This is a genomic window from Streptomyces sp. NPDC017676 (genome assembly GCF_044329325.1).
In the GTDB taxonomy this organism is placed as follows: Bacteria; Actinomycetota; Actinomycetes; order Streptomycetales; family Streptomycetaceae; genus Streptomyces.
On record NZ_JBIRJA010000024.1, the window covers coordinates 1 to 56,498 of the forward strand.

At 70.5% G+C, this 56,498-nt stretch carries 47 protein-coding genes and 7 pseudogenes (1 of these 54 running past the window's edge); 24 read left to right on the forward strand and 30 right to left on the reverse strand.

The genetic code is table 11. The features are described 5' to 3' along the window. Positions 1-935: 935 nt before the first annotated feature. A complete protein-coding gene (locus ACH4LD_RS37470; protein WP_398058307.1) occupies positions 936-1,247 on the reverse strand; it encodes a DUF4262 domain-containing protein in 312 nt (103 codons plus the stop codon). 364 nt (positions 1,248-1,611) lie between these two features. On the opposite strand from ACH4LD_RS37470, the gene ACH4LD_RS37475 reads away from it, so the two are divergent. Next, entirely contained in the window at positions 1,612-2,373 is a 762-nt protein-coding gene (locus ACH4LD_RS37475; RefSeq protein WP_398058308.1) for an SMI1/KNR4 family protein, read from the forward strand. On the opposite strand, the pseudogene ACH4LD_RS37480 reads toward ACH4LD_RS37475, so the two are convergent. The 4 genes and pseudogenes from ACH4LD_RS37480 to ACH4LD_RS37495 all read right to left on the reverse strand — a co-directional run. Next, positions 2,344-3,178: pseudogene (locus ACH4LD_RS37480) on the reverse strand (IS5 family transposase). The gene ACH4LD_RS37475 and the pseudogene ACH4LD_RS37480 overlap by 30 nt on opposite strands. Before the next feature lie 115 nt (positions 3,179-3,293). Continuing rightward, positions 3,294-3,836, reverse strand: a pseudogene (locus ACH4LD_RS37485) (transposase); the annotation flags it as partial. Between the two features lie 53 nt (positions 3,837-3,889). Continuing rightward, positions 3,890-4,228, reverse strand: a complete 339-nt coding sequence (locus ACH4LD_RS37490; protein ID WP_398058309.1) for a hypothetical protein — start codon at positions 4,226-4,228, stop codon at positions 3,890-3,892. Positions 4,229-4,487: 259 nt separating this feature from the next. Then, positions 4,488-4,586: pseudogene (locus ACH4LD_RS37495) on the reverse strand (IS5/IS1182 family transposase); the annotation flags it as partial. 150 nt (positions 4,587-4,736) lie between these two features. Between ACH4LD_RS37495 and ACH4LD_RS37500 the strand changes: the two are divergent. Continuing rightward, complete coding sequence (locus ACH4LD_RS37500) at positions 4,737-5,141, forward strand: RidA family protein (protein ID WP_398058310.1); 405 nt, start codon at positions 4,737-4,739, stop codon at positions 5,139-5,141. Positions 5,142-6,233: 1,092 nt separating this feature from the next. Here ACH4LD_RS37500 and ACH4LD_RS37505 read toward each other — a convergent pair. The 6 genes from ACH4LD_RS37505 to ACH4LD_RS37530 form a co-directional block, all read right to left on the reverse strand. Beyond that, complete coding sequence (locus ACH4LD_RS37505; protein ID WP_398058311.1) at positions 6,234-7,448, reverse strand: PP2C family protein-serine/threonine phosphatase; 1,215 nt, start codon at positions 7,446-7,448, stop codon at positions 6,234-6,236. Between the two features lie 684 nt (positions 7,449-8,132). After that, positions 8,133-8,666, reverse strand: a complete 534-nt coding sequence (locus ACH4LD_RS37510) for a VOC family protein (RefSeq protein ID WP_398058312.1) — start codon at positions 8,664-8,666, stop codon at positions 8,133-8,135. Between the two features lie 166 nt (positions 8,667-8,832). After that, the gene (locus tag ACH4LD_RS37515; RefSeq protein ID WP_398058313.1) at positions 8,833-9,036 is read right to left on the reverse strand and encodes a hypothetical protein; all 204 of its coding nucleotides are present in this window, start codon (positions 9,034-9,036) and stop codon (positions 8,833-8,835) included. A 573-nt stretch (positions 9,037-9,609) separates the two neighbouring features. Then, on the reverse strand, positions 9,610-10,143 hold the full coding sequence (locus ACH4LD_RS37520) for a DUF4142 domain-containing protein (RefSeq protein WP_398058314.1): 534 nt from the start codon (positions 10,141-10,143) through the stop codon (positions 9,610-9,612). 388 nt (positions 10,144-10,531) lie between these two features. Further along, positions 10,532-11,113 carry an SRPBCC family protein gene (locus ACH4LD_RS37525; protein ID WP_398058315.1) on the reverse strand — a complete coding sequence of 194 codons (582 nt, stop codon included), beginning with the start codon at positions 11,111-11,113 and terminating at the stop codon, positions 10,532-10,534. A gap of 385 nt (positions 11,114-11,498) precedes the next feature. Further along, a complete protein-coding gene (locus tag ACH4LD_RS37530) occupies positions 11,499-12,224 on the reverse strand; it encodes a DUF4232 domain-containing protein (protein ID WP_398058316.1) in 726 nt (241 codons plus the stop codon). A gap of 343 nt (positions 12,225-12,567) precedes the next feature. Between ACH4LD_RS37530 and ACH4LD_RS37535 the strand changes: the two genes are divergently transcribed. The 4 genes from ACH4LD_RS37535 (at position 12,568) to ACH4LD_RS37550 (ending at position 16,124) form a co-directional block, all read left to right on the forward strand. Beyond that, entirely contained in the window at positions 12,568-13,035 is a 468-nt protein-coding gene (locus ACH4LD_RS37535) for a DUF664 domain-containing protein (RefSeq protein WP_398058318.1), read from the forward strand. Further along, positions 13,032-14,225, forward strand: coding sequence for a MalY/PatB family protein (locus ACH4LD_RS37540; RefSeq protein ID WP_398058319.1), 1,194 nt, complete (start codon positions 13,032-13,034; stop codon positions 14,223-14,225). The genes ACH4LD_RS37535 and ACH4LD_RS37540 overlap by 4 nt, the downstream gene beginning before the upstream one ends. Continuing rightward, positions 14,222-14,818 (forward strand): CGNR zinc finger domain-containing protein, encoded by a 597-nt coding sequence (locus ACH4LD_RS37545; protein ID WP_398058320.1) that lies wholly within the window; start codon positions 14,222-14,224, stop codon positions 14,816-14,818. Before ACH4LD_RS37540 ends, ACH4LD_RS37545 begins: the two co-directional genes overlap by 4 nt. 394 nt (positions 14,819-15,212) lie before the next feature. Then, positions 15,213-16,124 (forward strand): SGNH/GDSL hydrolase family protein, encoded by a 912-nt coding sequence (locus tag ACH4LD_RS37550; RefSeq protein WP_398058321.1) that lies wholly within the window; start codon positions 15,213-15,215, stop codon positions 16,122-16,124. A 147-nt stretch (positions 16,125-16,271) separates the two neighbouring features. Here the strand turns inward: ACH4LD_RS37550 and ACH4LD_RS37555 are convergent, their stop codons facing one another. Then, on the reverse strand, positions 16,272-18,125 hold the full coding sequence (locus ACH4LD_RS37555) for a BTAD domain-containing putative transcriptional regulator (protein WP_398058322.1): 1,854 nt from the start codon (positions 18,123-18,125) through the stop codon (positions 16,272-16,274). 402 nt (positions 18,126-18,527) lie between these two features. On the opposite strand from ACH4LD_RS37555, the gene ACH4LD_RS37560 reads away from it, so the two are divergent. Then, complete coding sequence (locus ACH4LD_RS37560) at positions 18,528-18,839, forward strand: sigma factor (RefSeq protein ID WP_398058323.1); 312 nt, start codon at positions 18,528-18,530, stop codon at positions 18,837-18,839. Then, positions 18,836-19,135 (forward strand): sigma-70 family RNA polymerase sigma factor, encoded by a 300-nt coding sequence (locus ACH4LD_RS37565; protein ID WP_398106212.1) that lies wholly within the window; start codon positions 18,836-18,838, stop codon positions 19,133-19,135. The genes ACH4LD_RS37560 and ACH4LD_RS37565 overlap by 4 nt, the downstream gene beginning before the upstream one ends. Positions 19,136-19,221: 86 nt before the next feature. Here the strand turns inward: ACH4LD_RS37565 and ACH4LD_RS37570 are convergent, their stop codons facing one another. After that, positions 19,222-19,497, reverse strand: coding sequence for an anti-sigma factor family protein (locus ACH4LD_RS37570; protein ID WP_398058325.1), 276 nt, complete (start codon positions 19,495-19,497; stop codon positions 19,222-19,224). A 128-nt stretch (positions 19,498-19,625) separates the two neighbouring features. Continuing rightward, positions 19,626-20,061, reverse strand: a pseudogene (locus tag ACH4LD_RS37575) (acyl-CoA thioesterase). 406 nt (positions 20,062-20,467) lie between these two features. On the opposite strand from ACH4LD_RS37575, the gene ACH4LD_RS37580 reads away from it, so the two are divergent. Continuing rightward, complete coding sequence (locus ACH4LD_RS37580) at positions 20,468-21,463, forward strand: YdcF family protein (RefSeq protein WP_398058326.1); 996 nt, start codon at positions 20,468-20,470, stop codon at positions 21,461-21,463. A gap of 406 nt (positions 21,464-21,869) precedes the next feature. Continuing rightward, positions 21,870-22,457 (forward strand): sigma-70 family RNA polymerase sigma factor, encoded by a 588-nt coding sequence (locus tag ACH4LD_RS37585; RefSeq protein WP_398058327.1) that lies wholly within the window; start codon positions 21,870-21,872, stop codon positions 22,455-22,457. Between the two features lie 66 nt (positions 22,458-22,523). Here ACH4LD_RS37585 and ACH4LD_RS37590 read toward each other — a convergent pair whose 3' ends face one another. Together ACH4LD_RS37590 and ACH4LD_RS37595 are read right to left on the reverse strand one after the other, a co-directional pair. After that, entirely contained in the window at positions 22,524-22,859 is a 336-nt protein-coding gene (locus tag ACH4LD_RS37590) for a zinc-binding dehydrogenase (RefSeq protein ID WP_398058328.1), read from the reverse strand. Further along, a complete protein-coding gene (locus tag ACH4LD_RS37595) occupies positions 22,816-24,105 on the reverse strand; it encodes a carotenoid oxygenase family protein (RefSeq protein ID WP_398058329.1) in 1,290 nt (429 codons plus the stop codon). The genes ACH4LD_RS37590 and ACH4LD_RS37595 overlap by 44 nt, the downstream gene beginning before the upstream one ends. 398 nt (positions 24,106-24,503) lie before the next feature. Here ACH4LD_RS37595 and ACH4LD_RS37600 point away from each other — a divergent pair, with 398 nt between their 5' ends. The 3 genes from ACH4LD_RS37600 to ACH4LD_RS37610 all read left to right on the forward strand — a co-directional run bounded on the left by ACH4LD_RS37600 (position 24,504) and on the right by ACH4LD_RS37610 (position 27,121). After that, positions 24,504-25,223: an RNA polymerase sigma factor gene (locus ACH4LD_RS37600; protein WP_398058330.1), complete on the forward strand. Its 720-nt coding sequence runs from the start codon at positions 24,504-24,506 to the stop codon at positions 25,221-25,223. Continuing rightward, complete coding sequence (locus ACH4LD_RS37605; protein WP_398058331.1) at positions 25,220-26,320, forward strand: CU044_5270 family protein; 1,101 nt, start codon at positions 25,220-25,222, stop codon at positions 26,318-26,320. The genes ACH4LD_RS37600 and ACH4LD_RS37605 overlap by 4 nt, the downstream gene beginning before the upstream one ends. 381 nt (positions 26,321-26,701) lie before the next feature. Then, positions 26,702-27,121 carry an RICIN domain-containing protein gene (locus ACH4LD_RS37610; RefSeq protein ID WP_398058332.1) on the forward strand — a complete coding sequence of 140 codons (420 nt, stop codon included), beginning with the start codon at positions 26,702-26,704 and terminating at the stop codon, positions 27,119-27,121. 248 nt (positions 27,122-27,369) lie between these two features. On the opposite strand, the gene ACH4LD_RS37615 is transcribed toward ACH4LD_RS37610, so the two are convergent. Continuing rightward, positions 27,370-28,278 (reverse strand): LysR family transcriptional regulator, encoded by a 909-nt coding sequence (locus tag ACH4LD_RS37615; RefSeq protein ID WP_398058333.1) that lies wholly within the window; start codon positions 28,276-28,278, stop codon positions 27,370-27,372. 108 nt (positions 28,279-28,386) lie between these two features. On the opposite strand from ACH4LD_RS37615, the gene ACH4LD_RS37620 reads away from it, so the two are divergent. The 3 genes from ACH4LD_RS37620 (at position 28,387) to ACH4LD_RS37630 (ending at position 30,588) form a co-directional block, all read left to right on the forward strand. Continuing rightward, on the forward strand, positions 28,387-29,091 hold the full coding sequence (locus tag ACH4LD_RS37620) for a type 1 glutamine amidotransferase domain-containing protein (RefSeq protein WP_398058334.1): 705 nt from the start codon (positions 28,387-28,389) through the stop codon (positions 29,089-29,091). A 230-nt stretch (positions 29,092-29,321) separates the two neighbouring features. Then, positions 29,322-30,008: an ATP-binding protein gene (locus tag ACH4LD_RS37625; protein ID WP_398058335.1), complete on the forward strand. Its 687-nt coding sequence runs from the start codon at positions 29,322-29,324 to the stop codon at positions 30,006-30,008. Continuing rightward, entirely contained in the window at positions 29,968-30,588 is a 621-nt protein-coding gene (locus ACH4LD_RS37630; protein WP_398058410.1) for a hypothetical protein, read from the forward strand. Before ACH4LD_RS37625 ends, ACH4LD_RS37630 begins: the two co-directional genes overlap by 41 nt. Positions 30,589-30,627: 39 nt before the next feature. Here the strand turns inward: ACH4LD_RS37630 and ACH4LD_RS37635 are convergent. Both ACH4LD_RS37635 and ACH4LD_RS37640 read right to left on the reverse strand, forming a co-directional pair. After that, a pseudogene (locus tag ACH4LD_RS37635) lies at positions 30,628-30,765 on the reverse strand (FAD-dependent oxidoreductase); the annotation flags it as partial. Positions 30,766-31,002: 237 nt separating this feature from the next. Further along, a pseudogene (locus tag ACH4LD_RS37640) lies at positions 31,003-31,124 on the reverse strand (LysR family transcriptional regulator); the annotation flags it as partial. A 513-nt stretch (positions 31,125-31,637) separates the two neighbouring features. Here ACH4LD_RS37640 and ACH4LD_RS37645 point away from each other — a divergent pair. Beyond that, complete coding sequence (locus tag ACH4LD_RS37645; RefSeq protein WP_132789205.1) at positions 31,638-33,242, forward strand: ABC transporter substrate-binding protein; 1,605 nt, start codon at positions 31,638-31,640, stop codon at positions 33,240-33,242. A 112-nt stretch (positions 33,243-33,354) separates the two neighbouring features. Here ACH4LD_RS37645 and ACH4LD_RS37650 read toward each other — a convergent pair whose 3' ends face one another. From ACH4LD_RS37650 to ACH4LD_RS37665, 4 genes are all read right to left on the reverse strand, one after another. Beyond that, positions 33,355-34,170 carry a class I SAM-dependent methyltransferase gene (locus ACH4LD_RS37650; protein WP_398058407.1) on the reverse strand — a complete coding sequence of 272 codons (816 nt, stop codon included), beginning with the start codon at positions 34,168-34,170 and terminating at the stop codon, positions 33,355-33,357. 188 nt (positions 34,171-34,358) lie between these two features. Then, positions 34,359-34,679 carry a DUF6191 domain-containing protein gene (locus ACH4LD_RS37655; RefSeq protein ID WP_132789203.1) on the reverse strand — a complete coding sequence of 107 codons (321 nt, stop codon included), beginning with the start codon at positions 34,677-34,679 and terminating at the stop codon, positions 34,359-34,361. A gap of 188 nt (positions 34,680-34,867) precedes the next feature. Continuing rightward, complete coding sequence (kdgD, locus tag ACH4LD_RS37660) at positions 34,868-35,794, reverse strand: 5-dehydro-4-deoxyglucarate dehydratase (protein ID WP_398058336.1); 927 nt, start codon at positions 35,792-35,794, stop codon at positions 34,868-34,870. Positions 35,795-35,984: 190 nt separating this feature from the next. Then, a complete protein-coding gene (locus ACH4LD_RS37665) occupies positions 35,985-37,166 on the reverse strand; it encodes a mandelate racemase/muconate lactonizing enzyme family protein (protein ID WP_398058337.1) in 1,182 nt (393 codons plus the stop codon). A gap of 374 nt (positions 37,167-37,540) precedes the next feature. Between ACH4LD_RS37665 and ACH4LD_RS37670 the strand changes: the two genes are divergently transcribed. The 3 genes from ACH4LD_RS37670 (at position 37,541) to ACH4LD_RS37680 (ending at position 40,874) form a co-directional block, all read left to right on the forward strand. Continuing rightward, positions 37,541-38,419 (forward strand): LysR substrate-binding domain-containing protein, encoded by an 879-nt coding sequence (locus ACH4LD_RS37670; RefSeq protein WP_132789200.1) that lies wholly within the window; start codon positions 37,541-37,543, stop codon positions 38,417-38,419. Between the two features lie 198 nt (positions 38,420-38,617). Next, complete coding sequence (locus ACH4LD_RS37675; protein ID WP_398058338.1) at positions 38,618-40,021, forward strand: MFS transporter; 1,404 nt, start codon at positions 38,618-38,620, stop codon at positions 40,019-40,021. Between the two features lie 208 nt (positions 40,022-40,229). Beyond that, complete coding sequence (locus tag ACH4LD_RS37680; RefSeq protein WP_398058339.1) at positions 40,230-40,874, forward strand: HAD family hydrolase; 645 nt, start codon at positions 40,230-40,232, stop codon at positions 40,872-40,874. 904 nt (positions 40,875-41,778) lie between these two features. Here ACH4LD_RS37680 and ACH4LD_RS37685 read toward each other — a convergent pair. From ACH4LD_RS37685 to ACH4LD_RS37695, 3 genes and pseudogenes are all read right to left on the reverse strand, one after another. Next, positions 41,779-42,285: pseudogene (locus ACH4LD_RS37685) on the reverse strand (response regulator transcription factor); the annotation flags it as partial. A 249-nt stretch (positions 42,286-42,534) separates the two neighbouring features. Continuing rightward, a complete protein-coding gene (locus ACH4LD_RS37690; RefSeq protein ID WP_398058340.1) occupies positions 42,535-43,167 on the reverse strand; it encodes a DUF6461 domain-containing protein in 633 nt (210 codons plus the stop codon). A gap of 140 nt (positions 43,168-43,307) precedes the next feature. Next, positions 43,308-44,213, reverse strand: coding sequence for a hypothetical protein (locus tag ACH4LD_RS37695; protein WP_398058341.1), 906 nt, complete (start codon positions 44,211-44,213; stop codon positions 43,308-43,310). 232 nt (positions 44,214-44,445) lie between these two features. On the opposite strand from ACH4LD_RS37695, the gene ACH4LD_RS37700 reads away from it, so the two are divergent. Beyond that, positions 44,446-47,580 (forward strand): tetratricopeptide repeat protein, encoded by a 3,135-nt coding sequence (locus ACH4LD_RS37700; RefSeq protein WP_398058342.1) that lies wholly within the window; start codon positions 44,446-44,448, stop codon positions 47,578-47,580. A gap of 269 nt (positions 47,581-47,849) precedes the next feature. On the opposite strand, the gene ACH4LD_RS37705 is transcribed toward ACH4LD_RS37700, so the two are convergent. Further along, positions 47,850-48,743, reverse strand: a complete 894-nt coding sequence (locus tag ACH4LD_RS37705; protein WP_398058343.1) for a helix-turn-helix domain-containing protein — start codon at positions 48,741-48,743, stop codon at positions 47,850-47,852. A gap of 320 nt (positions 48,744-49,063) precedes the next feature. Between ACH4LD_RS37705 and ACH4LD_RS37710 the strand changes: the two genes are divergently transcribed. Further along, positions 49,064-49,489, forward strand: a complete 426-nt coding sequence (locus tag ACH4LD_RS37710; RefSeq protein WP_398058344.1) for an organic hydroperoxide resistance protein — start codon at positions 49,064-49,066, stop codon at positions 49,487-49,489. Positions 49,490-49,676: 187 nt separating this feature from the next. On the opposite strand, the gene ACH4LD_RS37715 is transcribed toward ACH4LD_RS37710, so the two are convergent. Continuing rightward, positions 49,677-51,332, reverse strand: coding sequence for an ABC-F family ATP-binding cassette domain-containing protein (locus ACH4LD_RS37715; RefSeq protein WP_398058345.1), 1,656 nt, complete (start codon positions 51,330-51,332; stop codon positions 49,677-49,679). A 79-nt stretch (positions 51,333-51,411) separates the two neighbouring features. Beyond that, the gene (gene abc-f / locus ACH4LD_RS37720) at positions 51,412-53,046 is read right to left on the reverse strand and encodes a ribosomal protection-like ABC-F family protein (protein WP_398058346.1); all 1,635 of its coding nucleotides are present in this window, start codon (positions 53,044-53,046) and stop codon (positions 51,412-51,414) included. Between the two features lie 388 nt (positions 53,047-53,434). Here abc-f and ACH4LD_RS37725 point away from each other — a divergent pair, with 388 nt between their 5' ends. Together ACH4LD_RS37725 and ACH4LD_RS37730 are read left to right on the forward strand one after the other, a co-directional pair. Continuing rightward, positions 53,435-54,157 carry a molybdopterin-dependent oxidoreductase gene (locus tag ACH4LD_RS37725; RefSeq protein ID WP_398058347.1) on the forward strand — a complete coding sequence of 241 codons (723 nt, stop codon included), beginning with the start codon at positions 53,435-53,437 and terminating at the stop codon, positions 54,155-54,157. Next, positions 54,105-54,797: a cytochrome b/b6 domain-containing protein gene (locus tag ACH4LD_RS37730; protein ID WP_398058348.1), complete on the forward strand. Its 693-nt coding sequence runs from the start codon at positions 54,105-54,107 to the stop codon at positions 54,795-54,797. Before ACH4LD_RS37725 ends, ACH4LD_RS37730 begins: the two co-directional genes overlap by 53 nt. Before the next feature lie 1,011 nt (positions 54,798-55,808). Here ACH4LD_RS37730 and ACH4LD_RS37735 read toward each other — a convergent pair. Then, positions 55,809-56,498 carry the 3' portion of an alpha/beta hydrolase gene (locus ACH4LD_RS37735; protein ID WP_398058349.1) on the reverse strand. 246 nt of this gene lie beyond the right edge of the window, so 690 of the gene's 936 nt are visible here — the last part of the coding sequence; the start codon falls outside the window, past its right edge; its stop codon occupies positions 55,809-55,811.

The following is a 56,498-nucleotide window of genomic DNA, read 5'->3' on the forward strand; positions in this document are numbered from 1 at the left end:
GCTCGGCGGACGCCTCGCCGATGCCGCTGGACGCGCCGGTGATGACGGCCACCCGGCCGTCCAGGGGCCTGGCGGAGGACGTGGCAGAGGTCTCGGTGGTCATGTGATGACACTTCCGATCGATATGAGGGGCGGCGCCATGGGAATGCGATCGTGATCGGGCTCTCACGCGCTGCTGTCACCTGTTCCTCGGGCGCCTTTGTGCCGGCCCGGAAGTGCGCAGGGACAAGCGATTCCGCCCGAGGGCCGAGTCTCGTTCCGCACGTGGGCGAGGCCTCTTCCAGCGTGCACCCGCAATCGGGATCCGGCGAAAGCAGTGATCACCATGCCGGAGTAGCCCACCGCGCGCGGACTGGACTCTCTGCATCGGGTTCGGCATCACCGTTCACTACCGACCAGGCGCACGGCGCAGGCTTCCATCAGGTCCCCGCGTGCGGCGGCACGCGCATCCGGCACTGAGAGGTTCGCGGTGTGAAGACGCCGAGGTGTCGCGGTCGCGATCGCACGTGGCGGTCAAGGGTACGAGGAGGCTCACCCGCCACCCGCCACCCTGGGCGAGGAGGATCGCGTCAGCCCGAAGGGCCTCCTGACCCATTGCCCCGAACTGGACACGGCCGCCGGACACGTCCGCGACTTCGGCGGGATACTCATCGGCCGCCTCGGCGCCACGCACCCTGCCCGGATCGACACCGTCGGCGCCAGCCAGCTGCCCGGGCCCACTGGCTTCGCACTGCACCTGCTCCGAGACCTCGGAGCCGTGACCGCCAGCCTCACCCCGGGCTGGAGCTCGGGCAGCATCGCAGGCGCCGAGAACCGCCTCAAAAAGATCATGAGACAGCTCTACGGCCGAGCCGCATTCGAACTCCTACGCTGATGATCTCGCTTCAGTAGTGCACCGCTCGGGTGCTGGATCGCTGCTTCCCAGCCCCTTGAGATCAGAGTTCGGTCGTCCAGATCCCGACATGATGGTCGCTCGGAGGCAGCCACAACTGAGGCTGTGACTCGCGATGCCTCTCGTCAGCCTGCTCATCCCAGTGGAAACGGCCCTCAGCATCAGGCCACGCGACTTGCAGCACGGGGAGAGGCGGCCGCCGGTAGAACCCGATCGCCTGCCCGAAGAAGTTTCGGTACCAGCCGCGATCAACCTGCCTGAGCGCGACTGGATGACCGGCGACAACCTCGGGATGGCTTTGGCCGTCCGCCAGTGCTTCGCCCGCGGCAGACTTCTCTCCGAGCGTGTTGAGCATGCGGTGCATGGCGCGTCTTCGGGAACCATCACGACGTGCCACCCGTGCCGTTGCACATGCTCGATGACTGTCAGGTCCATGCGGTCCGCTTCGTCCCGGTCGCCGTAGTCATGACAGAGGACACAGCGGCACTGGAACGGATCATCAGTCATGTGCGGAGGGTACGAGGTGAGCGTTCACCTCGAGCAACCGGGGTTTGGAGAACCCACTCAATCGAACAGCGCCCTCACCCCGAGGGATGGCGATCGTCGGATCCATGCTGGCCGCTCTGGTGAGCTGCCGACCGTTCCTGAGCGTCGCTCTCCCATGGGTGGCCCGATGGCTTCTTGGTACTGCGGCTCAGGCTTCCGATACCTTGCGTGGCATGAGTGGCAGCTTCGACGTGGCCGAGGCTCTGGACGGCGGGATTTCCGATCGGGCGCGGGCCTGGGCATTCATCCGCAGTTTTGCTGGTGCTTGGGGTGATCCGTTGACCGAGGACGACGGCACGCCGGGGGCGGAACTGGCGCAGGCGGAGGCGGTTCTCGGCTGCTCGCTGCCGACTGCGCTGCACGAGTTCTATACGCTCGCCGGAGTCCGGACCGACCTGGTCGCCAACCAGGACCCCCTGCTGCCACCTCACGAGATGTTCGTGCATGACGAGTGCGGCGGTGTCCTCGTATTCCGCAGCGAGAACCAGGGCTGCGCCTTCTGGGGCGTGCGCCTTACCGATCTTGCCCAAGACGATCCCCCAGTGCTCGTCCAGGCGCGGCACGGCTGGGTGCCGTTCATGGACCGGGTGTCCTTGGCCTGCGTCGAGCTCGTACTGAGCGAGGCGCTGTTCGGCGGCGGGGGACGGCTGTACAACGCCTGCGAGCTGCCGGGAGACCTGCTTGATGCGGTGCCCGAACACTTTCAGCGGATCCAACTGCCGGACTACCCGATGTGGACCGGTCCGGAAGAGTTTCCCGTGCGGTGGTTCTCCGCCCCCGGCAAGCTGCTGCGCCAAGACGGCCTGGGCGTCCACAGTTGGCTTCACGTCCGGGGCCGGACACGCGCCGATTTGGATGCGATCTGCGAGATCGTTCCTGGACGGTGGTCCCTGGGATACACCGAGTCACTCAGCTCCGAGCCGCCGCCCTTCTGATCTGCTGCGGACCTTCTTGCGACGTCTCCAGCAAATGAGGCCGCAAGCAAGTGAGACGAGGGCGTCGTGCAGGTCGAGGCGTCTTTCCCAGCGGACGGCCAAGCGCTTGAAGTGGTGCAGGAGCGAGAAGGTCTGCTCGACGACGTAGCGGAGCTTGCCCAGGCCCTTGATGTTTGGGGAGCCTTGCGGGAGATCACCGGCAAGATGCGCCGCCTGCGTAACTCGCGCCGTTTGGGGTTGCTGTCGTAGCCCTTGTCGCCCAGAAGGGCGTCGGGGCGCCTGCGCGGACGGCCCGGCTTGCCGGCCACGGGTGGGATGCCGTCGACCAGGGTCAGGAGCTGGGTGACGTCGTTGACGTTGGCCGCGGTGGTGATGACCTTGAACGGGGTGCCTCTACCGTCGCAGAGGTGATGTTTACTGCCCGTCTTCCCGCGGTCGACCGGTGACGGGCCGGTGGCCTCGCCCCCTTTTTCGCGCGGATGTGGGAGGCATCCACGCAGGCCCGCGTCCAGTCCAGGGCGTCGGCCGCGTGCAGCTCCGCGAGCAGGAGACGGTGCAACTGGTCGAAGACACCGGCCATGTGCCCACGGCGCAGTCGGCGCCAGCAGGTCTGTCCGGAGCCGAACCCCAGCTCCAACGGCAGCAGTTGCCAGCTGATGTCGTTGTAGAGCACGTACAGGATGCCCTGCAGACATAGCCGGTCGTCCACTGCCTTCGGGCCGGGCGCCTTCTCCGGCCAAGGCGGCAGCAGAGGCTTGATCAGCGCCCACAAGTCATCGTCCACGGTCCACGGACGGTACCCCACACGTCACGAACGGCGGAACCGTAGGACTGGTCACTGCCGACCAGCACACATCCACAAGATCGTGTTACGAGCTCTTAGGATCTGCAGCAGACTGGCTGACCTGCTCGACTCTCGGTCAAGTGGCGAGGGCGAGATTCGGAGGCGGGCGATGCCGAGCATGGCGTGGTGAACGCCGTCGCCTTTGAAGCGGCAGGCGCGGAGGATCTTCCAGGTCTTCTTACGGGCGAAGGCGTGCTCGATGGGAGCGCGGACTTTGCGGTGGGAGGCGTTGTGTTCTTCTTTCCAGGACGGTAGTTCGCTCTGGCCTTCCTCTCGGCGATGCGGGATGACCAGGTCAGCGCCGCGGTAGCCGCCGTCCGAGACGACGGTGGTCTTGCCGACAGCAGCTTGCGCTCCCGGACAGTTCCCATGCCTTGCAGTCGTTGCGGTTGCCGGGTGGCGGTCGGCCGACGGCGAGAACCAGTCGGGTGTCTGCGTCAATGATGAGCTGGTGGCTGGTGGAGTACCGGCAGTTTTTCGACTGCTCGGCGATGGTGTGATCGCGGGCGGGGACCGAACAGCGGTCCCAGCTGACGCAGCCGAGATTGGTGCGCCAGTACGCGGCGACCAGCAGGACCCGGTCCTCCAACGGCAGGCTCCACGACCGGCCCTTGCACACGGGGTTCTGCACCCTCGCGTCGTCATGCCGTGATCACACCAGTCACTGCATGATCATTCCCCCGCTTCAGGAGCTCCCTGCTCAAACGCGAGGCGGCAGCGTTCGACCTGCTCGGCCACCTGCTCCATGAACCAGCGCATGATCTCGTAGGGGATGACGTGCTCGTCGTGGCTGTGGATATGGACGGTCGGCTCCGCACTCGGGTCCTCGTCGGGTATCACCGCCACCATGAAGGCAGTTCCGGGCAGGTACGTCTCTGCGTTGGGAATCTCAGCCCACGCAGCTGGCGCCGGCACTGCCTCGCTCAACTCCACACACCAGGCGTCGTCCGGCAACGCGTAGTGGAACTGGACGGCGTAGTGGCGGCCTGCGTGAACGCGCAACTCTGGCATACCCGCAGGTTCCCACAGTTGGCACGCCATAGTCTCGCGAGTATCCGCTCAGCACCTGGTGCCGCCGCCCCGCCGGCCAATTGCGGGAGAGCTCTTGGACGTCGTTCCCTTTGGTTGGTCAGGAGTGCCTTTTGATGGACTTAAAGCACCGTCAATGCTCTGTGAGATTCTCCGGGCATAAGCTACGACCTGGCTGTTTGGGAAGGCGATCGTCCGGCAAATCACACATCGCAGGGCAGGCCCTGAGCCGGATGGCGAATCGACGGCAGCCGATGAGGTGTGCGGCGATGGCAACAAAGGCGATGAATTGTTCGGCCCTGCGTTCGTAGCGGCGGTGCAGGCGTCGGCTGCAGGCGAGCCGGCAGCCGACGAGACCGACTGGTGCACGCACAGGACAGTTCGGCTTCGCTACCGGACAAGCTTCGCCCACATTGCATGTGTAAGTTCCTGCGTGACAGGGGGCCTGTCGTTAACTGATGGTTCCGCGTGCCGTTTCAAGGAGTGCGTCATGACTGCTCAAGTGAAGTCGTTCGGCTTTGGTATGCCCTGGGAGTCGTTTTACGGATACAGTCAGGCTACCCAGGTCGGTGACACGGTCTATGTTTCCGGGCAGCTGTCCCATGACCGTGACGGCAACTTCGTGGGCGCAGGTGACTTCGCACTGCAGGTCAGAACCACGCTGGAGAATCTGGATCTGGTGTTGCAGCAATTCGGTGCCGAACGCAGCCAGGTAGTGGAAACCACAGTGCTGGTGAGGAACTTGCGGGAGAACTTCGACACGACGGCACGCCTCCACGCGGAGTACTTCGGGGAGCACCGGCCCGCCAGCACGGTCATGGGCATTTCCGACCTGGCGCTGCCGGACCAACTCGTGGAGATCGGCGCGCTCGTGCGTCTCGACGTGAAGCCGTAGGCGGGAGGCCGGCCTGATTCCTTCATCAGTCTCATCGGATCGCGGTTGCGACGGCCGTCCCTGCCGGCTGATCTCACGGCCCGTTGGGGCGGCAGCTATACGAGGTGAAGCCAGCGCGTGGGTGTCAACGCGGTCACCACGCCGCAGCCATCTGGACGTACAGGACGGTCTACGACCACTACGCGAAGCGTGTGCCGCCGCGGTGCCCCGCCGGAACGACAAACACGGCGCCTGGCCGCACCACGGGCAGACGCTCGTGCCGACTGAGCGGCGATCGGGGGCTGGGGCGGGGGTTCCGCTGCCTGCGGACTAGAAGCCGCTCTACGGGGTGTTCGAACGATGGGGTTGCCAGTGATTCCGTCTGCTTCTCGGGCACGACGAGGGGAGCCCGGCTCCGGCGGCCCCATCGACGGCCGGCCACTCTGTCGATAGGCTGGCGTGTCGCCGTTCGTGGACGTGCGATGCCGGCGCGGGCCAGGGTGTCCTTGCGCCTCCCGGCCCACCGGGTGGGATGGGCGGGCTCGGAAGAAACTGCCCCAGGCTGTGTTCGGCAGCGCCTGCCCGGGGCTGCCGGGCAGGCGCTCGTCGCCCGGGGCGCCCCAGGACGGGCGCTGCTGCGGATCGCCGGTCGAGACGAGGACCTGCTCAAGAAAGGGGCCGGCCGACGTGGCCGGCCGCACCGCGCCGAGGCCGCCGGTCAGCCGCTACCGCCGCGCGGGGGCCACCTGCCCCTGCTCGCAGTGCCGCCGTCCCCACCGGAGTCCGTAGTGACGGCCGTGCGTCGCCGTCATGCCTGGCGGCTGCGGTGGGACACCGAGCGTGTCTGGTGGGATATCACGCACCTGCCGTTCGCAGCCCGAGCCTCTCAGGTGTGGCTGGCGCCGAGAGGCCCGGCTGCCCCGGACACCGGCGCGGTGCCGTGCGTACGGCGGACATCGAGGTCGGGCCGGGACCGGGTGCGTCCTCGGCGTCGAGCGTACGTGCCACCGATGGCCTCGGGGCAGTCGTGGGCGCTCGTCGGGCCAGGCGACGTCGGCACCGCGCGGCGGATCGCCATGGTGCCGGACACGGTAGGGCTCGCCGCGGTCCGCGTCACTGTGACCGCGGCCGCCATTCGAAGAGCAGGATGGTCGCGTCGTCCCGCAGCTGGTTGCGCTGGTAGTCCAGGATGGCGTGGATGAGCAGTCGTAGTACCTCGGCCGGGCGCTGGCCGGCGGCGTTGGAGTGGATGATGAATTCGGTGAACCGGTCGAGGCCGAACTCCGCACCGTCCGCGTCCCTCGCCTCCACGACACCGTCGGTGTAGAGCAGAACGCAGTCGCCCGGTTCCAGTTTCGTCTCGTGGATCTGCCGGGCCGCCGGGACGAGTGGGCCGGCGAGGCCGAGCGGCGGCTGCGGGGGGCTGTCGAGCGCACCGGAGAGCACCCGCTCGTCACGGATCAGCAGCGGTGGGGGATGACCGCAGTTGACCCAGTGCAGCACCCCGGTCTCGGCGTCGAGCCGGCACAGCACACCGGTGGAGAAGTGGTCGGGCAGCCACTGGGCGAGCGCCTGGTCGACGGAGCAGACGATGTCGGCCAGAGCGCCACCGCCGCGGCGGGCGTTGCGCGCCGCCGCCATGGCGACCGACGTGGTCAGGCCGGCGATCAGATCGTGGCCCATGCCGTCGAGGATCATGGTGTGCAGCACGTTCTTGACCACCGAGTGGTCGAAGGCGTCGCCTGCGATGTCGTACGCCGGTTCCAGGACCGCGGTCGACACGCACCTGCTGCTGCCGATGGTGCGCGGCGGCAGGAAGGCTCGCAGCATCTCGGTGGGCAACCGCATGGATGCGGTGCGTGTGCGGGCCGCGAGCCAGTCGCTGTAAGCACGCTTGGAGGTGAGCAGCATGGCGAACAGATGGGCCAGCATCCGGATGCGGCGCATCAGCGGCCCGTCGAGCGAGGTGGCACGCACCGCCAGCACGCCCAGTCGCTCCGCACCGTCGACCAGCGGCATCCAGACGATCAAGCCGTCATCGGCGTCGTCCACCCGTGGGGAGACCGTGCGGTAGGCCCAGCCGGCCGACGAGCGGTCCACCGGGAGCGACTCCAGGGCTTCGTCGAGTGGGAGGAGCAGTCGTTGTTGCAGATCGGCGAGGTAGATCAGCGCCGTACCCAGGCCGAGGGCCGAGGCGCATCGATCGGCCAGGGCGGGCAGTTCGACCGGCAGGGCCGTTTGCGCCTCCGTGATCAGCTGTTCCAGCAGGCTCTCCTCGACGGCCGGGCCGTGAGCGGAGGGCTCGCGCAGTGGGTCCGACACGGACATCACTCCTTCCACGCCGGTCTCACACCGATCCTGTCCCGCACAGCCCACTGCTGCCACTGCTCGACGCGCTCCCCGGTCCCGCGGCCGGTCGGCCGTCCCGGTATGGGGCGGACCCGCGGTTCGCCGTCGGCGAGGGTGTCGGGGGGCCGGCTGCCTCGCGTTCGGATCTCGACGCCGCCGGTCAGGCGGGGTGTTTCGCGTCCACCGTGCCGCGAGCCACCTCGATGTGAAGGAACCCGCGGCCGCCACCACCGAATCCCTGCTTCGGGCACGGCGCATCCGAGCGCCCCGCTGTGTGCAGCTTGTCGACGACCTTCTCCCCCGCTGCCGGCACCACCAGGACGCCCAGGGCGTTCCAGCGCTCCTCCAGCTCGCCGCCGCTCGGCGGGACGGGGCGGATCCGATGACCCCCAAGGCGCAGGCCCCCTGGCTGCCGCTGTCCCGCGACACGGTGGGGCCGTGGCTGCCGGGGGGAACGGTTCCCGCGGCAGGAGGAGCCGCTGCTGACGGTTCTGCGGGAGACGCGGGCCGAGGCCGTCCGCCAAGGCCGCCTGGAGGCTTCCGCCGGCACGGGTTCGGGTGAGAACCCGTGCCGATCTGCTGGCTGAGGCCGCTGGAGACGGGGTTGGGCCGCCGAGCAGCGGAGCCGGATACAGGCACCAGTCCGGCCGAGTTGGGCACTGATCAGTTGGTTGTCCTGACAGGAGCACTGCTGCGTCCGTGGTCCTGACCGCTGAGCTCGGTGTCGAGTGTCTCCTGGGCCACTCGCATGACTTCGGCGTACACGGGGTCCTGCAGCCGCTTCCACATCTCCTCTTCGGAGACGTCCTCGACGCGGCTGGTCACCCACCAGATGTTGCCGAACGGGTCCTTGATACGGCCCCCGCGCTGTCCGAAGGCGTCGTAGGCCAGAGGCGTGACGACATGGCTGCCGGCTTCGACGGCTCGTGAAAAGGCTTGATCGGCGTCGGTGACGAACACGCGCAGCAGGCTTGGCATGGCGGGCCAGTTCGTGCGCCGGTCGAAGGCCAGCACGACGGTGTCGCCGACTCGGATCTCACCGTGACCGATCAAACCATCCTCGGTGTGCACTCGCGCCAGCTCTTCACCCCCGAACGCCTGGGAGACGAAGTCGAGGAAAGCCCCCGTGTCGTCGGTGACGACCCAGGGGGCGACGGTGGTGTAGCCCGCCGGCGTGGAGTTGGTCTGCTCAGACATCACGGCCCTTCCGCCGATGTTGGTTGCCAGCCGTGACGTTAGGCGGGATCTAGGTCAGTTCATGTCCTCTATGGGGGCGTGGGGTGCCGGTGCCACGTCGCGACCGCTCGGAGGCAGACCCGTCATAGCCCTCGGTCACCACGCTCTCGGTGTCGGCACCCTGGCGTTACGACGTGGTGTACGGCCTTCCGTGTCCCGGAGCTTGCGGGACGCTGAGCGGAAACCCCGGGCCGGGGGAGTTCTGCGGTGCGTGCCGGGGCATCACCTGCGCCAGGTGGCGGTGTATGCGGTCGGCTTCTCCGCGCACCTGGGCGGGGATGTCACCGCGTTCGGCGACGAGGCGGTTGTAGATGGGGGTCTCGTGGAACACGGAGTGGTTTGCTCTTTTCATCTGGGTGGGGTGGGCGGCGGGCCGGCGCGGGGACGGCGGGTTCACAGCTGCGGGTCGAGGCCGAACTGGTTCACCCCAGGAGGATGAGGAGGAGGCTGCCGCCGGTGTCGGTCATCTCTGCGACGTCCTTGGCATGCCGAGATGCTCGTGCAGTGGTGTCGTCCAAGGAACGCGTCATGTCCGACAGCTTATGGCGTGGTACTGGCTCTGATTCAGCCCCACCAGAGGGCGACGAACAGGTGGCCCTGTGCTGCGTCGAGGTGAGAAGTCGGCACCTTCGGCTGGACCTACCTGAGGCCGCGGTTCTGGCCCATCCGTCTTCCAGCTGACGCAGACCGCAGCCGAGCCAGCCGGCCGGCCGCCGCGCTCAGTTCCCCCGTGTGATGCGAACGGCGGCCGGCCGGTGGCGTTCCGCGGCGTCTACCGCTTCGTGGCCGAGCGGTGCCGCATGTGCAGGAGCCAGGCGGCCCCACCGACGGCGAGCAGGCCGTCACCGGCCAGGCCCGCGGTGCTCGCCGCCGTGGTGCCGTCCTCAGCCGTGGCCTCGGCGCCTCAGGTGCCGGCCCCTGCCGTGCCGGCGTGCTTGGTCATGTGGCAGGTGCCCCCGCGGACCATGTCCAGGTGCATCGCCACCACCGGCCGGGCACTGCGCGCAGCGGCCACGACCTGGGTGTTCTTCCCCGCCTTGATCTCTTGGTCGATCAGCGCGAGCGTCTGGCTGTGTCCGGCTTCCTGAGCTCGGAGCCATGCGGTGTCGTAAGCCGATGTTCCGGCTTTCGCCTGCACGGCGGCCAGCTGCCTCTTCTGTTCCGCGGACGGGGAGGCGGGCAGCTGCACCTTCAGCTTGCCGGCCAGCGACTTCACGTCCGTGTCCAGCTTGGTGTGGTCGCGTACCAGTACGGCGCCGACCTGCTTCACGCACTCGGTCGTGGCGTGCCTCTGCGCGTCTTCGCCGGCTGCGATCTCGGCGAGGTTGCCCTGGTGCACCTGTATCAGGAACGTTTCGTCCTGGCCAGCGGCTTGTCGGGCGAATGCCTGGGGTGCGGCCGCACCGCACAGTGCCACCGCCGCGACCGCGGCGGCCACCGGTCGTTTACGCATGGGTTTCGCTCCCTTCGCGCCGGCTCGGCACATGTGCACCGCACCGGCGATCGGAACGGGGCGCGTGACAGAGCGCCCCTACGCATCTGTACCGAGGTGGCACCCGCCCGTACCGGGGGGAGCCCGCCATTCACCCGAATGACCCCTGCGGATCGCCCGAAGGTATGCGCGGAAGTACGCTGCGGCCCCTGCCTGAGGGGCCGCCCGTCTCCGTCCCGGGCGATGACGGAGAAGTGGCGCTATACGGAGAAGTGGCGCCACTCGGTGGGAGGCCGATACGGAAGGCGAGCGGTTTCCGTTGCTGCCGGCCCCGTCATGGCGAGGGCCGGCCGGTCGGCGTTGCCCGACCGGCCGGCCCTGGTTCGGTGCGCGGCTACCGGGCGGCCTGGGTCTCCGCTTCGTGCTTGAGGTTGTTGACCCAGTTGTGCAGGGAGTTGTCGAGCGCGGACTGCAGCGCAGCCTGGTTGGCGAGGACGGGGGCGCCCGCCCAGGACTCCTCGGTGCGGACGAGGACGCCGTCGCTGGTCGGGGTGAAGGTCCACACGTGGACGGCGGTGATGCCCTGGGCCGGACCGCCCCAGGCCAGGCGCTTGCCGTAGTCGACCTGCTTGACGGTGGAGGTGATGTCCAGGCCCTCGGTGCTCCAGCGGAACACCGAGCCGGGACGCAGGCGGCCGGGAGTCTCCTTGACCACGACGTTCACCTTCGGCTGCCACGACGGCCAGTTGGCGACGTCGGTCTGCACCTTCCAGATGGTGTGGAGCGGCGCGTGGATGAGGATGCTGTCACGGGTGATCACCGGCGCGCTCTCGTCGATGTGCACGTCGGCGGTGTGCGGGGCGGTGGCGCCGGCCCTGGCGGGACCCTCGTCGGTGAGAGCGGCGGCGGTGCCGGTGGCGGCGACGACGAGGGCAGTGGTCAGGGCGGCGGACTTGGCCGCGGTGGTGACGCGCATGGTACTGGCCTCTGAGAAGGGTTCGAGGAACCGGTGTCGGGTGGGCAACAGGGCGGTGGGCCCGGTGGAGACGGAAGGTGCTGGGCGAGCGCCCTGATTCCATGGTGTGGTCCGGTCCGCTTGAGAACGTGCCCGGACCGGTGCTCACTCGTACTCATCGATGCCCGTCACCACGAAGGTGCCGGCAACGTCCGTGCGGCGGACCGGGCAGGCGTGCGCGTGTCGGCGGTGTGTGGGCCGGCCGCTGAGGCGAGCGCACGCCGGTACGGCCGGTGTGCCGCGGCACAGAGCCGCGCGCCACGGGCGGTCGCGAGGGGGCCCTGGCCCGACCGGGCCACGCCTCGTCAACCACCCGAGGGCGGAGTGGTGGCGCTTCAGGGCCAGCTCAGCCCGCGGGAACCGCGTCCGCCGGGTTCGTGTGCCAGTTGGTGACGACGGGCTTGTCGACGAGGGTGTTCCCCACCGGCAGCGAGACGGGGTGGGGGTCACCGTCGCTGACCGACACGATGACCGTGCTGTACTCGGTGCCGTAGTCGTCGTTCGTGGTCTTCGGGTTGACACCGGCGTAGACCGTCGTGCCACCGCTCAGGGTGATCTCGGGACCCGCCGACTGCTCGGCGGGGTGGGCCTGCGTGCCCCCGGAGCCGAAGGCGACAACGGGCAGCCCTGCCGGCAGCACACAGGTGATACCGGGCTTCGCGCTGACGCTGATCTGGATGTAACCGCCGGCCTGGGTCATCGACTTGGCCGACCAGCGCAGGTCATTCGACCCGCAGCTCTGGCCGTACCCCGTCTTGTCGGCGGCACCGCCGTCGCCGGAGTCCCGACCGGAGCCCGTACCGCCGGTGGCGCCCCGGGTGGTGCCACCGGTGGTGCCGCCGTTCCGGGAGGAGCCCGCCGTGGTCCCGCTCGTCCGGCTCTCCTGGCCGCCCGGACCGCCGGCCTTGGTCGCGCTGGGCGCCGGCGCGGGGGAGGACGTTGCCGTCGAGTCGGCGACGGTCTTCGCCGAGGCGGTGTCAGGGGCGCTGGAACTCCCCTGGCAGGCCGTCATGAGCAGTCCGGCGCCGAGTGCGGCCGAAACGGCGAAGGCGGTGCGGAAGCGGTGGTTCATGAGATGTCTCCTCGGTCGGCGAGCGCGTGGCCGCGCCCTTGTGTGATTGCCTCTTCGTTCAGCACGACGGGGGCTTCCCCGGATCGGTTCGATGCGGTGGCGGCTTCGCGACGGCTCCGGCACACGGCTGTTACAGAACGCGGTCGGTCCGCGCGCTCGTCGTCGGCCATCTGGCCGATCACCCACCCAGAGACACCGCTCAAGTGAGTTACATGTCAGACAGTGAACATCCTTTTGCCCAGGTTGATCCCCCACGAGGATGATGTTTCCCATCGCAAGACACCTTCTTGACAGGTGTTGAATCGTTGATGATGCTGATGTCTCCGACCGACAGGGAGGCACCGTGCACGAGCACGACGAGTACCTGTACTTCCTTCGGCGCGCCTTCGACGGCATGCTCGGCGCGCTGGAGGAACTGGGTGACGACCTCGGCAGCACCGCGCCGGCCCTGCCCGGGGCCAACTCCCCCTACGCCATCGCGTACCACTGCGTCAGCGTGGCCGACTACTGGCTGGGCCACGTCGTCGCGGGACGTCGCGTCGACCGCGACCGTCCCTCCGAGTTCACGGCGAAGGGGGATGTGCGGCGCCTGCGGAGGGAGGTCGAAGCGCTCTTCGCGCGTCTGGAGGCGGACCTGAGTGAGGCAGTGCCGTCCGAGTCGCCGCGCAACGCGCCGCCTGCCGAGTTCGAGGGGCCCAACCGTCCCCTGAGCGTGCGGGGCGTACAGCTGCACGTACTGGAGGAACTGGCCCAGCATCATGGGCAGGTGCAGATCAGCCGTGATCTGCTGCGCGCGGGGAACCTCTCATGAAGGCCGCACCGGCCAGGGACGTTCCCGGCTTCGACGATCTCGGCCTCGACTGGCTGCGCGCTCGCGGCAGCGTGAAGTGGCACCGCCCGGAACGGGACGTCCTGCCGGCGTGGGTGGCCGACATGGACTTCCCCACCCCGCCGCCGGTGGTGGCCGCACTGCACGAGGCCGTCGACCGGCGTGATCTCGGTTATCCGGACTGGCCGGACGGCAGTCCGTTGCGTACCGCCTTCGCCGAACGGATGGCCGAGCACCATGGATGGGCCGCGGCGGCGCACCGGGTGCGCGAGCAGACCGACCTCATCCAGTGTCTGCAACTCGTCCTCCACCTCGCGACGTCGGACGGGGACGCGGTGGCCGTGCAGGTCCCCAACTACCCTCCGTTCCTGGCGACCTTGCGGACGATGAACCGGCGGATCGTGCCCGTCCCGATGGAAGACACCGACGACGGCTGGCGCATGGACTTCGCCGCTCTGGACGCCGCGGTGAAGCGGTCCGCCTGCAGAGCGCTCGTCCTGGTCAACCCGCACAACCCCACCGGCCGGGTGCTGACGTACGACGAACTCACCGAGCTGGCCGCCATCGCCCGCCGGCACGATCTGCTCGTCGTCAGCGACGAGATCCACGCCGAGCTGGCCTACGCCCCGCACCGGCACATCCCCTTCGCGAGCCTGTCCGACGACGCGGCGCGCCGTACCGTGACCCTGACCTCGGCGACCAAGGCGTTCAACCTGGCCGCCATCCGCTGCGCCGTCACGCACTACGGCCCGGACCGCCTCCTCGCGCTACGTGACGCACAACCGCCCGACCTGTACGGCACCGTCTCACCGCTCGGTGTCATCGCCACCCTGGCCGCGTGGGAACACGGTGACGCCTGGCGGCGCGATCTGCTGACCGTGCTGGACCGCAACCGCCGGCGCGTCCACGACGTGCTGCGCGACCGGCTCCCGCGGGTCCGCCACCACCTGCCCGAGGCCACGTACCTGGCGTGGCTGGACACCCGGCCGCTCGGACTGGACGAGCCACCGGTGGAGAAGGTGCTCAGGGACGGCCGGGTCCTGCTCGACGGCGGCGACCCCTTCGGTCCGCGGGCCGAGAGGTTCCTGCGGCTGAACTTCGCCACCTCGCGGCAGGTGCTGGAGGAGATCCTCGGCCGCGTCACCGAAGCGCTGGGCGGCCAGGAGCGGTGACGACGGCAGCGGAGACCACCTGGCACCATGAGGGGGTGGATGACTTCGTCTTCGTCAGCGGGCGGCTGTCCCTGGACCTCGCGGGCACCCTGCTGTGGCGACGCACACGGCGCATCGAGTTGCTGCGCTCCCCCGAAGACCTGCGACGCTGGATCCACCAGGCCGCACTGCTCGACGCGCCGGCTCCGCTCGACGCGCGCGCCCTGTCGAGAACCTGCCGTCTCAGGGAAGCCGTGTACACGCTGGTACGCGCGTGGCCCCCGACGCCGGCCGCGGACAGCGGGGTACGCGAAGCGCTCGCCGAGGTGAACGAAGCGGCCCGGCTTCCGCTCCCCAGGCACCAGCTCGACGAGGACGGTCACCTCGTCCGCACCGGGGACGTCGACGAGGTGCTCGGCGCGGTGGCCCGGGACGCGGTCGATCTGCTGGGCGGCGCCGACTTCACCCGCGTACGGGAATGCTCGAACGAGCACTGCACCCGCCTCTTCGTGGACCTCTCGCGGTCCGCCAACCGCCGCTGGTGCGGCATGGCCGAGTGCGGCAACCGGCACAAGGTGGCCAACTACCGCAAGCGGCGGCAGGCGGCCCACTGACCGGCCGCGTATGCCGCCGGGTGGGCGCTGCGGCCTGCCGGGAGAGCGGGAGCCGGCGTGCGGTGGTCCCGCTCCGGCGCGGTGACCGTCGCTAACCGGCCCCTCCACGAAGCGGCTCATCCGCAGGTGCTGGTCGGGCAGCGGCGGGCCCCGTTGGGCGACACCGGCCCACGCCTGTGCGACGACCGGGTCCAGGCTGCCTCCCACCTGCGGATCGGTCAGCCGCAACCACACCGCCGGTGAACCAGGCCCGGCACCTCACCGTTGTGGTCGACGGAGCGCCGGCGCGGGCGGACCACGTACGCCGGGACTCCGGGTGTACAGCCGACGGGGCACGCCCCACCCCGCTCGGAGCCGTGACGCTCCCCCACCGTCCACACGACTCAGAGGCGCCATGACGCACTTCACCAACCGTTTCCTGTCCGCGCACCGGACACTCGCGGCGATCACCGTGGCCGGGGCCGCGCTGCTGTCCGCCGGAGCCGCCCCCTCGGCCTTCGCTCAGACGCCGTCCGCGTCCTCGGCGGACGGCCCCAACTACGTGGCACTCGGCGACTCCTACGCCTCCGGCGCCGGGCTTGCCGGTGTCACGGACGCCGAGTGCGACCGCACCGCCGCCGGTTACGCCGCCGTCGTCTCCCGGACGTCGGCGGGCAAGGGCCGCACCTTCAAGAACGTCACCTGCACCGGCGCCACCACGGCCGCCCTCTGGAACGCGCAGGGCTCCGAGCCCGCGCAGCTGAACGCCCTCACCCCCAACACCAAACTGGTCACCCTGACGCTGGGAGGCAACGACCTCGGCTTCACCGACGTGCTGACCACCTGTGCGCTCGTGGCGTCCTCCGATCCAGCCGGAAGTCCGTGCAAGAAGTACTTCACGGCCGGCGGCAAGGACGTGCTCGGTGAACGCATCAACACGGTCGAGGGCCGCGTTCGTGACGCTCTCACCGACATCAGACGGCGCAGCCCCGACGCGAAGGTGATCGTGGTCGGCTACCCGGCCCTGTTCCCCGACAGCGGTGTCGGATGCGCCGAAGTTCCCTTTGCCAAAGGTGACTTCGCCTTCCTGCGGGACGTGACGAAGAAGCTCAACCGCGCGTTGCAGCGCCGGGCCACGGCCGGTGACAGGGCCGTGCGCTTCGCGGACACCTACGCGGTGACCGTCGGGCACGACATGTGCCGGCCGCGCGACACACGGTGGATCGAGTCCTTGAACCCGGGCGAGAACACGCTGGCCGCCCATCCCAACTCGGTCGGCCAGTTCGCGATGGCGGCAGCCGCGTACCAGGAGATCCTCAAGCCGTAACCGTCCGTCTGCTGAGGGGCTGATGCCCGAGGGCATCAGCCCCTTCCGATGTCCACGGCCCACCGGCGCAACCGGATCCACGGCCCACCGGCGCGACCGGATCCGCAGCAACCGGCGTCACCGGCGAGCGACCCTCGCGACCGCCCTTCACGCCCCGTCCCGCAGCGCCGGCCGCGCCGTCACCGCCTGGGACCTGACGGCGTCGGCGTCGGCGTGCAGGGTCCGGCGGCGTGCCGGGCTCAGTTCACCGAGCACCGCACGCCGGAGCACGCCCGCCGGGAAGCGGTAGCCCTGGCCGTCGCACGGGGACGCCGTCTCGGACCAGGCCAGCAGCCGTACCGCGACGGCCTGGTCCGCCAGCCCGAGCGCCTCGTCGAGCGGCATCCGGCCCAGCCGGGCCACGAGGCGCATGTCGGGCCGGTCACCGAGCACGGCCGCGCGATCGACGACCTGCCGCGCGGCGGGCGACAGTTCGGCGAGCCGGGCCCTGACGAGACTCCGGACGGCCGGCGGCACGCGTGACCAGGAGGAGCCGGAGTGCGGGGCTGCCCCGAGGTACCGGGCATGCGAGAGCACCTGGTGCAGCAGGAAGGGGTTCCCGCCGCTCAGTTCGTGCAGTCCGCGTGCCGCTTCCTCGGGCACGGGGCCGTCCGTGGCCGCGGACACGACACGCCGCACCGCGGCCTCCGTCAGGGGAGCGAGTGGTACCACCTCGGCACCGCGCCCCGCCAGCTCGGCCAGGAACCGCTCGGTGGCGGGTCCCGATTCGTCCGCCACGGTGCACACCACCGCGAGCGGCGCCTCGTGCAGCGTCCGTGCGTACGTGACCAGCAGCCCCCGTACGTCGTCGGAAGCCAGGTGGACGTCCTCGACGACGCACAGCGTGGGCCCCGTGTCGCGGGCGTTCCCGGCCAGCTTCCTCAACTGATCGTCGAGCTGCTCCAGTTGCCGGTCCGGGACCCGGGCGCCCGGGTAGCTCTCCTCGGCGCACCGGATGGGCAGCACCTGCCAGCCGGTGTCGGAGGCTTGCCGCGCCACCTCCTCGGCGATCCGGGTCTTGCCCACGCCCGGTTCACCGGAGACCACGGCCCAGCCGGGGCGGCCGGTCGCGGCTCCCCGCAGCAGCTCGGACAGCCGTCCGAGTTCACGTTCCCGGCCCGGCAGGTCCGCTCGGGCCCGCGCCTGCCGGTCCGGGGGCACGCTGTGTGGGGCGACCTGAACGCGGGGAGGCGGTGGGCGCAGTGACACGGTGTCGTGACGCAAGACGGCCATCTGCGTCGCACGCAACCCGGGCCCGGGTTCGAGTCCGAGGTCACGGGCCAGACGGGCACGTACCTCCTCGTAACGGCGCAGCGCCTCCGCGGGCCGGCCCGCGAAGTACAGGGCTCGCATGAGCACGACCCAGGACGCCTCGCGCAGGGGATCGCGTTCGACGAGCCGTTCCGCGCTGCTGATCGCCTCGATGATCCGGCTCTCCTGGAGCAGCAAGCCGGTACGCAGTTCCTCGGCCGACAGCTTCACACCCTGGAGCCGTCCGCTCTCACCCTCCACGAAGCGGTGGTCGCGAGCGTCGTCGAACGGCGTGCCCCGCCACATGGCCAACGCGCGCTCGGTCTCCTGAAGGGCTTCGCCCACGCGGCCGGCGTCCGCCAGCGCCTGCGCCTGTCGCACGGACCGTTCGAAGCGCGTGGAGTCCAGCAGTTCGGGCGGGAAGGACAGGGCGTACCCGGTGGGGGTGCTGCGGAGCACCTGGGACTGCTTCCGGCGCCCACGGCCGGGCTCCAAGGCCGCGCGCAGTCTGCTGATGTGCGCGTGGACCGAGGACACGGCGCTCGGAGGAGGACGGCCGTTCCAGAGGTCGTCACAGAGCCGTTCGGCTCCTACGGTGTGACCGTTCTCCAGAAGCAGACGCAGGAGCAGGGCGCGTCGCATGGGCGGCCCCAGGCCCAGTACCTCGCTGTCCCGTCGTACTTCCAGAGGGCCCAGCAAACGAAACTCCACGGTGGCACCTCTCTCGCATCGGTGCCACCCTCACCCGCTCATGTGCTCACTCGACAGTCCGGAAGTTGCTCATCACCCGCCCGGTACTGCTCGGTGTCCCTTCACTTCCGCTCATCCGGCGGCCGTCACCTCACCGGCTCTGCGGCCGGCAAGCGGTGCGTGCACCTTTCCACGAGGAGTCGCCGCCATCGGTTCACCGGCAGCGACCGAACCGGGTGCCCCGGCCCGTCGTTGCGGCAGGGCGAGGGACCCACGGCCGTACGCGGGACGTGCCCATGCGTGGTGGCGCTCCGGCAAGAGGGCGACAAGGACCCGCCAAGCCGTCCTTCCCACGCTGGCGATGCCACCGCCGACGGACGCGGTGGACGTCAGTGGGACAGGACATGGGGGACCACCAGCATCATGAGGCAAGCAGAGATGACCTGGCAGGGCGCTTCCGTCTCCAGGAGGAGCGAGACGCCGCATGAACGGCGGTGGACGCGTTCCGACGGCGACGACACGGACTGCGAGCGCTTCGTCCGCCTGATCTACGACAGGCACCGCAGCGCGCTCATACGCTTCGCGGCACGCCTGCTGGGCGGGGACTGGATCCGGGCCGAGGACATCCTCCAGGAGGCCGCGATCCGCGCCTGGCGGCACATGGGGGCCTGCTGGGGCGGCAGGAGGAGGACGGGGTCCGGCCGTGGCTCTTCACCGTCGTGCGCAACCTGGTGATCGACGACCATCGGGCGCGGCTCATCCGTCCCGTCAGCACCTGCCCGGTCGACGACCTCGTCGTTCCCGTCGACGATGACATCGAACGGACTCTCACGCGCCGGGTCGTCCACGACGCCCTGGACGACCTGACACCTCAGCAGCGGCAGATCCTGCACCACACGTATTTCCAGGGCCACAGCGTCGCCGAGACGGCGGAGGTGCTCGGAATCGCCCAGGGAACCGTCAAGTCGCGTACGCACTACGCGGTGCAAGCACTCAAGCTGGCCCTGCACAACCGCGGCATCCGGTCCTGAAACGCCGGGTCGTCGCCTCGGGAGAGAGGCTCTGCTCGGTCGCCCGGGGCGGCGAGCGGTGGATGGCGGCTCGTCCGTGGAGTCGGTCAGTCACGTGTGCCGTTCGCGATCCGCGCCGCCTCGGCGCGCACGGCTTCGACGGCGCGCCGTGGGTCCGGCACGGGCGGACACGCAACCGGCGCTTGGCTCAGTCCCGAGAACCGCGCCGGCTCAATCAACGGCAGCAACTCGGCGAGTTCGTCATGCTCGGCGAGGCAGGCTCCGCACCGCTCCAGGTGCTCTGCCAACGCCGAGCGATCGGCGTCGTCCAGAGCGCCGAACAATCCCGGCGCGATATCTTGGCGCGCATCTACGCAGTCCACCCAGGGCCTCCCGGAAACGGTGTGTCGACGCGCCGTCGCGCACAAGGACTACGGCGGCACCGTCATTGCGTCCCGAACGGCCGCCGCGACCGAGGTGCCGTCGGGCAGGCAGGGCGGCCACGGGTGACTCAGTCCTCCTGCGGCGCCATGATCGTGCGCGCGACGTCGCGGGCGCGGTCCGACCACGGCGTGGGCAGGAAGGTGGTCGGGTCGAGCCGGATGGCGGTACGGGTGCCGTGCGCGTACGTCGTCCCTCCGTCGGAGGAGCACACCCGGTGACCGGCCGTGACCGAGGTGGTACCGAGGCGGTCGATCCACGGGCTTGACCGCGTAGGTACCGGGCGCGGACACGGGGGTGTCGTAGGTGATGGTGAAGGCTTTGACGACGTTGAAGGCGTCGTTCTCCAGTCCGTTCGGGCCGCCGAATCCCCGCGCGTACCAGAATGCGGCCCAGGCGCGTTCGACCAGCACCTGGTAACGGCTGTTGTGCAGCAGTCCCATGGCGTCCAGCTCGTCGAAGTGGGCCTCGACCGGGAGGAGCACTCCGACGGCGGCGGTCGACATGGCGGCGGGCGTGGCGACAGTACTCACGAGGTTCTCCAGTCGTGGCGTGAGGCGGTGCCTGTGTCATCCGGGACAACGGTGACTCGGGGCATGTCGTTCACCGGAGCGGTGGTCGAGACGGAAGCCACTCGCTGGGTGAACCGTCCGGTCCGGCCCGGCGTTGAAGGCGGTGAGGAACCCCGGGGCAGGGAGTCGGTCACCGTGCGGAAGAAGCTCAGCGCACCGCTGGGAACCGCTCTGACACACGCCATCCGCACGCGGAACAACGGTGTCGCCGGCCGGAACACCGGGTCTGTCGGTTTCATTTCGACGGATACGGCGACAAGCAGCTCTGGGCGACCATCTGACAGCTCCGTCTCCCACCTTCCGGGGCCGGTTCGGCCCCGGCCCACCGAGGAAGTCCAGGGTGCTGATCGACATATTCGCGGCCCTCAGTCTGCTGCTGTTCATCATCAGTGTCGTCGCCGACGCCAGACGCTTCGCGAACGCCGTGCTGCTCGGCGTCTTCCTCACGCTGATCGCGGTGGGCCACGGGCGGGAGCTTCTGGTCCTTCACCACGCTCTGGACGGCACCTGGCTGGCCGGACCCGTCCTGGAAGGGCTGGCCGTGCTGCTGGTCTGCTGCCTCCTGCTCGGCAACGGGGTGCGGATGGTACGCAGGGAGGGCAGCCGTCCGGGCAACCTCTTGACGCTCGTCGCGGGTCTCGGGCTCCTGTCGCTCCTGCTGCTGACGGTGGTCGCGTACGTGGCCGAGCTGCGTTCTCTGGCCGCCGCCGTCGTCATCGCGGCGCTCGTCACCTACTACTTCGTCTCCCTCTTCGTCTGTTTCGGTGTCTACGGCTACGCCTACAGCCGCCTGGCCGGACCGTCCGGCCTGGACTACATCGTCGTCCTCGGGTCCGGTCTGACCGGCGGTGACCGGGTGCCGCCGTTGCTCGCCGGCAGACTGGACCGTGCGCACGCACTGTTCGAGGACGAGCTGGCCCGGGGCAGCAGGCCCGTTCTGATCACGTCCGGCGGGCAGGGGCCGGACGAGGCCGTCCCCGAGGCGCATGCGATGGCGGACTATCTGGCCGCACGTGGCGTACCGGCCGAGAGCCTGCTGCGTGAGGCGAGGTCCGCCACCACCGAGGAGAACCTCCGCAACAGCAAGGCACTCATGGACGAGCGCGGCGACGGCTACCGCTGCGCGATCGTGACCAACGACTTCCATGCCTTCCGGGCCGCGATGATCGCCCGGAGCCTGGGCATCGGCGCCCATGTCGTGGGCTCCCCCACGGCCTCCTACTTCCGGCTCAGCGCGACCATGCGGGAGTTCGCCGCCGTCATCCTGCATCACCGGTGGATCCACCTCACGGTCTGTCTGTTCCTGGTCCTCACCTGCTGGCTGATCCTCCTGTAACGGCACCGGTCCCCCGATGCCGGTGCCCCACGGGCGGCCGCGGTGCCCCGCCGCGACGCAGCAGCCCGTCGTCATGTCCCGCGCCGTCCCCGCGCGCGCAACGGGCCGACCGGACCGAACAGCCGGTTCCCCGTCCCGTTCCGGCGTTCCATGCTCCTAGTGTTTCCGCAGGTAGGAGGCCGTTTCGGCGTTCCAGCCGTCCCAAATGCGCGGTGAGCGGCACAGGTGGGACAACAGATGCCCCAGGCTTGGTCACATCGCAGCCGCGGCGCCGCCGACTTCACGCTTCACGGCGGACGGCCTCCGGCATCCACTTCCGACTCAGCCGGCGATGACCGCCGCGGGCGTCCGCCGGCGGGCGTCGACGGCGCCGGTGAGCGGACGTCCACCACCACGGGGAGAGATCATGAGCACCCAGCAGACGACTGTCCTGACCGCCGAGCGCACCGGTTCCCCGCTCCCGCGGTCCGGCACGCCGTACGCGGTCGCGGACGCCGAGCGATTCGTCCGCGAACTGTACGCCGAGCACGGAACGGATCTGCTGACCTACGCGGCCCGCCGCCTGGACAACGACTGGCACCGCGCCCAGGACCTGGTGCAGGAGACCGCCGTCAGGGCCTGGCGCCACGGCCCGTCGCTCACCCTCTCCGCGGACGGGATCCGGCCGTGGCTGTTCCGGGTCCTGCAGAACCTGGTGATCGACGACCACCGGGCGCGAGCCGTGCGCCCCAGGGCCCCCCATCAGCTGGACGACGTGGTCATCCCGGTCGCCGACGGCACGGACCGTGTGCTGGCCGTCCAGTTGGTGCGGGAGGCGCTGGCGGACCTGACCGAACAGCAGCGCGAGATCCTGCACATCGTGTACTTCAGCGGTCTCAGCGTGAACCACGCGTCGAACCTCCTGGGCGTCCCGCCGGGCACGGTGAAGTCGCGCACCTACAACGCGATGCGTGCGCTCAAGCGTGCCCTGGTCGCGCGCGGTGTCCTCGGCTGAAAGGCCCGGCCCCCTTCCCCACGGGCGTCGTGGAGTCGGGGGCAGCGGCCTTGCGGTCTTGTGCAGCTACGGCACGAGGACGACCTTGCCGACCACGGTGCCGGATTCCGCCAGCCGCACCGCTTCCCCGACCTCGGCGAGCGGGACGCGCGCGGCGACCTGGGGGACCAGCCGACCGTCGGCGAGAAGGGCAAAGACCTGGGCCAGGTCGGCGTGCAGCTTGGCCCGGAAGGTGCCGAGCCGGCGCCGCCCGGCCCAGATGTTGTAGAAGTGGGCGCCCTTGCCGTTGGGCAGCGCGTTCCAGAACATCAGGCGGGTGAACAGCTTGAGGACCGGCGCCTTCGACGAGCCCTGGACGTCACGGGTGGACGCGGTGCCGGCCGCCCTGGATGTCCGAGGCATCCAGGACCAGCAGGCTTGAGGCGTCGACGTGCAGGTCGCTGACCACCGTCAGCAGGTACCCGTCGTCCTCGGACGTGCCGCCCTCGGCCGGGACGAAGACCGCCTCGCTGGGGAGCTGTCCGTCACCGACGTGACGGACCTGCCGGCCACCGGTGATCCGGTCGTACTTGACCACGCCGAAGTTGCCGACGCCTCGCTCGTCGGGGAACGAGATCGCGTACTGGAAGCGGTGCTCGCGACCCATGAGGTCCTCGTTGATCGTGGGGAACTCCACGACCAGGTCGTCGACGATCCGCTCACGCACGGTTCCCGACGTCAGGTCGATCACCCACTGGCGGTTGAACGAGCGCGAGTTGGGGACGGCGCCTCTGTCCGGAGACCCGACCCACCAGTTCCAGGAGGTGCGGAAGCCCTCCCGGTCCACGGTCGGCCCCTCAGGGAGGATCCTGCACTGAGCGTCCTCGTACGCGTTGGCGGCGTGCAGCATCGACCCGGGCTCGATGTCGAACCAGCGGATCGCCGCCGCCCCGCCCCGCCCGCGCGGCATCACGCCGATCCGGGCGGGCTGTTCGTCCTTCCAGGCGTAGGGGATGCCGGACGTCTCGGTGTGGTCGAAGGTCACCGTTCCCTCGACGAAGACGACGTACCGCTCGGTGACGGCGAAGTCGTGCTTGAGGGACGCCGTGGCACCCGGCACCTCCTCGCTGTGGAACAGCTCGCCCTTCTCCGAGGAGACGTGGTAGGTCAGGTAGGGCGGGAACGGGGAGGAGCTGAAGAAGTGCAGCTCGCCCGAGACCGGGTCGTGCTTGGGGTGTGCCGTCATGACGTTGGTGAGCTTGCCGTCGAAGTCGTAGGCCCCCACGGTGGCCAGCTCGTCGGTCAGCTCGAACGGGAGGTTGGACTCGCACAGGGCCAGCAGCCTCCCGGCGTGCTCGATGACGTGCGTGCCCGCGGTGCTCGCCGTCAGGTCGGGGCCGTTCTCTGTCAGGTACGGCGCGCCCTCCAGCGCCGGCGTCCGCACCCAGCGGTTGCGGTACCACTCCGCCCGACCGTCCCGCAGGCGGATGCCGTGCACCATGCCGCTGCCCTTGAACCAGTGGGTGGGAGTGACTCCGGGCTTCGGGTTGTGGCCGTTGCGTATCAGCCGCCCGGACAGCTCAGGCGGCAGCTGCCTTTCCACGACGAGGTCATGTGCGGTGATCTCATCCACGTGCGGGGTGTAGTGCCCCGAAAGATACGGCTTCATGGAAGTTCCTTCTCTTCTCGACCCGTTGCGGTGAACCGCTGGGACGTCACTGCGCAGCGGTGGCGGAGGCGTGTCCGGCTGGGACATCGGAAGACCGCGGCGTCCGGCGCTGCACTGAGCCGCGTTCGCCTCGGCTGGTTCCATGATGTGGCTCGGTGCACGTGCCGCCCAGCCTGGACCAGTGCTCACTGGTGCTCACTGGTGCTCACCGCTAAGACGCCGGTGAAGTGTCTGATCGTCGGGGAGGCTGAGGCTTCCCTTTCGCGCATCCACCCCCAACTGGCATGCGACCGCTCGTCTTCGGTGAAGGCGGACGGCGGACGCGACAACCCGGTATGTGAGGCACGTCACTGGAAGTCGGACCGAGGAACAGACAGCTCATAGAGGTGAGCATTGACATGCGTGCCCGACTACGGGCTGGGGAGCCGGCCGCGTTCGCCGAGTTGTTCGACCGTTACGCCCGCGGCGTGTACAACCACGCTTTCCGTCTGACCGCCGACTGGTCGACGGCCGAGGACGTCATGGCCACCACCTTCATGGAGGCGTGGCGGCTGCGCGACAGGATCGATGCCGAAGGCGACTCGCTGCGGCCGTGGCTGCTCGGCATCGCCACCAACACCGCACGCAACCAGATCCGCAGCAACCGGCGTTACCGGCGAGCGGCCCTCGCGACCGCGGCCGCCGAAACGGACGTGCCGGACCACGCGGACGGGGTGTCCGAGCGGATCGACGAGCAGCACGAGCTGGCCGTGGTCCTCCGGGCGCTCGCCACCCTGCGCAGACCCGAACGCGAGGTCATCGCGTTGTGCGTGGGGGAAGGGCTGGACTACGAGGCGGCGGCGAAAGCGCTCGGGATCCCCGTGGGGACGGTCGCCTCCCGGCTGTCGCGGGCCCGCAGGAAACTGCGCACTCTGGCGGAAGCCGAGCTGGAACAGCACGGCATCGCCGCGGTGGACGGCCCGCGCGTGAAGAGTGACCCCGTTCGGGACGCGGCGCAGACGAGAAGTGCGGGGAGAGACGAAAAAGTGCGGAGCAGACGGGAAGCCGGGACGGCCGGCCGACAGATACCAGGTGACCGCATCACCACCGCCCGGCCCGCACAGGAAGGAAACCGATGAGCGCGAACACGCCCCGGCAGAGCCCGGGCGCTCGGGAGGACGCCGCACAGCTCCTGTCCCGCACTGCGCGTGACCTGCCAACGGGCCGCCACGAGCATCACAAGGAGCGCCTGATGGCACACATCGAGCAGGCACAGCGCACCGGGGAAACCACCACCGGCACCGCCGGGACGCGACGTCTCCGGCTGCCCCGCCCCGCGATCGCACTGCCCGCCCTGGCCGCCGCCGTGGCCGCGGCCGTCATCGCCGGGACGGCGATGACCGACGGAGACGGAAACGGGAACCGACCCGCCCGGCTCGCCACCGGACCCGCCCTGACCACCCAGATCGGCACCGCCCGCCCCGACGGAGTCACCCGGCTGCTCGACCAGGCCTCCCTGACCACGGCACAGGACGACCACCCCGCCCTCAAGCCCGGCCAGTACGTCTACATCGAGTCCAAGACGGCCGACACCTTCGTGAAGACCGTCAACGGCAAGAGCAGCCTCGCCAGCCACGCCCTCCACGAGCGCCAGGTGTGGTACTCCCCCGACGGCACCAAGGGATGGCTGATCGACCCCGCCGTCAACGACAGCCCCGAAGGAGAGACCCTCAGCCTCCCCGACGAGCAGGGCAACACCCCCGTCGCCGGCCTGAACCACCCCTCCTACGACTACCTCACCAAGCTGCCCACCGACCCTGACACCCTCCTCGCCAAGATCTACAAGGAGACCAAGGGGCACGGGAACTCACCGGACCAGGAAGCGTTCACCACCATCGGCGACCTGCTCGGCGAGAGCTACCCCCCGGCCGCCCTCACCAAGGCCCTGTTCAAGGCCGCGGCGAAGATCCCCGGCGTCGTCACCGTCGACGACGCCGTCGACGCGGCCGGCCGCCACGGCACCGCGATCGCCCGGCTCGACGAGAAGAGCGGCCAGCGGGACGAATGGATCTTCGACGAGAACACCCACGTCTTCCTCGGCCAGCGAACCGTCCAGGTGAGCAAGGCCACCGGCCCCGACGCCCTCGTCAAGCCCGGAACCGTCCTCTTCACCAGCGCCATCACCCGGCGAGCCATCGTCGACGACATCAAGCAGACCCCGGCACAGGCCGGCTGACCCTCCCCTCGCGGGACATACGGAGCTGCTTCGGGACGGACGTCCCGGGGCAGCTCGTGGGGCTCGCCGGGGACACGTGTGCGGTCCCCGGGAGCCCGCCCTTGCGGTGATGCCTGCCCGCCCCCAAGACGGTGCGGGACCCCTCCGGAGAGGACGCCGGGCCTCGGTCGATCAGGCTTCGAGCGCGCCCCGCACGGTGAACCCGCAGGTCCTTGCGCTCGTTGCCGCATATGCACCGTTGACATGGGGCCGAACCGTCACCGTCCGGCCCGGACGTGGAGAGTGGGGAAATGAAGCTCCTCGGACTCGTCGGCGTACCGATGCGGACCGTCCGCCGGTCTGCCGTCACAGCCGCCCTGTCAGGGACTGGCCCTCGGCCTGATGCCGTCGCCGGCGCAGGCGGCGGACATCACCGTCACCGGCACCTACCAGAACAAGGAGACCGGCCTCTGCCTCGACGGCGACGCCCACGGCAATGTCTACACCTCGATCTGCGACCCGAACAGGAAGAACCCGTACCAGCAGTGGGTCTTCACCTATTCCGGATCGCAGGCGAACACCATCCGTCAGGTCGCCACGGGCAACTGCCTGTACCTGGGAGCGGGCGGCCACGTCTTCTCGTCGAACTTCGCCCGTGGAGCCGTAAGTTACAGCGAGCGGATCAAGGACGGCGACCGTCGCCGTAGCGCCGACGATCCGACCGAGTGCCTGGACGGCAACTGGCACTACGAGGTGTACGCCCTGACCTGCAACGGTGACAACTACCAGAACTGGCAGCTCAACGTGCTCTCCCGCACCTGAGTACCCGACCGCCGGCGACAGTGCCACTCAGCGGGAAACGTGGCCGGCGCCGTTCGGCTTGCGGAACCGGTGGTAGAGGGGGCGACGAGTACGGCCGGCAGCATGCCGCAGGCTACTGGCCTGATCTCGGGGCACGGTGGCGGCTCAGTGGGCCGGGACAGGCGGTGTCTCGGCCCCGTCGCCACGGGGTGGCCCCGAGAAGCCTCGTCGGTGGCCCGCTTCGAGGGGACGTACCGAGTCGGCTCGCTTCACAGGGGCCCCCAGGTCTCGGCCTGTCGGAGCAGTTGATGCTGTACCAGTGCGATGGGTGCCGGGGTGGGTCCGGAGCGTGTGACGAGATAGAGGGTGTTGAGTGGCTGGATCTGTGTATGGTGCAGCAGTTCAAGCGAGCCGGCGGCCAGGGCTGGGTCGGCCAGGTAGCGCGGCAGTACGGAGATCCCGGCACCGGCGATGACGGCGGTCAGCACGGCCCGCAGGTCGGGCACGATCATCGAGACCGGGTTGGGTGGCCGACGGCCGAACTCGCTGCGCCAGTATCGGCGGATGATCGGCAGTTCCCGGCCGTAGGCCACGATCGGCAGATGGGCGAGGGCCGCCAACGGATCCTCGGCCAGCCGGTCCTGGTCGATCGAGCGGGCCGTCGTGGGGGTCGCCACGAGGACGAACTCCTCATCGACGAACGGCATGGCGGTGAGACCAGGCTTGCCGGCTGAGGGCCGGACGGAGGACACCACCAGGTCCAGTTCGCCGTCGGCGAGACCGGTCAGCAGGTCCTGGGCCAGTCCGAGTGTGATGTGCAGTTGCAGGCTGCCACTGACCAAGGGCGCCAGAGCCGGGATCAGCCGGGAAGCAGTCAGCTCCCCCGCCGCGCCGAGCCGGACCGTGCCTTGATGGGCCCGGTCGTCGGCGCCCTGAGCCAAGGCGCCCCGCAACTGGTCCAGCGGCGAGGCGATGCGCCGGGCGAGCTCGTGCGCAGCGGGCGTCGGGGCGGCTCCGCGCCTGGAGCGTTCGAAGAGCACCGTGTCCATCTGGTCTTCGAGACGCGCCAACTGACCACTGACGGCGGGCTGGGAGACACCCAGGGCCGCGGCGGCGGCGGTCAGTGAGCCGCGGCGGTAGATCTCCAGGAAGGTCGCCAGCAGATCGAGATCGCTCATGCAAGAAGACTACATAAGAATTCTTATGGAAGGTTCCGACGGGCAACGGGATTGTGATGGAAAGTAGGGGGCGTCCGACCAACACCGACCTCGCAGGAGCAAACCGCCATGGCGAAGATTCTTATGATCGTTTCGGCCGCAGACACCCTGGTGCTGGCCGACGGCAGCGCTCACCCCACCGGCTACTGGGCGGAGGAGGTGGCCGCGTCCCACAAGGTGCTCGTCGAAGCCGGCCACCAGGTGGACATCGCCACCCCCGCCGGAGCCCGCCCCACCGTGGATGCCATCTCGCTGGACGAGCGCGGCGGCGTGCAGCCGGCCGACGGCGCCGAGTTCCGCGGCTACCTGGACTCGATCGCCGCGAGCCTCGACGCGCCGCTCGACCTCGGCTCGGTCAAGGCCACCGACTACGACGCGCTCTACCTGCCCGGTGGTCACGCGCCCATGGCCGACCTGGCGGACGACCCCGCACTGGGCGCACTGCTCACCGAGGCCGACCAGCGCGGCCGGACCATCGCCGCACTGTGCCACGGCGTCGCCGCTCTGCTCAGCGCGACCGACGCCGCCGGGACCTTCCTGTTCGCGGGCCGCAGCGTCACGGGCTTCACCAACGACGAAGAGCGCCAGGGCGGCCTCGGCGACGCCGCGCCGTGGCTCGTCGAAGACCGTCTCAGCGAGCGCGGCGCGCACTTCCGGGCGGGCGCACCGTGGTCGGACACCGTCGTCGTCGACGGCAACCTGATCACCGGGCAGAACCCGCAGTCCAGTGTGACGACGGCGAAGGAAGTCCTCGCGGCCCTGCGGAACGCCTGACCGTCACCGGCCTGCCCGCACGAGGAGGGCGGCGGAAGCGGGGTGTCGCCGGGCCGGCCCCACCACCCCGCCCCCGCCCCGGCTGGTGAACGGAACCAGACCGGGGCCGCTCAACTGGAGATGGTCGGGCGTGCACGTATCGGCATCTGTCAAGATCAGTGGGCGAAAACGCCCCCGCGACCAGCAAGGAATCGTCGTGCGGTGAACGGCGACGGTAGGAGAATTCCCACGTGACCGACAGCGCTTCGAACGTCATAGCGGGTCGCCTGCAGCGCGGACGTGACAGGGTGTTCACCGGCCGGACGGCGGAACTCGCCGTCTTCCGCGCCGCCTTGGCCGGCGAAGAGGGAGCCCCGGCGGTGCTCTTCGTGCACGGCCCCGGGGGTATCGGCAAGTCGATGCTGCTGCGTCGCTTCGCAGCCGAGGCACGGACGGCCGGTCGGCCGGTGCTGGAGATCGACGGCCGCATCGTTCAACCGACGCCGGAGGCGTTCGAACGGGAGGCCGAGGCAGCTTTCACCGAAGACGGCACGGTCCTGATCATCGACACCTTCGAGCGCTGTCAGGGGCTGGAAGGGTGGCTGCGGGAGAGGTTCCCGCCCAGGCTGCCGGACGGCGCGGTGGCGATGATCGCCGGTCGGCAGCCGCCAGACGCGGAGTGGACCTCGGACCCGGGGTGGGCGGACCTGCTGTACCGCATGGCACTGCGCAATCTGTCACCGGACGAGGCCCACCGCTCTCCTGGACGCCCGGGGGGTGCCCCGGCACAACCAGGCCGAGCTGCTGGCCTTCACCGGCGGGCACCCGCCCGCCCTGGCGCTGGCAGCCGCGGTGGCGGTCCGGGAACCCGGCCGTACCACCCGCTGGAAACCCAGCATGGACGTCGTCGCGACACTGCTCACCCGGCTGGTCGGTGAGGTCCCCTCACCGCTGCACCGTCGGGCCCTGGAGGTGTGCGCCCGCGTTCACGTGACCACGGAGACACTGCTTCGGGTCGTCCTTGGCGGTGACGCCGCGCCCATGTTCGCGTGGCTGCGTGAGCTCCCGTTCATCGAGTCCACCCAGGACGGCCTCTTCCCGCACGACGTGGTGCGGCAGGCGCTGGAGGAGGACCTGCGCTGGCGCGACCCGGACGGCTACGCCGAACTGCACGGACGGCTCGGCCGTCATCTGTTCGAGCAGATCCGCAGCCAACCCGTGATCGGGACGCTGTCCGCCGTGCGCTCCTTCCTCTTCCTGTACCGCGACGACCGGTACATGTCCGACTTCAACAGCTGGCGGGGAACGGGCGAGGTCCGGCTGACCCCGTACGAGGCGGACGACCGGCACACGATCGCATCACTGGCGACCGAGGTCGAGGGCGGGGGGTCGGCCGCTCTGGCGCAAGCATGGCTGGAACGCCGGCCGGACGCGTTCCGGATGTGCCGCACCGCGCGTGACTCTGGGATCTCCGTGCTCAGGGTGCGGAACACCGCCGGCAACAACAGATGCGGGTGACGGAACTGGGTGACTCCGGGACGCGACCACGACGCCCAGGCGGCCTCGGCACCGCCCGGGGGCGGGCCGGCGTCCCGTTTCGAGCACGGTGACCCGGTGGCCGTCACGAGCCAGCATCACCGCCTGGGCCAGCCCGGTCGGGCCCGCTCCGATCACCAGCACGTGCATCGTTCTCATCTCCTCCGGTCGACGACGCACTCATGCTGTGGTGAAGCGGTGCTCACCTGACAGATCGGTTGACTGCTCGTTCAGTGGTCATCTGCGCTCATCCGGTGGAACACACAGGTGGCTCACCCGCCTCGCATCGAACCGCTCAGCCCGTCTGCCCGTTGAACGAGTGACGCACCGTCCACACCCCCGAGGGCGGTGCGCCGCGGGGGTCCCGGCATACCTCTGGCGGGACCCCCCACAGTCAGTGCCCGTGGCGGCGCTGTCGCGCAGGAAGCCCGCGAACGCCTGGGCGGCGGGGGTGAGGACGTGGTCGCTCATGCGGACGAGGAGGATGCGGCGCACGGGGCGGGAGGTTGCAGGGGAACGCACGTACCGTGATCACACTGCTACGAGCCCTGGGCAGCCCCTATCAATTCCGCGAGGTCAGATGACGGAAATGCGCAAGCCGCTCACCCAGCGCAATAAGGCCATTGTTGGCACTGAACACATTTTCGGGGAAGTAGATCCCAGGGCAATTCGACGGGAGCGGTGTGGCCGAATTCCGCCGACGGGTCTCACGGTTGGACACGTGACGTTCCCCACACCACAGAGGGTCGACACCATGGTCCGCGTGTGCTGGCCACCCCCGGGCCGGGGTGTTTCCGTGTGACCTTGCGTCCCGATTGATGGGAAGCTGCACTAATCCCGGCCCTGACGGGTTTTCAGTGTGTCCGCGACCGGTTCCACTGCGTGACGGTCAGTCAACTCACCTAACCGTGAACGCGGCTGCGGGGGCGGACTAATCTCGTCGCGACAACATCGCCGAGAACCCCGTGATCCGCGGCGTCACCCCTGCATGCCGGATACACGGACCCGAACAGCTCTGGAGAAACTCCCGCATGAACCGCAAGACTTTGGTGCTGCCGGCGGTGGCCGGCCTGCTCACCCCGGTTCTCGCCGCGTGCGGCGGATCCGTCAGCGGGAGCAAGAGCGGTGACGCCATCGTCGTCGGTACCACGGACCAGTTCACGGCCACCAAGGAAGCCCCGGCGCCCCTGGACCCCGCCTACACCTACGACACCAGCACCTGGAACCTCCTGCGTCCGACGGTGCAGACCCTCATGATCGTGCCCAAGGGCGAGGGCAGCCCGGTGCCGGAGGCCGCCGAGAACTGCTCCTTCACCGACAGCGGCAGCGAGCGTTACGTGTGCACGCTGCGGAAGGGGCTGAAGTTCGCCAACGGCGACGCGGTCACGGCCGCGGACGTCAAGTACTCCATCGAGCGGGTCCTGCGCATCAAGGCCGACACGGGCGTCTCCACGCTGCTGAACACCATCGACACCATCGAGACGCAGGGCGACCGCGAGGTCGTCTTCCACCTCAAGACGGCCGACGCGACCTTCCCGTACAAACTGTCCACGCCGGTCGCCGGCATCCTCGACCCCAAGAACTACGCCGAGGACAAGCTGCGTGACGGCTTCGAGGTCGACGGGTCCGGCCCGTACACCCTCAAGGCCGCCGTCAAGGACAACACGATCACCAAGGTCACCTACGCCAAGAACCCCTCCTACAAGGGCAGTCTGGAGGTGAACAACGACAAGGTCGAGATCCGTGCCTTCCCCGACTCCGACGCCATGGGCGCCGCGATCGACAAGGGGGACATCGATGTCATGATCCGCACCATGTCGCCCGCGCAGATCCAGAAGCTGGACGCCGGCACCGACAAGAACGTCGACCTGGTCGACATGCCCGGCCTGGAGATCCGCTACCTGGGCTTCGACACCGACGCGCCCACCGTCAAGTCCAAGGCCGTGCGCCAGGCCATGGCCCAGGTCATCGACCGGGACGAGCTGGTCTCCAAGGTCTACGGCACCCAGGCCGAGCCGTTGTACTCGCTGGTCCCGGCCACCATCACGGGCCACTCCAACGCGTTCTTCAACAAGTACGGCAACCCCAGCGTCGACAGGGCCAAGTCGCTGCTCACCAAGGCCGGCATCACCACGCCGGTGAAGCTGACCCTGCACTACACCACCGACCACTACGGCTCGGCCACCAAGCAGGAGTTCGAGGTGCTGCAGAAGCAGCTCAACGACAGCGGCCTGTTCGACGCCTCCATCGAGGGCCACCCCTGGAAGACCTTCCTGCCCGACGAGCTGAAGGGCAAGTACGACGTCTACGGCATGGGCTGGTTCCCGGACTTCGCGGACCCGGACAACTTCCTGGCGCCCTTCCTCGACAAGGACAACATCCTCGGCTCGCCGTACAACAACACCACCATCCAGCGCACGCTGATCCCGCAGTCCCGCCGCGAGGCCGACCGGCTCGCCGCGTCCAAGAGCCTGAACCAGATCCAGGACATCCTCGCCGACGACGTCCCGGTCCTGCCGCTGTGGCAGGGCAAGCAGTACGTCGCCGCCCGGGACGACGTCACCGGCGTGGCCTACGCCCTCAACTCCTCCTCGGTGCTCCAGCTGTGGGAGCTGGGCCGCGGCGTGAGCGGCTGACGACGGCACTCGGCTCCTGGCACTCGGCACTCGGCACCCGCTGAACACGCCCACTCGGAGGCCGGTCCCGCCCATCGTGGCGGGGCCGGCCTCCGGCTCACCGGGAGGCGCCCTACCGGCGGACCGCCGAGATCAGTCCGCCGGGCCGCTCCTCGGGCCGTGGCGGGGAGCTGATCGGGCGGCCGTAGGCGGCAGCGCGCTCGCGCAGGGTGTGGCAGTCGGCCTCCCAGCCGTGGCCGGCCAGCCAGTCCACCGGGTCGTCGGGCATCTCCGAGACCCACATGGACGCCGCCGATCCCGGCGCGGCGTCCGCGCCGAACCGCTCGATCACGCCGCGCGAGCCCAATGTCAGCCCCAGCCGACTGCCTGGCGCCGACAGCGCGCTGATCCGGGCCATCAGCAGCTCCACCGCGTCCTCGGGGAGATAGATCAGGAGTCCTTCGGCGATCCACACGGTCGGCACGGCCGGGTCGTGCCCTGCGGCGGCCAGCGCGCCCGGCCAGTCCTCCCGTAGATCCACGGCGACGGTGATCCGCTCGCAGCGCGCGACGGCCCGCTCCTGGCGCAGCACCGAAGCCTTGAAGTCCAGTGGCGCGGCGGTGTCGACCTCGAACAGCCGGGTGCCCTCGGGCCAGTCCATCCGGAAGGCCCGGCTGTCCATGCCGGCGCCGAGCAGCACGACCTGCCGGACGCCGGACGCGGAGGCCTGCCGCAGCAGGTCGTCGAGGAACTTGGTCCTGATGACGATGGAGAACGACACGGCAAGCCGGCGGCGTCGCGCGGCCTCGTCATCGGGCAGCGGCGGCGAGGAGGGCCACAGGCCGCCGGCGGTGGCGAAGGCCCGGGCCAGTGGGTCGCAGAACAGCGCGTTCTCCCGCTCGGTCTCCAGCGCCCGCACCCTGGCCACCCCCACCGCCGTGGCCCACACTCCCGACGGCCGCTCCCGCTGCTGCTCATCAGTCACCGCGCCAGCCTAGACGATCGACGCCAAGGGGCCTGAGGAGAGAGCGGTCGGTCGGGGCGGACGCGTTCGCCGGGAGTGGCCCAGGCCTGGTGGGTGCCGAGGGGTTCGACGGTGGCGGTGTCGAAGGCGGCCCTGGTCCGGCGGGTACGGTCCTACCGAGCGGCCGGTGGCATCCGGACGACCGCGGTCCCTCCGTCCAGATCCACCGTGGTCCGGTGCGGTGGCGCCCCGTCCTCCTCGTCGTCGCGCAGCAACAGTGCCGACTGGCGCTCCTTCAGCTCGTCCTGCTTGCCCGGCGAAAGGCTCGCGTGCAGTTGCTCGAACCCGGTCGCCGAGATCTGGCCCTGACGTCCTGCGTTCCGCCACGGAAGGACCCCGGCCCTGCCCGCGCGCAACAGGAGCTGATCGACGAAGGCCAGCGCGGTCAGCAGGATGACCAGTCCCGGCAGGGTCATGAAGACGAGGAAAGTCATGCTCTCAGTATTCCTGCCGGGTGGCCCACCGGTCCGGGGCTGTCGGCGGCGAGGAGTGGGAAGGCGTTCTCGTCGGCCTGGCGGTCGGCCCCGGCGCCGGCAACCCGTGCGGTGCCGTGGGAGGGGTCGAGGGGCCGGCCGGTGCGGGCGTCGAGGGAGCGTGTTCCGGCGCCCGCACCGGGCGGGGGTCAGGCGGTGGCGGCGGGCAGTTCGGCGATCAACCGGGTGAGCTCGTCGAGCTCCGGTGCGCTCAGGTCGGTCAGGGGCGGGCGGACGGGGCCCGCGCTGTGGCCGGTGGCGGTCATGCCGGCCTTGACGATGCTGACCGCGTAGCCGGGCTGCCTGTTGCGGATCTCGGTGTAGGGGAGCACGAAGTCGGTCAGCATGCGGGTGACGGCGTCGTGGCGGCGTTCGCGGACGGCGGTGTAGAAGTCGAGCGCGAAGTCGGGCAGGAAGTTGAAGATCGCCGAGGAGTAGGTGGTGACGCCGAGTTCCAGGTAGGGCAGGGCGAACGTCTCGGCGGTGGGCAGGCCGCCGATGTAGGTGAGGCGTTCGCCGAGGCGGGTGTAGATGCGGGTCATGGTGTCGATGTCGCCGACGCCGTCCTTGTAGCCGATCAGATTGGGGCAGGTCTCGGCGAGGCGGGCGACGGTGTCGGCCGAGTAGACGGCGTTGGCGCGGCTGTAGACGACGACACCGAGGGACGTGGAGCGGCAGACGGCTTCGACGTGGCGGGCCAGGCCCTCCTGGCCCGCTTCGGTGAGGTAGGGCGGGAAGAGGAGGAGGCCGTCGGCGCCGGCCCGTTCGGCCGCGGCGGCGAACTCGGTGGCGGTGGTGGTGCCGTAGCCGGCCGGGGCGAGGATGGGGGTGTCGTCGGGGGCGCTGTCCGCGGCGGCGGCGACGACGCGCTCGACCTCGGTGGGGGTGAGGGAGAAGAACTCCCCGGTGCCTCCGGCCGCGAACAGGCCGCCGACGTCGTACTTGGCGAGCCGGACGATGTTCTCGCGGTAGGCGTCCTCGTCGAAGGACAGGTCGTCCCTGAAGTGGGTCACGGGGAAGGACAGCAGTCCGGAGCCGAGGCGGCTGCGCAGTTCTGCCGGGGTGTAGGACGTCATGGGTGTGCTGCTCCTGAGGGACGCAGGGTCGGGTGGGGTGGGCCGCGGGGGTGCCGGCCGGAGGTGAACCGGCCGGCCGGGACGGGTGGTGCCGGCGCGGACAGCGCGGCTGTCCGTGACGCGTGCTGCCCGCGCCGGGACTGGGCGTCCGCCGCAGCCGGAACTCTGCGGCCGACAGGGAACCCGTCCGTCAGGGGCGGGAGCCCACTTCGTGCGAGTCGGTCGTCCAGGCGCGGGCCTGGTCGCTGAGGGTGAAACCGAGGCCGGGCCGGGAGGAGACGTACATGCGTCCGTCGCGGATCTCCAGGCGCTCGTTGAACAGCGGCTCCAGCCAGTCGAAGTGCTCCACCCACGGTTCGATGGGGTAGGCGGCGGCCAGGTGGAGGTGGATCTCCATGGCGAAGTGGGGGGCGAGCTGGAGCTGGTGGTGCTCGGCGAGGGTGGCGAGCTTGAGGAACTGGGTGATGCCGCCGATGCGGGGGGCATCGGGCTGGATGACGTCGCAGGCGTTGTGGCGGATCAGCTCGACGTGTTCGGCGACGCTGGCCAGCATCTCGCCGGTGGCGACGGGGGTGTCCAGGGACGAGGCGAGCGCGGCGTGGCCGGCCGCGTCGTATGCGTCGAGGGGTTCCTCGATCCAGACCAGGTCGAACTCTTCCATGGCGCGGCCCATGCGCTGGGCGGTGGGCCGGTCCCACTGCTGGTTGGCGTCGACCATGAGCGGCACGTCGTCGCCGATGTGTTCGCGTACGGCGGTGAGGCGGGCCAGGTCGAACTTGCCGTCCGGGTGTCCGACCTTGATCTTGATGCCGCCGATGCCGCTGCTCAGGGATGCGTCGGCGTTGTCCAGCACCTGTTCGGTGGGGGTGTGCAGGAAGCCGCCGGAGGTGTTGTAGCAGCGCACGGAGTCGCGGTGGGCGCCGAGCAGCTTGGCCAGGGGCAGGCCGGCACGCTTGGCTTTGAGGTCCCACAGGGCGACGTCGAAGGCTGCTACGGCCTGGGTGGCGAGGCCGCTGCGGCCCACGGAGGCGCCCGCCCACACGAGCTTGGTCCAGATCTTCCCGATGTCGCTGGGATCCTCGCCGATCAGGTTGTCGGCGATCTCGCGGGCGTGCGCGAACTGGCCGGGGCCGCCGGCGCGCTTTGAGTAGCTGAAGCCGATGCCCTCGTGTCCCTGCTCGGTGACGATCTCGACGAAGAGGAAGGCCACCTCCGTCATCGGCTTCTGACGGCCGGTGAAGACCTTGGCGTCGCTGATCGGTGTGGCCAGCGGCAGCGTGATGGAGGACAGGCGCAGCCAGGCGATGCGGTCGAGGGTGGCTTCGCCTGCGGTGGGCCTGGTGTGCGCTGTCGTGTTCGTCGTGGTCACCACTTCGTGTCCCTGGGTTGGCGCGGGTTGGACAGGTGCGGGGCCGGATGAGGATGCGCGGCGGCCCGGCGTGCGGACGTGCGTGGGGGGCGGTCGGCCGGGCGGGGGAGGGCTGGTCCGCCCGCGTGCGGCCCGGAGAGTCCGGGGCTGCTACGGGCAGCGTCCGCAGGGGTGCTGTCTGCGGCGATCGATCGGGCTGTCGATCGGGCGGTCGCGGCGGTGCTGTGCCATGGTGCGTCTCTCCTGTGGCTTCTCCGCGCCGCCGCGGACGGGCGTGCGGGGCGAGGAGCGCCTGTGTCGGACAGGTCCGACGCTACGGTCGCGATCGATTCACGTCCAACATAAGTTTTGGATGTGGCGATACAAGGAGAGCATCGTTGTTCACATTGACGCAGCTGACGTGTTTCGTGGCCGTGGCGGAGGAGCTGCACTTCACACGGGCCGCGGAGCGTCTGAGCATGACCCAGCCCCCGCTGAGCCGGCAGATCCAGCTCCTGGAGGGCGAGTTGGGGGTGAAGCTGCTGGACCGCACGAACCGGACCGTGCGGCTGACTCCGGCCGGCCGCTCCTTCCTCGCCGAAGCGCGCCGTATCGTGCGCCAGGCCGAGCACGCCGCCCTGGCGGTGCGGCGGGTCTCCACGGGAGAGGCGGGCTCGATCGCCATCGGGTTCACGGCCGCCAGTGCCTACTCCGCGCTCGGTGAGCTGCTGGAGAGCGCCCGTCGCGGTCTGCCGCGGGTGGAGATGCTGCTGCACGAACTGGTCACCCGCGACCAGTTGGAAGCGCTCAGCGAGGGCTCGCTCGACCTCGGCCTCATCCGCCCGTCCGCGGTCGGCCCCGACCTGACCGCGCGCACCGCGGTCCGGGAAGGGCTGGTGGCCGCGCTGCCCGCCGACCACGCCCTGGCCGCCGGCGAGGGGCCCATCGAGCTGTCGGCCTTCGACGGGCAGGACTTCCTGATGTACTCCCCGACAGAGGCCCGTTACTTCCACGAGTTGCTGCTCACCACCTTCCGCGGTGCGCAGGTGCGGCCGGTGTTCACCCAGTACCTCAGCCAGGTCCACAGCATCCTGGCCCTGGTCAACATCGGCTGGGGCATCGCTCTGGTTCCGGAGGCGGCGGCCGGGATGCGGCCCACCGGAGTCGTGTACCGCCCGCTGCACCTGCCCGGTCATCCGCGGCCGGTCGAACTGGACTACGTGTGGCGCAAAAGCAATGACAATCCCGCGCTGCATGCGCTGTTGCGGCTCCTGTGACCGGGGCGCCCGCCTTCGGCCGACATGTACTCGGCACGCGCCCGTCACAGACGTGTCATACAAGGAATGAATTGCAAGCAACAAAATTGGACATGGACGTGAATCGAAAGCGTCTCTACGGTCAACTCAGCCACCGGTTCTGTGGCTCGGACCACACGCGGCAGCGCAGCCGCATCACCTAGGTCTAGGAGACCGACCATGCCCGCTCTCGACCGGCAGGACGAGCCGGCGATCGCCGTCCCCACGGCCACCGCCACGGCAGGCCGCATCAGGTATCTGATTCTGGCCATGCTGTTCGTCGTCACCACGATCAACTACGCGGACCGCTCCACCCTCTCCATCGCCGGCGACTCGATGCAGAAGGATCTGCACATCAGCTCCGGCGAGCTCGGCGTGCTCTTCTCCGCCTTCTCCTGGTCCTACCTCATCGCCCAGATACCCGGCGGCTGGCTGCTGGACCGCTTCGGCTCCAAGAAGGTCTACGGCATCGCGATCTTCCTGTGGTCGGTGCTCACCATGCTCCAGGGAGCCATCGGCTTCTTCGCCGGAGCCGCGGTCGTCCTGCTGTTCATCCTGCGCTTCGCCGTCGGCTTCGCCGAAGCCCCCTCGTTCCCCGGGAACTCACGGATCGTCGCCGCCTGGTTCCCCACCCGTGAGCGCGGCTTCGCATCGGCCCTGTTCAACTCCGCCCAGTACTTCGCCACCGTCGCGTTCGCCCCCCTCATGGGCTGGCTGGTCACCGCCATGGGCTGGGAGCACGTCTTCACCGTGGTCGGCGGCGTCGGCGTCGTCCTGGCCCTCGTGTGGACGAAGGTCATCTACGCCCCCCGCAGCCACCCGCGCATCGGCAGCGGCGAACTCGACTACATCCGCGGTGGCGGAGCGCTGGTCGACCTGGACGCCCCCACCGCCGAGGAGGACATGCGTGCCAGGAGCGCCACCTCCGGCAGGCGGAATCTGCGGCACATCGCCACGCTGCTGAAGAACCGCACCACCCTGGGCGTGTTCGTGGGCCAGTACTTCATCAACACCATCACCTGGTTCTTCCTGACCTGGTTCCCCGTCTACCTGGTCCAGGAACGCGACATGAGCATCCTCGAAGCAGGCTTCGTCGCGTCACTGCCCGCCCTGTGCGGCTTCGTCGGCGGTGTCCTGGGCGGCTGGCTCTCGGACCGCCTCGCGCGGGGCGGCACCGGGCTGACCGCCGCCCGCAAGATCCCCATCGTCACCGGGCTGCTGCTGTCGACCACCATCATCGTCTGCAACTACGTCACCGCGTCCTGGCTGGTCGTCCTGATCATGTCCCTCGCCTTCTTCGGCAAGGGCATGGGCGCCCTCGGGTGGGCGGTCATGTCGGACGTCTCCCCCAAGCAGATCGCGGGCCTCGCCGGAGGCCTGTTCAACACCTTCGGCGCCGTCGCCGGCATCGTCACCCCCCTCGTCATCGGCTACATCCTCGACGCCACCGGCTCCTTCGACCTCGCCCTCGCCTTCGTCAGCGCCTGTGCCGCCATGGCCGTGGTCAGCTACCTCGTCATCGTCCGGGACATCGAGCGCGTCGAACTGCCGGAAGAGGCGCACGACCGGCCCAGCGCGACCTGACGGACGACGCTCACCGAGCGGAACCCGCCACGCGAGGACGCGGCCTCCGGGAGCACTCGGCCCGGAGGCCGCACCTGCTCTTCGGGGGCGGCGGTTCCCACGGCCGCGTAGGCGCACGTTCGAGAGGTCCACGGTACGGCGGGCAGCTCCGTCTCGTCATCCGGGTCGTCTCTGGCTGCCGGCGGACCCGGCCGGGTAGGGTCCGCCCGTGAGACTCGCGATCTTCGATCTGGACGGCACGCTGGTCGACCGCACCAGTGCCGTCGCCAACGCCATAGCCACCCTCAGCCACGACCACGGCTACGGGCCGGAGATCGAGAGCTGGCTGCTGACCGAACTCGCCGACCGCGCCGAGCGGGCCGACTTCGACCGCCTGCGCGCCGCCTTTCCCGTCGCCGAGAGCAGCGATCACCTCTGGCGTGTCTACATCGACCGCATGGCGTCCGCCGTCACGTGCCGTCCCGCCGTGCTCGACGCGCTCACCCGCCTCAAGGACGCCGGCTGGAGCATCGGGGTCGCCACCAACGGGGCCAGCGACATCCAACGCGCCAAGGTACGGGCCACCGGGCTCGCCGACCTGATCGACGGCATCGCCGCCTCCGGCGACATCGACGTACGCAAACCGGACCCTAGGCTGTTCGAGCTCGCGGCCGCCCGGTGCGGCACCCAACTCACCCCTGGCGACTGGATGACCGGCGACGACCCCGAAACCGACATCACCGGCGGCTACAACGCCGGCCTGCGCACCATATGGGTCCGCGGTCGCACCTGGCCCGACGGACTCGACACACCCCACCACACCGTCGACGACGTCATCGAGGCCGTCGACCACCTGCTCACCCACTCCCGGTGAGGCCGGGCCCGCCTGGGGGAGCCGGTAGCGCCGCCGGTTTTCGCGGCCGGTGGGTCCCCACGTCGTCCGCGACCGACGCGAGGTTCGCGAAGCCCACCTGAACCGGGCATCCAGCACCGTGCTCACGCGGCGTCCGGCCCGCGGGAACCCGCGCACGCGCCCGAACGCGCCGCGGGTGGGGGCGCTGGACGCCGGCTGGCCATGGCGGAGACCGGGCCGGAGTTCTCCCGCCGAACCGCTCGAACGGCAGGTCCCGTCCAGCCCGCACGGGATACCGCCCGGGTGACAGCCCGCACCAGCACGGCACGCCGCTTCGGCCGGTAGGCCGGCGCCTCCACCGGTTCTCCCGCCGAACCGCTCGAACGGCAGGTCCCGCCCAGCCCGCACGGGGGCCACCACCCGGGTGACAGCCCGCACCAGCACGGCACGCCGCTTCGGCCGGTAGGCCGGCGCCTCCACCGGTTCTCCCGCCGAACCGCTCGAACGGCAGGTCCCGCCCAGCCCGCACGGGGGCCACCACCCGGGTGACAGCCCGCACCAGCACGGCACGCCGCTTCGGCCGGTGGGCCGGCGCCTCCGCCCCGGCCCTCGTGGCGGACCGTGCACGGCGTGCGGACGGCCATGCCGCTCGGGCCACGCGGGACGAGATCCGGCAGCGCGGTGACCGAACGGCCCCGACCGCCCACCGGTCCGTCGGCCGGCAGCGGACCGGCCCCGGCGGGGGCGCGCCCCGGGTCCCGGGCGTACCTGAGACCGCGACAACCGGGCGGTCGCTGCCGGTGAATCCGCCCCAGCGCGGCGAGAGCGGCCCCTTTCCGCGTCACCTCGCGAGCGCCGTCGCGTCCGTGGAGGGGCCCAGGTGTCCCCGGTGCACGCGGCTTCCGGCGCGCTGGAGGTGGACGACGTCCTTGGGTGCCAGGGCGACGGGTGCCTGGTGCAGACGTACCTGCCGGGTGCGGCGGTTGATGGTCGGCGGGCCGATCCGCTGGACGCCCAGCGTCCCGGTCGCCGCCGGGTCGTCCGAGGGATCCGGTTCCGTACGGCGGGTGTCCGCGTCCGCCGGCCGGGCGCGGCGGGTGACGGCGCGGATCCGGGCGACGAGTTCCCGTACGCCGAAGGGCTTGGAGACGTAGTCGTCCGCACCCAGTTCCAGACCGAGCACCCGGTCCACCTCGTCGTCCCGGGCAGTGATCATGATGATCGGCACGGACGAGCGGGACCGGATGGCACGGCAGACGTCGAGGCCGTCCATGTCGGGCAGGCCCAGGTCCAGCAGCACCATCGCCGCCTCCGCCGCGACAAGGCCGTCGGCGCCCGTTCTGGCGTGTTCGACGGTGAAGCCGAAACGGCGCAGTCCCTCCGTCAACGGTCCGGCCACCCGGTCGTCGTCCTCGATCAGCAAGACACGCATGCCGCAAGGCTCACAGACCTTCGCGGGAGGACGGGGAGCAAACGCCGGAACCTCCCCCGAGCCAGTGCTCCTCCACGCCCGGTGTAACCGCGGAAGCGCGCCGATACGACGACATCCAGGGCATGGACAGCGCGGAGCAAACGGGGAGTCAAGGGCGCGGGCGTCCGGGGTCCGGTCGCCCTGACGGCAGCCGAAGATTGGCAACCGTCACGCGGCGGTCCTCGACGGACGTGTCCGTCCGGGTGCGGGTCACGCCGGTTCCAGCAGAACGGCCGGCAGTGTCCCGCTCACGATCGGCCCCCTCGGCAGCGAGAGCCCGAAGAACTCCTCGACGACGCCCAGCGCGGCCCGGTGGACCTCCCTCCGGTTCCGCTCCGGGTCCGGGAGACCGGCGGCCGTGAGCCGCTCCTGCAGTCGAGCGGCAGTGGCGGGATCCCCTTCCACCTTCTCGTAGCCCCATGATCCGTCCAGGTGCAGGTTGAAGGCGGCCAGCAGCCGACCGTCGTGGAAACAGGCGAACTGGGGAGGCACCGGTTTGCCGTTCTCCTCCTCGTACTCCAGGAGGCAGACGTGCGCGCCGCCGCGCGACACCGGTGCCATGGGCCCGAACTCGCCCTGCCAGCCGCCGTACGCGACCGCGTACGTCCAGACCCCCGCGGAGCCCAGCCGCAGCCCGACGTCGTACTGGTCGTCCATGAGCTCCAGCAGCGAGGTTCCCGTGTGCTCCCCGACCGGCACCACGACGTGCTCCGTGCCGTACAGCAGGGTCGCCGCGAGACGCGCGGCGAGTTCGTCCGGGGAGAGTCCGCGGGCGAGTACCACGTGGTACCCCCCGAACGCGATGGACTGCCGGTCAGCGAGCCAGGTCGTTCCGTCCGTCATGACCGCCATCCTGACCGCTGCCTCTGACAACGCATGCGGCGAGCCCGTGCTTCATGCACCCGGGGGACTTGTGGTCCCGCACACGTTCCCAGCCCCGCGGACTGTCAGGACACGCCGGCGAACCAGGGCCTCGGCGCGCGTCACAGGAGCTCGGCGAGCGGTTCGACGGTCTGCCAGTGCTTGAGGTACTCGACGGCCGCGTGCGGGTTCGTGTTCCGGTTCTTCACCAGCCGGGTGCGCTCCAGCACGGCGTCGTTGTCCGGGAACAGGGTCCGCAGCCGCAGCGTGGCGACGATGAAGTCATCGCGGTCGGCGACGTTCACCCAGCGCTTGACATGGCCTGGCGAGCGCAGTGGCTGTGGGCGCAGCCGCCGGCGGATGATGGAGCGCAGGCCGAGCGGGGACCCGAAGGTGATCAGCAGCGGCAGCGGCTGTCCGAGCCGGTGCAGGGCCTCGTAGGCGACGACGGTGCCCAGGGAGTGGGCGAGCACCGCCTTGGTGTCCGGGGTCACCCGGGACAGCACGGCCTCGATCGCACCCTCGCGGACGGTCTCGTCGTTCAGGTACGCCGCCACCTGTCCGAGGTGGAACACGCCGGTGCTGCTGAGCGCGGCGAACCCGGAGCGGGCGACGGGGCCGAGCCGCCCCAGCATCGCGACGAACATCCGCAGCGGCTCGGTGGGACCCTGCTCGGCGCCGACATCGACGCGCAGTTCGTCCAGGGCGCGGGCGGCTTCGGCACGGGCCGCCGGATCGGAGGCGTGTTGCTGGATGTTGTCGATGATGTCTGCGGCGACGTCCTCGCCAGTCGCCGCCATCGGAGCGGGCAGCGGCACGTCCCAGTCGTCCCGCGGCACGTAAGGCGCGTACAGGTGGCGGTAGTGCGCCATGGCCGCTGAGACGGAACCGTCCTCCAGGCGGGCGGCCTGCTCGGCGCGGCCGTTGTCCCGCAGGGTCCGTGCCAGCGCGCGCATCCAGTCGCCGTGCAGTTGTTCCTCGGTCTCCTCCTCGGGACCGATGCCGTGCACCATGACCAGCTCAGCCATGTGTCTCCGTTCGACCGGCGCCGTGCCGTGCACGTGCGCGTCCGTTCCGTCCGTGCGTCCGTGCGTCCGTGCGTCCGTGCGTCCGTGCGTCCGTGCGTCCGTGCGTCCGTGCGTCCGTGCGTCCGTCGCCAAGACGCGTAGCGGCGGGCAGAAAGTTCCTCGTCGGTGAAGTTCTTTCCCAACACCTCGGCATTCATGGTGAGTTGACCGGCCCCTGCCCGATAATGCCCGCGTGACGGATGAGCGCAGAGCGTTGGTGATCGCCTCCCACTGGGACGCCCGAGAGGAGAAGCCGCAGAGTCGGCTGGACCTGCTGGAGGCGTACGCGGCGGAGCTGAGGGAGCTCCTGCTGGATCCGCTGCGCGGTGACTGCGAACCGGCGTTCGGCGACGGCCTGTTGCTGAATCCGCGGACGGTGGACGAGGTGACCTCGGGGCTGGCCGAGGCGTTCGAGGAGGCGTCGGCCGACGGAGTGCCCCTGGTGCTGGGCTTCCTCGGGCACGGCCACGTCGTCCGTGAGGGCGAGTTCCTCTTTCCGGTCCGCTCCACCCCTGATGCGCCCGGTCCCGAGACGGCCTTCGACCTCCCCTCCGGGCTGGGTGAGCTGGTACGTCGCCACGGTGGCGTCCGTGAGCTGACAGTCGTCATCGACGCGTGTCTGTCGGGGTATGCGGGGCTCTTCGCCACGCAGAGGTGGTTCAGACCCGCCATGCAGACCGGTCGGAAGATCGAACTGCTGACGTCCTCGGACGGCCGGGTTTCCTACGGACTTCAGTTCTCGGGGGCTCTGAACCGGCTCGTCCGGCAGGGGGACATCCGTCTCGAACAGATCCTGCGCACCCGGTCGGTACGGCAGGCGGTGGAGGCCCGCCTGACGCGGCAGGTGCCGCAGGCCACCTCGTACGACGGCGGCGGGGGCGGCGGCGGGGGCGCTCCGGAGGTCCCCCAGGACACCTGGCTCGCGCACAACGTGGCGTACCAGCGGGAGCTGAGTGTGCTGGCGGGGTCGGTCGACGGAGGCGTGCTCATGCCGCCGCTGCGGTATTTCCAGCCACCCGCGGAACTGGGGGAATTCGTCCGGACGGTCCGCCGGAACCGGCTGGTCGCCGTGTTGGGCACCATGGGCACCGGGAAGTCCACGCTCGCCTCGGCGCTGTGCCGCGCGGAGCTGCTGCCGCCGGAGGAGGCGGACCGTGCCCCGACCGTCTGCGGGCTCGTCCGCCTGGACACCACCCGCTGGACCGCCGGCTCGGTGTGGTCGCTCTTGTCCGACCAGCTGAAGAAGTACCTCCCCGGGTTCGCCGGAGCGAAGAAGGCGTACAACTCCCGTGTGCCGGAGAGCCGGCGGACGCTGCTGCCGCGCGCGGTGGCCGAGATCGGCGGGCCGCTCGGGCAGATGGAGCCGTGCGACCCGGTGCGCGTGATCGTGGACGGACTCGATCAGGTCGACGCCCCGCACCGCCCCGGGCTCGTCCGTGAACTGGCCGCCATGGCCGACGCGGCACCGGAGTGGTTCGGCGTGGTCGCGACGGTCCGGGACGGGGTGCCGCTGCCCGATGACTGGCACCGCGCGCCGGTCCCCGCCCCCGGGGAGGAGCAGCTGCGGGCCTACCTGCGCACGGCCCAGCACGCGTCCGGGCGGACACAGAACGCCATCCTTCAGCAGGCGGACGGAAACTGGCAGGTCACCCGGGTGCTGGGCGAGAGCGGCCCACTGGCCCGGACCGGCCGGGTGTCCTTCACCGAGATGTACCGGGAGACGCTGCTCACCAAGAGGGCGCAGGTCCAGGGCGGGCGCGGCGGCTGGCTCGACACCGTCCTGGTCGTGGCTGCCGCCGCCGGGCCGAGCCCCACGCTGCCCCGTCCACTGCTCGCGCGGGCGTCCGCTGAGCTGGGCGGTCCCGTGGACGACGAGGCACTGGATCAAGTACTGGACCTGGTGCCGGGGCTGGTGGTGCGCTCACCGCACCCGACAGGAACCGAGTTGTTCGGCGTGCACCACCCTTCCCTGATCGAGTACGTGCGGGAGGAGGAGGATCTGGTGGCCGGCCATGGGGCCCTGTGCCGGGTGCTTGAGATCATGGCTCCCATGGATGAGCATGCGCCCGAGGACCCCCTGCACGCCTACGCCGAGCAGGCGGAGCCGGAACACCTGTGGCAGGCGGCCGTGGACGAACCGGCGTTGTACGACCGGCTGCTGGAATGTCTGGAGCAGCGGCCGGCGGCCGAGGCGACGGTCAACCGGGCCCGGTGGGCGGCCTGGGCGGACCGGCTGGCGGAGCGTCCGGGCGCCGACTCACCGGTCACCCTGCATGCCCGGGAACGGGCCGCCTACTGGACGGGGAAGGCGGGGGCCTACAGCCGCAGCCGCGAGCTGTACCGCGATCTGCTGGAGGACCAGCGGCGCGTGCTCGGCGATGACGATCCCCGGGTGCTCCAGGTCCGGTACCGCATCGCGTACGCGACCGGCGAGATCGGTGACTTCGCCGACGCGGTACGACTGCACCAGGCCGTGCTCGACGACCAGATCCGGGTGTTCGGCGCCGACGACCCCCGCACCCTGAAGAACCGGCACGACATCGCGTACTGGACGGGCCGGGGCGGGGACATGGCACGCGGCCTGCGACTGCACGAGGAACTGCTGGAGGACCAGCGCCGCGTGCTCGCGCCGACGGACCAGGCGGTGCTGGAGAGCCGCCACTACATCGCGTACTGGTACGGGATGCTGGGCCAGTACGACACGGCGCTGGCGCTGCACGAGGAGCTGCTGCGGGACCGGATCGCCGTGTTCGGCGAGGACCACGCACAGGTGCTCTTCAGCCGCTTCAACATCTACAAGTTCCTCGGCGAGTCCGGGCGGCGGCAGGAAGCACTCGACGGCTTCCGCGCGCTGCTGCCGGACGTGCGGCGCATCCGCGGCGAGGACCACCCCAACACGCTGCTCGCGCGGCTCAACATCGCCCGCTACACCTGGGAACTGGGCGACCCGGCGGGCTCCCTGGCGCTGCACGAGGCACTGCTGGAGGACCAGCGGAAGGCGCTCGGTGACACCCATCCCGCCGTGCTCATCACCCGTTACAACATGGCCATGCTCAAGTCCGAGCTGGGCGACCCGACCGTCGCGCTCGCCGAACTGGACGCTCTCCTGGAGGAGCGGCTGGCCCGCTACGGCAATCCGCTCCATCCCGAGGTCATCAGGACCAGGTTCGGGCGGGCCCAGGTCGTCGCGCGGCAGGGGGACGTCCAGGGCGCCGCGGCGCTGCTGCGGGAGGTCCGAGACGACCGCGCCCGGGTCCTCGGCGAGAGCCACCCGGACACGCTGGCCGCACAGGCGGAGCTGGAACGGTTGTCGGCCACGGGTCTGTGAGACGGTGCGGAGTGCGCCGGCGCACACGGTCGGTGGAGGACATCAGCGGATACAGGAACCGGTGCGGACCGGCGAACGGCAGTTCCGACTCGGCCTCCATTGCCGCCGCACGGATCACCCTGTACTCCTGATCGGTGGCGGGTTCGGCCACGTCCCCCACTCCCCTCGGCCCTGAACCAGCCGAGCCCTGAACCAGCCGGGCCCGGACGCCGCCGCGCCCGTGGGGGCGGATCACGGCAGGTCCAAGGGCGAGCCACGTCGTCGCCCCCTCACCGCGGCGGCGTACTCCCGCCGCTCGCCCGCGTGTCGTGCGGCTGTGGGTCGTGGGTCCAGGAGGCGAGGATGCCCAGCGCGTCGTGGGAGGGGCTGCCGGTTTCGGCGGTCAGGACCATGAGGCGCTGTCCGGAGCCGTCGGGATCGGTCCACGTGTCGCAGTCGAGGGTGAGGTCACCGACGAGGGGGTGGCGGTAGCGCTTGGTGCCGTGACTGGCGCTGCTGACGCGGTGTTCGGCCCACCAGGTGCGGAAGTCGGGGTCCTGGGCGGTCAGTTCGCCGACGAGGGTGGCGAGGTCGGTGTCGTCCGGGCCGGCCGCGGCCTCCATGCGCAGGGCGGCGACGGCGTCGCGGGCGTCGTGCTCCCAGTCCTGGTGCATGCCGCGGATCGCGGGGTCGGTGAACAGGAGGCGCAGGTAGTTGCGCCGGTCGGCCGGGACGGCGGCGAAGTCGGTGTAGAGGGCCGCGGCCGCCTGGTTCCAGGCGAGGATGTCCAGGCGTCTGCCGAGGATCAGCGCGGGGGTGTCGCGGAGTTGGCCGAGCAGGCGTCGCATGGCGGGCCGTACGTGCTGGGCGGGCCGGCGGCGAGCGGTCCGTGCGTCGCTGCGGCCGGCCACCTCGTACAGGTACCGCTGCTGGTCGTCATCGAGGCGCAGGGCTCGGGCGAGGGTGGCGAGCACGGGGGCGGAGGCGCGTACCCGGCCCTGTTCGAGACGGGTGTAGTAGTCGACGCTGATCGCGGCGAGCCGGGCGGCTTCCTCCCGGCGCAGTCCCGCGACGCGGCGGGGGGAGGCCGCCGCCTCGGGCAGACCGCACTGCTGTGGCGTGAGCTGTGCCCGGCGGGCTTTGAGGAAGGTGCCCAGTGCACGGGGGTCCACGTGTGAGGTCATGTCATCCGTTTTCGTGGCGCACACCTGGAAGGTGTGTCGGCGGGGATCGGGGTGATGTCGACATACGTCACCGTCTTGACTGGTGATGAGCATGTCATTCACTCAGTCACCTGTCAAGGCTGCGAGGAGGTGGTCGAACTGCAATTCGAGGGGTCGTCGGCGTTCACGGCGGCCTGAAGGGAGCTGCAGGCCATCACCGCCTTGACTGGTGACGAGCGAGACTGCCATGCTTGCGTCACCTCCTAGACCGGTGATGCATTGGCGTCCTGGTCAGGAGGTACACGCCGAAGACCCATCCATCCAGATCGGAAGTCCCAGCCATGGCAGTCAGCTACACCGCCGTTGTCGACGTCGACGGAGAGGGCCGCAACGGCGGCCGCGTCCAGTCCTCCGACGGCTTGCTGGAGACCAGCCTCGCCCTCCCGAAGGAGCTGGGCGGCGCCGGTACCGCGACCAACCCCGAGCAGCTCTTCGCCGCCGGCTGGGCCGCCTGCTTCCTCGGCGCCCTCCGCCGCGCCGCCACCCTGCGGAAGATCCGGCTGACCAGCACCACGATCACGGCCGAGGTCACCCTCACCCACGGCGACGACGGGGAGTTCTCCCTCTCCGCGGTCCTCGCCCCGGTCCTCGGCGGCGTGGACCAGGCCACCGCCGAGGAACTGGCGCACGCCGCCCACCAGATCTGCCCGTACTCCAAGGCGACGCGCGACAACGTCCCCGTCACCATCAACGCCACCGCCGCCTGACGCGCCCCTGCCCCGACCGCGGGTCCCGTGCCCTTCCCGCACGGGACTCGCCCGGCGTCTCCACCATCGGCCCGGTGAACCCGGGCGGTGTGCCCGCCCTCCTACGGCACCTCGCGCACCGGGCGCGGACCAGGGGACCAGGGACCAGGCCCCGAACGGTGTGCCCGGCGGGCGGGGTCAGCAGCGGCTACAGGCCGTCGTCTCCTCCTTGCGCCGCGCGTGCCCCCTGCTCCAGCCGGAGTTCGCGGCCCTGCCAGCGCCTCCGCAGCCAGCGGTCGTGGCTGGCGACGACGATCGCGCCGGGACCGGGGCCGAGCGCGGCCTCCAGCTCGTCGCACAGGGTGGGGGACAGATGGTTGGTGGGCTCGTCGAGCAGCAGCAGCTCGGGCGGGCGGGCCACCAGCAGGGCCAGCGCGAGCCGCCGGCGCTGCCCCACGGACAGCTGGCCGACGGGTCTGTCCAGGTCCGCCTCGTGCAGCAGACCGAGCGAGGTCAGCGGCACCTTCTCGGCCCGCTCGGCGCCCAGCGCCTGCTCGTAGGTGTCGCGGACCGTGCGGTCGGGCCGGTCGAACGCGGTGTCCTGGGTGAGCAGCCCGACCGTGAGACGGCGCCGCCTGCTCACCTCGCCCTCGGCCGTGAGACGTCCGGCGAGCACGGCGAGCAGCGTCGACTTGCCGGCCCCGTTGCCGCCGGTGACCAGCAGCCGGTCCGTCGCCGTCACCTCCAGACCGTCGAGCGCCAGCCGGCCCGGCACCCGGACGTCCCGCAGGGACACCAGGGGCCGGGGGCCCTCCGAAGCGGGCGCGGACAGTTCCCCGGCCGCGAACCTGAGCGGCCGGGGCGGCTCGGCGACGCGGGTGCGCTCCAGCTCGTCCAGCCGCCGGGCGGCGTTGCGCACCCGGCGGGAGATCTGGTTCTGCACCCGGCCCGCCCGGTGGCCGTAGCCCATCTTCTCGTTGTCGCGCCGCTCCCGGTCGGGCGCGAGGCGGTGCGCGGTCACGCCCGCCTGGTACCGCAGTTCCTCCAGTTCCTGCCGCTCCTCGGCGTACCGCCGCTCCCAGCGTTCCCGCTCGGCGCGCTTCTCCCCCAGATAGGCGCTGTAGGTGCCGCCGTAGCGGACCGGACCGTCCACCGCGGGGTCGAGGTCGATCAGATCGGTGCAGACGGCGTCCAGGAACGCCCGGTCGTGGCTGGCGACGACCACGGCCCCGGGCAGGCCGCGGATCTGCTCCTCAAGGAAGGCGGCGGCGCCGTCGTCGAGGTGGTTGGTCGGCTCGTCCAGCAGCAGCGCCGACGGCCTGCGCACGAGCAGCGCGGCCACCGCCAGCCGGCCGCGCTGCCCGCCGGACAGCGAGCCGAGCGTGCGGTCGTGCCCGAGGGCGCCGAGACCCAGACCGTCCAGCACCAGCGCCGCGCGGCGGTCGGCGTCCCAGGCCTGACGGTCCTCGGCCTGCTCAAGCCGCCTGCCGTAGGTGTCGAGGAGTTCCGCATGGCCGGGGTCGCCCTCCGGGACGCGGGCCAGCTCCTCGCCGAGCCGTTCGAGCTCCGCCAGGTCCTCGCGGGCCTCGCGCAGCGCCACGTCGAGCACCGCGGCGATGGTCGAGCCGGCGTCGAAGGGCATCTCCTGGTGCAGGAAGCCGAGATCGGCGGGGCGCGTGACGCTCCCCGCGTCGGGTTCGTCCACGCCGGCCAGCACCCTCAGCAGGGTGGACTTGCCGGCGCCGTTCTCCCCGATCAGGCCGATGCGATGGCCCGGGGAGGCGGTCAGACAGACACCGTCGAGGACGCGCCGGCCTCCCAGGACGCGGACGAGGTCGTGGGCGAGCAGAGCGGGTCGGGGCATGGGAATCCGTCCAACGTGATCGGTGGTCGGCCCGCCGGGCGCACGGCCTCGGGCGCGGGCCCTCTCACACGACGGCGGGTCACACCGCGGGCGCTCCGGTCTCCAGCAGCTTTCCGTCGGCCAGCCGCAGCCGGCGGTTCACCCCGATCTCGGCGAGGAACCGCTCGTCGTGGCTGACCACGATGAAGGCGCCCTGGTAGGAGTGGAGCGCGCTCTCCAGCTGACCCGCGCTGACCAGGTCGAGGTTGTTGGTCGGCTCGTCGAGCAGCAGCAGGTGCGGGGCGGGCTCGGCGCACAGCACGCAGGCCAGGGTGGCGCGCAGCCGTTCGCCGCCGGACAGGACGCCGACCGGCAGGTGGGCCCGGGCGCCCCGGAAGAGGAAGCGGGCGAGCAGGTTCATCCGCTCGGCCTCGGGCCGCTCCGGGGCGAACGCGGCGAAGTTCTGCGCCACGGTGCGGTCCAGGTCCAGCAGGTCCAGGCGTTGCGAAAGGTAGGCGATGCGGCCGTCGTTCCGCTTGATCTCCCCGCTGTCCGGGGCGAGTTCGCCGGTGACCAGCCGCAGCAGCGTGGTCTTGCCGGCGCCGTTGGGCCCGGTGAGCGCGATGCGCTCGGGACCGCGGACGGTCAGGTCGACCCCGCCGTCGGCGAACACGGGCCGGCCGCCGTGGCGGACCTGCATCCCCGCGCCGGTGAACACGTTGCGCCCGGCGGGCACCTGGGTGTCGGGCAGCTCCAGGGTGAGGCGCTGCTCCTCGCGCAGCGCGCGTCCGGCCTCGTCGAGGCGGGCCCTGGCCTCGCTGACCCGGGCCGCGTGCGTCTGGCCGGCCCGGCCCGCGGACTCCTGGGCGCCGCGCTTCATGTTGCCGGCGAAGATGCGGGGCAGACCGGCGTTCTTCAGGTTGCGCGCGGCGTTGCTCGCGCGGCGCTCGGCGCGTTCGCGGGCCTGCTGCATCTCCCGCTTCTCCCGCTTCAGCTCCTGTTCCGCGTTGCGGACGTTCTTCTGGGCGACCTCCTGCTCGGCGCGCACGGCCTCCTCGTACTCGGTGAAGTTGCCGCCGTACAAGCGCAGTTCGTCGCTGCCGAGTTCGGCGATGCGTTCCATGCGGTCGAGCAGCGCGCGGTCGTGGCTGACCAGCAGCAGGCAGCCGGTGAAGTCGGAGAGCGCGTCGTAGAGCTTGTGCCGCGCCCGGAGGTCGAGGTTGTTGGTGGGCTCGTCGAGCAGCAGCACGTCCGGGCGCTTCAGCAACTGGGCGGCGAGGCCCAGGGAGACGACCTGGCCGCCGCTGAGTGTGCTCAGGCCGCGGTCCAGGGTGAGGTCGGCGAGACCCAGTCGGTCGAGCTGGGCGCGGGTGCGCTCCTCGATGTCCCAGTCGTCGCCGATGGTGGTGAAGTGCTCCTCGCTGACGTCCCCCGACTCGACGGCGTCCAGGGCGCGGATCACGTCGGCGATGCCGAGGACCTCGGCGACGGTCAGGTCGCCGGTCAGGGGCAGGCTCTGCGGCAGGTAGCCCAGCGTCCCGCTGACCGACACGGAGCCGGTGGCGGGCTTCAGTTCACCGGCGATCAGCCTGAGCAGGGTGCTCTTGCCGGAGCCGTTGGGGGCGACCAGGCCCGTACGGCCGGCGGTCACGGTGAAGGACAGGTCGTGGAAGACGGGGGTGTCGTCGGGCCAGGCGAAGGACAGGTTCGAGCAGACGACGGCGACGTCGGACATGGGGGTGACCTCGGACGGATCACGGGCAGGGAAGAGACCTCTGCCCTGGGCAGACGTATGGAAAGGGGGTACGACGAAACGGACCACCTCGGCTGCGCTCCTCGGCGCGCCCGGTGGCCGTCAGATCCGGATCTCACCCGGAGATGTCGTCGTCACCCACCACGTCTGCGACTCCTCGTCACACGGTCTACGTCGCGGACATCTTAACAGCTCCCGAGTCCCGTCCGGCCGGGCCGTTGACAGCCTCCAGGGCACATGACAGCATCGTCACCGATTTAACCGGTGACGTATGTGGTGACGGTTCGACCCGTGTTCACACACGCCGGCTCGACCGGCCGGTGCGGCACATGGCGCCGGGGCCGTCGCCACCCGAAGGAGCACACGGACCATGGCGGGAAAACCGAAGCGGAGTGCCGAGGGCGCACCGGTGGCACGGCGGGCGATGCTGGGCATGCTCGGCGCGGGCGCGGCCGGGCTCGCCGCCGCGCCCGCGCTCCAGCGCGGCTGGGAGCGATTCCTCGGCGGCGCCTCCCAGGTGGACGCCACGGGACTGACCGGACTGCTGCCGAACCCGGGCGGCTTCCGGTACTACAGCGTCGTCGGCTCGGTACCGCACAAGGACGAGACCGACTACGCGCTGCGGGTCGGCGGGCTGGTGGAGAAGCCGCGGACGTACACGCTCGCCGATCTGCGGGCGATGCCGCAGACCCGGATCGTGCACGACGTGCTGTGCACGGACGGATGGCGGGTGGAGAAGACGCCGTTCGAAGGGGTGCGGCTGGCGGACGTCCTCGACGCCGCCGGAGTGCGTTCCCCCGGCGCGGCGGTCCGCTTCACCTGCTTCGACGGTGCCTACTCCGAGAGCCTCAGCCTGGAACAGGCGCGCCGTCCGGACGTCCTGGTGGCGCTGACCATGCAGGACAAGCCCCTCACCCACGAGCACGGCGGCCCGGTCCGCCTCTACGTGGCCCCCATGTACTTCTACAAGTCGGCCAAGTGGCTGTCCGGCATCTCGGTCACCGACAAGGTCGTTCCCGGCTACTGGGAGGAACGCGGATATGCGATCGACGGCTGGCTCGACGACGCCGACCGGCACGGCGACGGGGCCTGACCCCGCCGGCCGCGTCCTGCGTTTCGGCACCGCCCAGCGCCTGGTCCACCGGGCCACCGGCGGGCTGATGCTGCTGTGCCTGGTGTCGGCCGCCTGCCTGTACCTCGGGCCGCTCGCCCAGCTCGTCGGGCGGCGGCACCTGATGGTCACCGTGCACGAGTGGTCGGGCATCTCGCTGCCACTGCCCTTCCTGCTGGGTCTCCTCTCCCCCGGCTTCCGCGCGGACCTGCGCAGGCTCAACCGCTTCGCGGTGTACGACCGGCAGTGGCTGCGGGCTGTGCGCGGGCGCCGCACGTCGCCCGGGGCGCGCCCGGCCGGCAAGTTCAACGCGGGCCAGAAGCTCTACGCGGGCTGGATCGCCGGCGCCGTCCTCGTGATGATGTCCACCGGTCTGCTGATGTGGTTCCCGGGGCCGGCCCACTTCGTCTCCCGGACCAGCGCGATCTTCGTGCACGACGTGCTGGCCTGGGCGATCACGTTCGTCCTGCTCGGACACGTGCGCAAGGCCTACGCGGATCCCGAGGCGCGGTCGGGCATGCGCACGGGATACGTCAGCCGCTCCTGGGCGGAGCGCCACCACTCCCGGTGGCTGCGGGAGGAGCACCCGGGTGACACCTCGGAGCGAGCGGGCAACGTGTGACGCGCCTCTTGGGAGGCCGACCGGTACATCCCGCTCCGGGGCACCGTCGAGTACCGGTGAGTACCGTCGGCAGGTCAGCGTCGTCACACGTGTGAGATGGCCCCTACGCGAGCCAGAGCGAGCCACGTCGATGACGCGCCGGGGGTATGTCCACCATGTCCGCGGCATCGGGTGCGAGTTCGTCGGCGGCGCCGTTCACCAGCCGCAGAACGACCCCCACTTGGGCCCGCAGCCGCTGTCGCGCCCGGCGTTCCTCCACCGCGGACCACTGGGCGACAGAGCGGTCCCGCTGGTGTCGAGCGAACGAGTGGACATGCACCGCACGGCGGACCGGGCGAGGCTGGGGCCTTCGGGACTCTCGTGCCGCATCGGTGAGGCTCCGTGCGCTGTACCTGAGGTCGTGGAGAACCACGGAACGCCAGGGCTTTCCCGACGAGCGGTCGTGCGCCCTCCGACTGTGTGCTGGGGGAAGGTGGTGGGCGGTGCGTGTCACGGGGCTCCGTTCGCAGCGACCGCCAGGTATCTCCTGGCGGGCTACCTGAAGCCCGTCGGCCCCGTCGCACGCACGTCTCCCATGCGGGCAAGCGTATCCCGCCGCTTCCCTCGGCGCGCCGCCTCGACAGGCGTCAGGCGGCGGGGCCGATGGACGCCTCTTCGGCAAGCGTCAGGCGGCGGGGTCGCCGGGTCGACGCGGGTCGTCGTCGCCGCACGGGCCCCCTGGCTCGCGACGAGGACGCCGGCGGGCTGTCCGTACGCGTTGCGGAAGGCGGTGCCGGTCCCGGTGGCGGCTCGCCACGACGACGACCATGCCCATCTCCAGGCCGTGGTCGGTGTCGTCTCCTGCGGCCGGGACGAGCGAGCGGCCGGGAGCAGTGCGGCGAGCATCTTGCCGCCCCGAGCGTTCTCGGCCGCCGCGTCAGGCCCGCGTCGGCCCAGGTGCCGTCGCCCTCGGAGGCCGCCCGGAAGACCCGGCCGCGTCGGCTCCCAGGGTCCCACCGACACTCGTCGAGCTCAGCCGTTGGCGGTGAGGTGGGTGGCGAAGAAGGTGGTGAGCTTGTCGACGGCGGGGTCGATGTACTGCTTCTTGTCGTACAGGTCGACATGGCTGGCGCCTTCGATCCAGTGCAGCTCCCTGGGCCCGGTGGCGCGCTGATGGGCCTCGACGGCCATCCAGGAGGTCACGGCGCGTTCACCGACGATCTGGAGCAGGGGGCGGTCACCGATCAGCGGGACGGCGTGGAAGGCGTCGAAGGCGGCGAGCCTGTCGATGCTCTCCCAGGCGAGGAACCTCGCGGACCGCTCGTGCCGGCCGCGGGGCGTGCAGTAGTACTCGAAGCCTTCGATGCCGTGCTCGCCGCCCAGGGCACCCGCCTCTTCCGCGGTCTCGGGGAACATCGTCATCACGCCGGGGTCCTCCCCGCGGGCGGCGGCGGTGCGGGCGCGGGCGGCGGCGTCGAGCAGACTCCGGAAGACGGCCGGGTCCTGGGTGCCGTCGGCGCCCAGGCGGAACTGGCGGGCGACGTCGGCGGGGCTGACCGTGGCCAGCGCCTTGACGCGGCGGTCGCTGCCGGCCGCGGTCAGCGCGTAGCCGCCGGAGGCGCAGATGCCCAGCAGGCCGATCCGTTCGGGGTCGGCCTCGGCGCGGGTGGTGAGGTAGGAGACGGCGGCCTTGAAGTCCTCCACGCGCTGGGCGGGGTCCTC

Bases quoted from the DNA above. Each gene is read 5' to 3' on its own strand.
- ACH4LD_RS37470 (WP_398058307.1), bottom strand. From the start codon at position 1,247: ATGCTCAACACGCTCGGAGAGAAGTCTGCCGCGGGCGAAGCACTGGCG.
- ACH4LD_RS37475 (WP_398058308.1), top strand. From the start codon at position 1,612: ATGAGTGGCAGCTTCGACGTGGCCGAGGCTCTGGACGGCGGGATTTCC.
- ACH4LD_RS37490 (WP_398058309.1), bottom strand. From the start codon at position 4,228: ATGCCAGAGTTGCGCGTTCACGCAGGCCGCCACTACGCCGTCCAGTTC.
- ACH4LD_RS37500 (WP_398058310.1), top strand. From the start codon at position 4,737: ATGACTGCTCAAGTGAAGTCGTTCGGCTTTGGTATGCCCTGGGAGTCG.
- ACH4LD_RS37505 (WP_398058311.1), bottom strand. From the start codon at position 7,448: ATGTCCGTGTCGGACCCACTGCGCGAGCCCTCCGCTCACGGCCCGGCC.
- ACH4LD_RS37510 (WP_398058312.1), bottom strand. From the start codon at position 8,666: ATGTCTGAGCAGACCAACTCCACGCCGGCGGGCTACACCACCGTCGCC.
- ACH4LD_RS37525 (WP_398058315.1), bottom strand. From the start codon at position 11,113: ATGCGCGTCACCACCGCGGCCAAGTCCGCCGCCCTGACCACTGCCCTC.
- ACH4LD_RS37530 (WP_398058316.1), bottom strand. From the start codon at position 12,224: ATGAACCACCGCTTCCGCACCGCCTTCGCCGTTTCGGCCGCACTCGGC.
- ACH4LD_RS37540 (WP_398058319.1), top strand. From the start codon at position 13,032: ATGAAGGCCGCACCGGCCAGGGACGTTCCCGGCTTCGACGATCTCGGC.
- ACH4LD_RS37550 (WP_398058321.1), top strand. From the start codon at position 15,213: ATGACGCACTTCACCAACCGTTTCCTGTCCGCGCACCGGACACTCGCG.
- ACH4LD_RS37560 (WP_398058323.1), top strand. From the start codon at position 18,528: ATGAGGCAAGCAGAGATGACCTGGCAGGGCGCTTCCGTCTCCAGGAGG.
- ACH4LD_RS37585 (WP_398058327.1), top strand. From the start codon at position 21,870: ATGAGCACCCAGCAGACGACTGTCCTGACCGCCGAGCGCACCGGTTCC.
- ACH4LD_RS37590 (WP_398058328.1), bottom strand. From the start codon at position 22,859: ATGCCTCGGACATCCAGGGCGGCCGGCACCGCGTCCACCCGTGACGTC.
- ACH4LD_RS37595 (WP_398058329.1), bottom strand. From the start codon at position 24,105: ATGAAGCCGTATCTTTCGGGGCACTACACCCCGCACGTGGATGAGATC.
- ACH4LD_RS37600 (WP_398058330.1), top strand. From the start codon at position 24,504: ATGCGTGCCCGACTACGGGCTGGGGAGCCGGCCGCGTTCGCCGAGTTG.
- ACH4LD_RS37605 (WP_398058331.1), top strand. From the start codon at position 25,220: ATGAGCGCGAACACGCCCCGGCAGAGCCCGGGCGCTCGGGAGGACGCC.
- ACH4LD_RS37610 (WP_398058332.1), top strand. From the start codon at position 26,702: ATGCCGTCGCCGGCGCAGGCGGCGGACATCACCGTCACCGGCACCTAC.
- ACH4LD_RS37615 (WP_398058333.1), bottom strand. From the start codon at position 28,278: ATGAGCGATCTCGATCTGCTGGCGACCTTCCTGGAGATCTACCGCCGC.
- ACH4LD_RS37620 (WP_398058334.1), top strand. From the start codon at position 28,387: ATGGCGAAGATTCTTATGATCGTTTCGGCCGCAGACACCCTGGTGCTG.
- ACH4LD_RS37630 (WP_398058410.1), top strand. From the start codon at position 29,968: ATGGACGTCGTCGCGACACTGCTCACCCGGCTGGTCGGTGAGGTCCCC.
- ACH4LD_RS37645 (WP_132789205.1), top strand. From the start codon at position 31,638: ATGAACCGCAAGACTTTGGTGCTGCCGGCGGTGGCCGGCCTGCTCACC.
- ACH4LD_RS37655 (WP_132789203.1), bottom strand. From the start codon at position 34,679: ATGACTTTCCTCGTCTTCATGACCCTGCCGGGACTGGTCATCCTGCTG.
- kdgD (WP_398058336.1), bottom strand. From the start codon at position 35,794: ATGACGTCCTACACCCCGGCAGAACTGCGCAGCCGCCTCGGCTCCGGA.
- ACH4LD_RS37675 (WP_398058338.1), top strand. From the start codon at position 38,618: ATGCCCGCTCTCGACCGGCAGGACGAGCCGGCGATCGCCGTCCCCACG.
- ACH4LD_RS37690 (WP_398058340.1), bottom strand. From the start codon at position 43,167: ATGACGGACGGAACGACCTGGCTCGCTGACCGGCAGTCCATCGCGTTC.
- ACH4LD_RS37695 (WP_398058341.1), bottom strand. From the start codon at position 44,213: ATGGCTGAGCTGGTCATGGTGCACGGCATCGGTCCCGAGGAGGAGACC.
- ACH4LD_RS37705 (WP_398058343.1), bottom strand. From the start codon at position 48,743: ATGACCTCACACGTGGACCCCCGTGCACTGGGCACCTTCCTCAAAGCC.
- ACH4LD_RS37710 (WP_398058344.1), top strand. From the start codon at position 49,064: ATGGCAGTCAGCTACACCGCCGTTGTCGACGTCGACGGAGAGGGCCGC.
- ACH4LD_RS37715 (WP_398058345.1), bottom strand. From the start codon at position 51,332: ATGCCCCGACCCGCTCTGCTCGCCCACGACCTCGTCCGCGTCCTGGGA.
- abc-f (WP_398058346.1), bottom strand. From the start codon at position 53,046: ATGTCCGACGTCGCCGTCGTCTGCTCGAACCTGTCCTTCGCCTGGCCC.
- ACH4LD_RS37725 (WP_398058347.1), top strand. From the start codon at position 53,435: ATGGCGGGAAAACCGAAGCGGAGTGCCGAGGGCGCACCGGTGGCACGG.
- ACH4LD_RS37730 (WP_398058348.1), top strand. From the start codon at position 54,105: ATGCGATCGACGGCTGGCTCGACGACGCCGACCGGCACGGCGACGGGG.